Below are 57,671 nucleotides of genomic sequence, written 5' to 3'. Positions count from 1 at the left end.
GCCAGATCACCCTCGCGCTTCTGTCCCTGCCGGATCGCCTGCGACAACTTGCGCAGGCATTCGTCGCCGGCGAGATGGCCATAGGTATCGTTGTAGCGTTTGAAAAAATCGACGTCCATCATGATCAGCGCCAGCGGCTTGCCTTCCCGCGCGCAACGCCGCAAAGCGCGCGCCATCTCCTCATCGAAACAGCGGCGATTGCCCAATCCGGTCAGGCCGTCTTGCGTGGCAAGGTTCTGCAGAGCCCGATTCAGGAATTCGACATGCTCACGTGCATGGTTGGCTTTGTTCTCGGCCTCCACCCGCAATTCGATCTGGCGGATCAGACGCCCGCCCAGCCAGCCGAGAAGCGACAGCAGCACGATCAGTCCGCTTACATGCAACAGCACATCCGACCGCCAGCTCGCCAGCACTTCCTGCTCGGATAGCGCCGCCGCGACGAACAGCGGATAACGGTCGAGATGGCGATAACTGTTGATCCGCGTGACGCCGTCTTGCGAAGAACGGATGCGCGCGGTTCCGCTCGTGTTGATGGCGGCATGGTCGCGAAATATCGCCGCCTCCGCCAGGCTCTTGCCGATCGAATCATTCATCAAGGGCCGCCGTACCAACAGGGTGCCCTGGTTGCTGGCAAGAATCACCGCGCCGCCGTCGCCGATGTCGAAGTTTTCATAAAACTTGCTGAAATAGGTAATCCGGATCGCCGCCATGACCACCCCGTCAAAGCTGCCATCGGCGCCATTGAGGCGCCGTGAAATGGTGACAATCCATTCGCCGTTGGCGCGGCTTTGCACCGGCATGCTGATATGCGGCGACAGGTCTTCATGCTGGCGGTGATAGAGATAATATTCACGGTCGCGGCTGTTGACGTTCCCCGCCTGATATTGACGTGAATTGAGCAGCCACTTGCCGTCCTTGTCGATGACGAACAAGCCGTGCAACTGGGGCAATTCCATTGTCTGCTGCGCCAGAAATGCTTCCAGCTTGCGCAGCGATGCCGGCTTGCGTTCATCGTGCAGGAGCCGTTCGGCGAGGAAGACCAAGGTGGTGTCGGCTTGCCTGAAAGTGTCGTCGGCATGCCGCGCCAGCGCGAGCGCAATGTTGTGGCTGGTGGTCCCGGCCTCTTGCAGTTGCTGCTTGCGCGCACGCCAGTCGGTAACGACGGCAAGAACGACGAGCAGCGCGCATGCCAGGATCACCAGGGTCTTGGCGAGGAAGATGACGTAGGTTTGTTTCTTGTGAGGCATCGTGGTTCATGTATAGGCAGAGAAAAACGGGCATTTTCATGCTAAAGAAAATACTTGTCTTCCGCACATGACTTGCGTCAAAAATCACATACCGAGCATCTTTTTACAACACAGTTGCGCCCCTGCATTCTTGCCCGTCATCAATACACCTTGCCCGTCTGCCCGGCTTGCAGGGCAAGGACGATGCCGAGAGACATCTGCGGCGACCATTTCGCCGGCTTGATACAAGTCAAACGCCCGGGGTATCGCACCTCGGCGGCGACAGTGCTTCAGCGTTTGACATACATCAAGCCATCGCCAACATGCCGATGCTAAGTTGCTTGCATGCGCTGGTGGACATGCTCCATCAGGTTTCCCACATCGTCCGAACCAAAAGGTGAGCTCATGACTTACAAAACCATACTCGTCCACGTTGATCAATCCAGACATGCGGCGGCGCGCATCCGACTCGCCGCACAACTGGCGGCAAGCCAGGAAGCGCATCTGGTGGGGACCTCCATGACCGGCATTTCGCGCTTCATTTATCCCGACGGCGTCGTCTTCATCGGATCAGTCATCGACTCCTTGCGGGAAAGCGCGCAAGCCGAACTGCAAAAATTCGAAGAGGCCGCTCGCCGTGAAAATGTGACTTTCGAGCGACGCCTCAGCGAAGACGATCCGGCCGGCGCACTGGTTTTGCAGGCGCGCTATGCAGACCTCGTGGTACTGAGTCAGACCGATCCGGACGAGCGCGATTCCGGCGACGTCTACGACCTGCCCGAATACATGATGCTCAATACCGCACGTCCGGTGCTGACGATCCCGTACGCAGGCGTGTTCGACAAGGTCGGCGACAACATCCTGGTGGCCTGGGATGGCAGCATGGAAGCCACGCGGGCGGTGACCAACGCATTGCCGTTCCTGCGCCGCGCCCGCAACGTCGACGTCGTGCTGTTCAATCCCGACGCGCTGTACGACGTCCACGGCCAGCAACCGGGAGCTGACATCGCACTCTATCTGGCGCGCCACGGCGTCAAAGTCAACGTCCTGCAGCAACCCACCGAAATGGACATTGGCAACGCACTGCTCTCACTGGCTGCCGACACCGGCGCCGACCTGCTGGTGATGGGCGGTTACGGCCATACCCGTTTCCGTGAAGTGCTGCTGGGCGGCGTCACCAAAACCATCCTCAATTGCATGACCTTGCCGGTGTTGTTCTCGCACTGACGCGTCGTCCGCGCGGCTTCGGCGGCAACGATTTCTCGGCGCTGGTGGATGTGCCGTGCGAGCTGTCGGATACGCCGAAGGCGCGACCGGCCAAGTAAGCAAGTAAGTGAGCAAGTAAAAACGGATGGCAAAAAGCGGCAGCAAGGCATCAAGCCCTGCTGCCGCTTTTCATTGCGGAAGACGGTGAGTTACTGCGCCTGGTCCTGCGCGCCGGCGCTGCGGCCCTGGCCGAGGCTGGCGAAGGCCAGACTGGAGGTATCGGTCTTGAACACCTGGTCGATCAACTCCATGCATTCCTTGGCGGCGGACAAATAATCCTGCTCGCCGGGGAAGCCGTTGGAAAGATTCGCCAGCTTGCGCGCCCGTTGCACCGACTCCAGCGCATCGTCGCGCGTCAGGTAGTTCTTGCGCACGAGGAGCGCGAGAATGTCGAGGGTCACCACGTAGTTGGCGATGCAATAGCTCAGGGAAATTTCGTTGTTGCTGGTGGTCATCGCAAGCTCCGTTCTTGTATTTTTCCGGGATGGAAGAAGCTTACGGGGGCAATGTTGTTAAAGGTATCAGGAAATTCCCGATACTTCCGGCAGGGCCGCCGCCGGCTCAATTCCCGCCTCCCGCACCACGGCGTGAACGAAACGCAATTTTTCCAGCACCGGCGTCGACAGCATGAATGGATAGGAATCCGGCATGCCGATGCTGCGGTTGAGGCTGTTGAGCACGTAAGTCAGCGCAAACCATTCGCGCGCCAGCGCGTCGAAACTGTCTTCCTCCACCGGCGACGCGGCGATCACCAGTTGCTGTTCGCCGCGATGCTGCGGACGTAATTGCACACCGCAGGCATAGGCGGTTTCCAGCGTGTCGAACATGTGCAGGTAATGCGCCCAGGTTTCGGCCCAGTCTTCCCACGGATGGCTGCTGGCGTAGACGCTGACGAAATTCTGCTCCCATCCCTGCGCCGGGCCGTTGTCGTAATGCCGTTGCAGGCTCTGCCCGTAATCAGCGGTCTCGTCGCCGAACAGCGCGCGAAAAGCCTCCAGCCGCGCCGTGCCGGCGATCAGGCGATCGAAATAATAATGCCCGCTCTCATGGCGAAAATGTCCGAGCAGCGTGCGATAAGGCTCGGCCATCTGCTCGCGCATCTTCTCGCGGTAGGCCGGATCGGCTTCGGCGATGTTGATGGTGATGACGCCGTCGGCATGTCCGGTCATGATTTTTTCATGCGGCATGTCTTGCAGGAATTCAAAGGACAGTCCGTTGCCGGCATCGTCCATTTTGGGAGCCGGTTGCAGGCGCATGGTCCAGAGCGAATGCAGCAGGCGGCGCTTGGCGACTTCCAGCCGCTGCCACAGAATGCGATTGCCGGGATCATCCAGCGAAGGGATCACCGTAGTCAGGCGGCATGAAGCGCACAGCGCGTGTGCATCCTGGTCGTCGAGCATCCAGTTGCACACCTGTTCCTGCGCGTAGTTGCTGCATTGCCGGAACAGCTTGCCGGCATTGAGCGGATTAACGCTGCGCCAGCGCAGCGGCGTATCGGATTTGTCCGATGCATCCACAGCAGCCTCGGTTCCCGCTTCGCTCGGATCGACCGGCGTAAAACTGCTCATGATCTGCTGCTCAGGCTGATAGCCCAGCATCCAGCCGCAATGATTGCAGACGGTGTTTTCAAAAAAAACCTGCTTGTTGCAATTGTCACAGTGGAATGTCTTCAAGGCGCGGGGGCTCCCATAAGCATGTCTTCAGGCTGCGCAGGCCGCACCTGCGTGCGCGTGCGTGTGGGCGTGAGGCGCACCGGGATCGACTTGGCGGCAGGCACCTTGCTGTCCCTTGCATGATGCGCCAGCGGAATCAGCGGATTGAGTTCAGGAAAGTAACCCATGATACATCCCGCCGGAATGTCGAAGGCGTGCACGCGCAAATTGTCGACGCTGCGCGCGATGCCGTCCTGCGACACGGTGGCGGCCGTCACCATATCACCCTCTGCCAGTCCCAGCCGTTCGATGTCGGCGACATGCATCAGCAACATATGACGCGTTCCGTGTACACCGCGAAAGCGATCGTCGAGACCATATACCGTGGTGTTGAACTGGCTGTCGCCGCGTGTGGTCATCAGTCGCAGCACGTCGGGACCATCGGCCGGCATGTCGGGATCTTCATCGAAACTGTCGGGCGTGATGAAGTTGGCCTTGCCGTTTTCCGTATTCCATTTACGCTCGCGCGCCGCCAATGGCCGCGCAAAACCGCCGGGCGTCCACATGCGTTCGTTGAAGTCGTGGAAGATTTCCGGATAGGTTTCTGCGATGGCGTTGCGTATGCGCGAGTAGTCGGCCCTCCAGGCGGTCCAGTTGACGCGTGGATTGGGGATCAGGATGCGCTTGGCGATCTCGGCAACGATGGCAACTTCCGACAGCAGATGTTCCGACGCCGGCTTCATCATGCCGCGCGAACCGTGCATGCAACCGGTGCTGTCTTCCACCGACACGGCTTGCGCGCCGCCGGCTTGCTGGTCGATCTCAATGCGGCCCAGGCAGGGCAGCAGATAAGACCGGCGGCCGTGGATCACCGAGCTGCGGTTGAGTCGCGTGACCACCTGCACCGTCAACGGGATCTTGCGCCAGGCCGGTTCCATGCGGCCGTGGTCCGGAATTGCCCGCACGAAATTCCCGCCCAGCATGAAGAACGCGGATATCTTTTCCTTGAGAATTTCTTCGCAGGCTTCGACGGTATTGAGGCCCTTCTTTTCGGGCACGTCAAAGCAGTATTGCTGTTTCAGTTTTTCCTTCGGCACCATCTCCGGCTTTTCGGTGATGCCCACGGTGCGCTGGCCCTGCACGTTGGAATGGCCGCGGATAGGACAAATGCCGGCGCCAGGCCGGCCGACATTGCCGCGCAGCAGGAGCAGGTTGGTCAGCATGTGGATGGTGCGCACCGCTTCGCGATGCTGGGTCACGCCCATGCCATACATCAGCATGGTCGAACGGGCATTGGCGTACGTCTGCGCAGCCTGCTCCAGCTCGGCGCGCGAGACGCCCGAGCAGCGTTCGATCTCGTTCCAGTCGGCGCTGCGCGCGGCGGCGGCGAATTCTTCAAAGCCGGCGGTATGGTCGGCGATGAAGCCGACGTCAAGCAGGCGCGGCTGGCGCGTTTCGCGGGCGACGTCATCGGCTTCGATCAGCCACTTGGCCATGCCCATCACGGCGGCTGTATCGCCGCCGATCTTGATCTGCACATATTGCGAACTGATGGCGGTGCGCGCCGGCGTCAGCATTTCCAGCGGCGATTGCGGATTGACGAAACTGACCAGGCCGCGTTCGCGCAGCGGGTTGAAAGTGATCACCGGTACGCCGCGTTTGCGCACTTCCTCCAGCGAATGCAGCATGCGCGGTGCGTTGGTGCCGGTGTTGTGACCGAAGAACAGCAGGCAATCGGTCGCCGCGAAGTCGTCCAGCGTGACCGTGCCGACCGCCACGCCGATGGTTTTCGGCAAGGCCACGGAGGTCGATTCGTGGCACATGTTGGAACTGTCCGGCAAGTTGTTGTTGCCGTACATGCGCGCCATCAGCTGATACATGTACGAAGTCTCGAGCGAGGCCCGGCCGGAGGTGTAGAACACGACTTTCTCAGGGTCGGCGGCACGCAATGCGGAGCAGATCTCGTCGAAGGCCTTGTCCCAGGGAATGGGAAGATATTTATCGCTGACGTCGTCGTAGCGCATCGGATGCGTGACACGGCCGACGGCCTCGAGTTCGAGGTCGGACCAGCTTTCGAATTCAGTGACGGTGTGTTGGGCAAAGAATTCCGGCGTGGCGCGCTTCTCGGTAATTTCCCAGGCAGTCGCCTTGGCGCCGTTCTCGCAAAATTCAAAAACGTGCGGATCGGCCGGCTTGGCCCACGAACAGCTGACGCAGGCGAAGCCGTCCGGCTTGTTTTGCTTCATCAGCACGCGGGTGCCGCTGGCGAGTACGTGTTCCTGCGTCAGGATGGATCCGAGCGCACGCACCGAACCCCAGCCGCCGGCGGCATGGTTGTATTCGGTGAAGGTGGCTTTTTCGGGAATGTCTTTGGTGTTCATGCGCAACTCCGGGCCGACACGGCCCACAGAAAATCAGCACGGGCCAAAGTCACATCTTCCACCTGCAACGAGGATTTGACTGTAGGCCGGGAGCCGATTTACATACAGTGCCTGTCCTACAACGCAACACAAAGACGATAGAGATATGGCTAGTCCGGCAACTTGCCGAGGTCGACCGGCTCGGCGGTGGACTTGCCGTTGTGGCGTGCCCGGAATCCTGCGGAAAAACGGTAAGCCGCCTTGCGGATACGCATGACGGAACCGATCGGCCGATGGGCAACGACCCCGTGCCAGGGGCTGAACGACATGCCGTCATCGATTGCTTGCGAGCGCGCTTCGCTCCATGCCGCCTGGCGCGGCACGCGGATGCGCGCAACGGTCACGTACGGGCTGAGATCTTCGGGCCAGACCACCGAGGCATCTTCGATCGGCATGTGCTCCAGGTCGTTGCATAGCTGCACGCGCAATTCCCATTCCGCATCGTTGGCGGCAAAGAAATCGCACACCGCTTCACGCAGGCCGTCCGGCTTGCCGCGCAAGTCGACCTGTGTCCCGGTCAGCGCTTTCAGATTGGCCGACGCCGGCGCCACCGAGATCTTCGACATGAACGGTCCGCACAGCAGCGGTACCTGGCTGTAATAGGTTTCGCCCAGGACGTGATTGGGCGGATGGCCGCCCATCGCCATCAGTGTGCTGCTCTGCTTGCCGGCCGACTCCAGCATTTCTTCGGCGCCGCGCAGCAACAACGACAAGGCTTGTTTAAGTTTGGGCGACTTGTCGGTGGTCTTGGCCAGCAACTTCAGCGTACCGAGGAATTTTTTGGCATTCGAGACCGCAAACGCCGGCCCGTTGACCAGCACAAAATCCTGGGTCACGTCGGTTTCCGAATCCGGCAGGCGCGCTCCGGAGACGCCGACGATCTTGATCGCCATGCCGCGCGGCGTTGACACCTTGTCGTCGAGCAGGTCGCCCGGCGTGGTCGACAACCGCATCACCAGCGGATAAATACCGGGGCGGGCGAACACACCGTGCGCCAGGGTCGCCGGCAAACCTTCCAGCACCCTCAATTCGCCGCGCAGCAGGCCGTGACTCTTGGCATGGACGCTGCGCATGGCATGGCCGGAATGCTTGAAGGTGGTTTCCGAGATTTCCCTGAGGGCCGCGATCAAGCCGGCTTCAATCTCTTTCTCGTCGGGCTCGAGCAATTCATACGCCGGATCGTAGTAAATCGGCGCCTCAAGATTGCGGTCGTCCGGCTTCATCGGCGTGTCCTCCGTTGATGGCTGAAAACCGTTTCAGGTGGTTTTAGAAGAAACGGACCGGTGCCTGGATTGTCGGCTAGCGTGCGCCGCCGACGCCACCAGCCGCACCACCGCCAGCGCCGACGCCAACCCCGGCATTACCGCCTGCACCGGTGCCGCTGGTGCCGCTGGTGCCGTTACCGCCGTTGCCACCGCCATTCACGCCGACACCGGCATTGACGCCGCCATTCGTACTGCCGCTGCCCGAACGCGTTCCGGAATTGGCGCCGCCGTTCACGCTGCCGTTCACATCATCCTTGATGCCCGCGTTGCCGCTGCTGTTGACGCCCGAACGGCCGCGTGTGGACGATGTGCCGGACTGCGTCGTGCCGGATTGCGCACCGCCTGCAGCGCCGCCGTTACCTGTCACTCCGGCGGAACCGGAGGTGCCAGCGCCCGATGTCGTTCCACCGGTGCCAGAGGTCCCGGCTGTACCCGCTCCACCGGCCGCGCCGGACGAAGTCTGCGCATAAGCGCCACCGGCCAACGATGCCGCCACCAGCAGGGTCAATACCCGGATCGATGTCTTTTTCATGCTATCTCCTTGATGATTCGGTGAATACGTAAATGAGGACGCCAATGAGGAGGCCAAAACCCCTGAATGGACTGTGCGCTCTCAGCGGTCGCAATGATTCTGCGCAGGAATCCAGCCTACCCTCGACACTTCAACAGGTCAGTCGGACAAGCGGCAAATACATGTCGGCGCATGCAGGATTCCGCCATCGGCGAAGCGCCACAGACCTTTTGAGTACGGCTATCAGGACTTCTCCTACAAGCAAAGGCGGGCTTTTCCTCTAGCCTGCAAGGGCCGGCGGCTCAACACTGCTGGTTCAGCGTCCCGCACTTCGTTCGGCGTTTCCGCTTGCCGCCGCTGTGCCTGTCGTTTTTGCTCGTCTTGGAGACCAACCATGTCCGACACCAACACCATGCCGCCGCAGCACCAGCAACACCAGCCCGGCGACGAATATCTGATGGATCCGAAGCCGCACAGCACCCCGCGCCTGCAAGCGCCCGGCACACGGCTGAGCCAGAAGGTTGCACTGATTACCGGCGGCGACAGCGGCATCGGCCGCGCCGTGGCGCTGGCGTTCGCAGGAGAAGGCGCCACCATTGCCGTGATTTATCTGGACGAACATGAAGACGCTGTCGAAACCCAGCGTCTGGTGCGTGAAGCCGGCGCCGAATGCCTGCTGTATCCGGGCGACGTCGGCTCTGAAAAATTCTGCCGTGACGCCGTCAAGGCCGTCGTCGACCAATTCGGCCGGCTCGATATCCTTGTCAATAACGCAGCCCAGCAGTTCCCGTCCAATGACATCGAAAAGATCACGGAAGAACAGTTGGAGAAGACCTTCCGCACCAACATCTTTTCCATGTTCTACATGGTCAAGGCGGCGCTGCCCTATCTTGTCTCGGGCGCGCGCATCATCAACACGGCCTCGGTCACCGCTTATCGCGGCAGCGCCCACCTGGTCGACTATTCCTCCACCAAGGGCGCCATCGTGGCCTTCACGCGTTCGCTCGCGCAACAACTGGTCAAGCATGAAATTCACGTCAACGCGGTCGCTCCCGGGCCGGTCTGGACGCCGCTGATTCCGGCCAGTTTTTCTGCGGAAGAAGTCGCCAAATTCGGCGCCAACGTGCCGATGCAACGCCCTGGCCAACCCGATGAGATCGCGCCGTCCTACCTGTTCCTGGCGACCGAGGGTGCGTCTTACATGACCGGCCAGGTGCTGCATCCGAACGGCGGCGAGATCATCAACGGATAGCTTCCGCGGCGACGGGCATAGTGAATCGGGAATCCGGAATCGGAAATCTGTGCTTCGGCGCCACTGCACGACGACCCGGCCTGACAACAAACATAAGAAGACCAAGCAATGACAGAAGCACAGCCCGCTGCCGCAAGTTCGCCCGCAGCTCCTGACCGACCGCCGTCCGCCCCCCGCCGGCCGCTCTTGCACGCGATTCTGCGCATCGCGTTGTGGGCGTTGGCGGCATTGCTTCTGCTGATTGCCGCATTGCTCATCGCCGTCGCCACGGTGGACTGGAATGTCGCGCGCCCCTGGGTCAGCCGCAAGGTGGTCGAACTGACCGGCCGCGCGTTTGCCATCGGCGGCAACCTCAAGGTCGGCTACACGCTCGGCCTGCCGACCGAACCGGGATGGCAGCGCTACGTGCCGCGCCTGCGCATCACCGGCGACAATGTCCGTTTTGCCAATCCTGCCTGGGCCAGCACCGGCCCCGATCTGCTCACCGCGCGCCGTGTCAGCGTGGCGCTGCACCCACTGCCGCTGCTGAAACATCGCGTGGTGCTGAGCGAGCTGATCATGGACACGCCGATGCTGGCGCTGGAACGCGATGCACAGGGCCGACGCTCCTGGCGGCTGCACGACCCCGACCGACCGTCGCCGTGGCGCCTGGAAGTGCTGCACAGCAGCTTCAGCAACGGCGATCTGGTGTATGTCAATCGCCTGCTCGAGCTCGACCTCAGGGCCAAGGTGACCTCGCTGGACGACCTCAACGCCAAAGGCCCGGCCGGCGGCCAGCGCTTCGGCTTGCAGTTCACCGCCACCGGCACCTATCGCAAGGCATCGGTGAACGGCAGCGGCAAGGCCGGCGGCCTGCTGGCGTTCACGGCGGAGCATGCGGTGTTTCCGATCCAGGCGCAGGCGCTGATCGGCAAGAACAAAGCCGGCATCGACGGCATCATCAACGACCCGCGCGCGCCGGCCGGCCTCGACCTGCAACTGACCTTGGGCGGCAACAGCATGAGCGACCTGTATCCGGTCACCGGCGTGCTGCTGCCGCAGACGCCCGCGTACGAAACACGCGGGCGCCTGATCGGCACGAAGAACGACGGCATCTGGTTATGGACCTATGAAAAATTCACCGGCCGCGTCGGCGACAGCGATCTGTCCGGCACGGCCGAGTACCTGCCGCGCCAACCCAAGCTGCCGCGGCCGCTGTTGCGCGGCACGATCACCTCGCAGCAACTGCGGCTGGCCGATCTCGGTCCTTCCGTGGGTGCCGGTGCCGCGTCAGGAAATGCGCGAAGTCAGCGTCGCGACAAGCTGCTGCCGGACAAGCAGTTCCGCGCCGAACGGTGGGCCGCGCTCGACACCGACATCGCCTTCAAGGGCAAGAAAATCATCAGCAACTTCGCCGCACTGCAGGACGTCGATACCGTCATTCGCATGCAAGACCGCGTGCTGAACCTGGCGCCGCTCAACTTCGGGCTGGCCGGCGGCAAGGTGACCACCAATATTTCGCTGGACGGCCGGCATCAGCCGATCGCCGCGCAGATCAAGCTGGCCGCGCGCCAGGTCAAGGTGCGTGAGCTGTTTCCGAAACTGAAGTCGATGCAAGCCAGCTTCGGCGAGATCAACGGCGACGCCGCGCTGACCGGCCACGGCAACTCCATCGCGGCCATGCTGGGCACCGCGAACGGTGAGGTCGGCGCGGTAGTCAGCGAGGGCGCGGTCAGCAAGTTCATCCTGGAAGCGGCCGGCCTGAATATCGCCAACGCCATCTTCGCCAAGGTATTCGGCGACAAGCCGGTGCATCTGAACTGCATGGTCGGCGACATGGTCGTCAACAACGGCCGCGCCGACATGCGCCGCTTCATGTTGGACACCGACGACACGCGCGTCGACGTCGCCGGCGGCGTAGACCTGAGCCGGGAACAGCTGGACCTGGACGTACGTCCCAAGGCCAAGGGCGTGCGGATTTTTTCACTGCGCACGCCGCTATATGCCAAGGGTACATTCGCCCATCCCGACATCGGTCCCTATAAAGGACCGTTGGCGGCGAAGGCCGCAGCGGCCGGCGCCCTGGCCTTGCTGGCGCCGGCCGCCGCGGTGCTGCCGCTGGTGAGCATGGGCGACCGGCGCGGCAACGCCGACGACTGCGCCCTGGCGATGGCAAAGACCGCGCAGACACGCGCCCAGCCGCACTCCGAACCGACTGCCGCGCCGGCCAAACCGGTCACGCAAGGGGATATGGAAAAGCCGGACAAGCCGTAACAGGAGAATTGACATGCCCGATATCGACACGCAGCAAGCAAGCGACAAGGCCGGCAAGATCGTCGCCGGCGCGGTGCTGGCGACCGGACTCAGCCTGCTGTTTGCCGGCCTGCGCCGCAGGAAGATTCAGCGGTCGCAGCGGACGGTATTGCCGCGCGCGGCTCACCCGGCTGCAGCGGGCAAGAAAACCGCGCGGCCCCGCTCCCACACTCCTTCCTTCATCGAACAACTCGCGCCGGTGCTGACCACGGTGCTGCCGATGATCGCGTCATGGCAGGCCGAACAAGGCAAGCGCGCGGCGCACGCCTCGCTGGAAAAAACCCGCGAATCCGCAGCGCCGGCCGCAGCCGCTGCAGCGCTGAACGCAGGGTCGCCGCAACTGCATCCATCCGACGGCGGCATCGTCAAGATCCAGCCCGGGCCGTGGTGGCGCCAGACCTGGCAGTTCATCAACGCCGCCGTCAACGCCTGGCTGGATAACTTCGCGCCGAGCATGGGCGCGGCGATCGCCTATTACACGATGTTTTCGATCGCGCCCATCCTGATCATCGCAATCGCCATCGCCGGCATGATCTTCGGCCAGGACGCCGCGCAGGGAGAAATCGTCGAGCAGATCCGCAGCATCGTCGGCACCGACGGCGCCATCGCCGTGCAGGTCTTGCTGAAGTCGGTCAGCACGCGCTCGGACGGCGTGATCGCCACGGTGCTCAGCGTGATCACGCTGGCTGTCGGCGCCACCGCGGTGTTCGCCGAGTTGCAGAGCGCACTCGACCGCATCTGGAAGATGCCGACCGTGGCGCGCCAAAGCAGCATCTGGACATTGGTGCGCACGCGCCTGCTGTCGTTCGGACTGATCTTGGGATTGGGATTCATGCTGATGGTGTCGCTGGTGGTCAGCGCCGGGCTGGCGGCCCTGGGGAAATGGTGGGGCGGCTGGTTCGAAGGCTGGACCATCGTCATGCACGTGGCCAACTTCGTGATTTCGTTCGCCGTGTTCACCGTGCTGTTTTCGGCGATCTATCGCTTCATGCCGCGCGTGAGCCTGTCATGGCACGACGTGCGCATCGGCGCGATGGCGACCACGGTGATGTTCATGATCGGCAAATACCTGATCGGGTTGTACCTTGGCAGGACCGGCATGAGTTCCGGCTTCGGCGCGGCGGGATCGTTTGCGCTGCTGTTGGCATGGATCTATTACTCGGCGCAGATTTTCCTGCTCGGCGCCGAGTTCACCTGGATCTACGCCAACAACTTCGGCTCGCGCCAGCCGCGCATTTAATTCATGCAGCCCGACGTTGCGAGAGTGCGCGCGAGTTGGACCATTCGCGCTTGGTGCTGGCGTCGACGTGAAGCAATTTCATGAAGCTGCTCCCTTTATTTCTTTATTGGATGGGAGTAATGGATTTGCCGAAGCGAATGGAGCTGGTCAGCAAACCCTGGCGGAAGTAGAAGCGTTGCGCCAGCGCATTGGCCAGACCGGTGTCGAGCGTGAGCCGCACGCAACCGGACTGCGCCGCGATGTCGCTGAGCGCATCCAGCAGGCGTGCTCCGCATTGGCTGCCGCGCGCCGCTTCGGTGGTGACAAGGTCGTCGACGTAGAGGAATTTTCCGTAGACCAGATTCTCTTGCAGGCGATAGCCGGCCAGCGCCACCGGCTGATCGTCTTGCCATTCGGCCAGCAGGCGGTAGCCTTCAGCGACCTGGCGCGCCACGCGCCCGAGGAACTCCGCTTCGCTTTGCAGGTGCGGACGCAACTGCTTCATGACCGCATAGCAGGCGCGCAGGGCTTCCGGCGTGTCGGCGTGGTGCAGGACGGCGGGACTGTTGGACATGGAAATCCTTCCGGGCAGAGTTGACAAGTCTGCATGGTAAGGAAGGTTTGGCACAACCGGCAGGGCCAAGAAATGCAGATTTCACTGGGACATCGGATTTGCTTGCTCCCTTGTCCTCCCCTGCTCCGCCTACATTGACGTGGCCGAACGCGCCGCCTGTTCGTACAATCCCGAAAGGATGCGCAGGAAGCGCGCCAATTCCTCCAGTTCGAAGCTCTCGGCGTCGTCGCCGGTCAAGCCCGATACCAGCAACTGTTCGCGGATCTCATAGTAGCGCTTGCAGATATCCTGGCCCGCCTCGTTGGTCGAGTACAGCACTTCCTTGCCGCGTTTTTCGGTGTTGACCAGGCCCAGAGAATGCAGCTTCTTGAGCGAGTAGTTGACCACGTGGGTGTCCTCGATGTTGAGGATGAAGGAGATGTCGGCCAGCTTCTTCTCGCGCGCGCGGTGGTTGATGTGATGCAGCACCAGCACGTCGGTGGCGGTCATGTCCTTCATGCCGGCGGCGGAGATGCAGCGCACCATCCAGCGGTTGAAGGCGTTGCCGGCAATGATCATGCCGAACTCGAACTCGCTCAATTCCTTGCTTCTCCCAGAGGCCAGGTGCAACGACGATACGATGGGAACCTTGCTGAGGTTCTGCGCAAAGGTGGCTTTTACGTTTTTCTTTGCGGTCGGCATGGGGCTGTTTCCTGATATGAAATTCTGGCGGGTGCAGGCTCGGCATGTGACCCGCCGATGCCGATGGTCTGGATATCGCCGGGCGCCTCGATCTTGAAGATCGACACCGCGCGTCCCAGCGCCATCGACTGGTCGTGCATGCTTTGCGCAGCGGCGGCGGCCTGCTCCACCAGCGCCGAATTCTGCTGGGTCATGTCGTCGATCTGTTCGATGGCGTCGTTGACCTGGCGGATGCCGGCGCTCTGCTCGTCGCTGGCGGCCGAGATCTCGGTCATGATGTCGGCCACGTGTTTGACGCTGCGCACGATGTCCTGCATGGTGTTGCCGGCCTGGTCGACCAGCGTGCTGCCGGCATCGACTTTCTTGACCGAGTTCTGGATCAGGCCGGCGATTTCCTTGGCGGCCGAGGCGCTGCGCTGCGCCAGTCCGCGTACTTCCGCCGCCACCACGGCGAAGCCGCGTCCCTGTTCGCCGGCACGCGCCGCTTCCACCGCCGCGTTCAGCGCCAGGATATTGGTCTGGAAGGCGATGCCGTCGATGACACTGATGATCTCGACGATCTGGCGCGAGCTGTCCTTGATTTCACGCATCGTGTTGACCACCTGCGTGACGACGTCGCCGCCCTGCGTTGCCACCTGCGAGGCGTTCATCACCAGCTGGTTGGCCTGGCGCGCGTTCTCGGCGTTGTGGTTGACGGCGTCGGTCAGTTCCAGCATGGAGCTGGCGGTTTCTTCCAGCGTGCTGGCTTGCAATTCGGTGCGCGCCGACAGGTTGGCGTTGCCGGCGGCGATCTCGCGCGCGGCCACCGAGATGGCGTCGGAGCCGTCGCGTACTTGCGTCACGGCGTTGAGCAGGCCGTCGCGCATGCCTTGCAGCGCGGTCAGCAGTTTGCCGGTTTCGTCGTGGGCGCTGTTCTCGACGCGCACCGACAAGTCGCCGCCGGCCACCCGCTCGGCGATATTGATGGCGGCATTGAGCGGACGCGTGATGCTGCGCATGACCGAATAGCCGACCAGCACCGCCAGCAGCGAAGCGATCGTCGCCATCGCGATCATCAGCACGCTGGCTGCGCCGGAGACACGCTCGGCTTCCTGGCCGGCCTGCTCCATGCCACGTCCCTGGAAGGCGATCAGGTTGTCGAGCGCCTTGAAATAAGCCGCCTGGTAGGGCGCGATCTCCGGCAGGATCAGGTCGCGTGCCTGCTCCACCTGGCCGTCCTTGACCGCCGCCAGGAAATTGTCGAGCACCGGGGTGTATTGCGCCCGCGCCGCGTTGACGGCGTCGAGCATGCGCTTGCCTTCTGCCGAAGGCGTGTCGCGCGCAAAGCGCTTGAGCGTCTCGTCGATGACGGCGCCGGCGCGCGTGATGGCGTTGAGCTCACCCTTTATTTCATCCACGGTGCTCATGAACAGCAGGTTGCGCATGCTGCGCGCGGTTTCGTCGAGCGCGCCCTTGACCGTATTGGCCATGACCGTGCGCGGATAGAAATCGTTGGCGATGCTGCGGATGTTGCCGTTGATCTGGTTGAGGCGGTAGACGCCGATCACGGTCAGGCCGAGCATCAGCAGGATGACCACGCCGAAGCCGAGGCCGAGACGTTGTCCGATTTTCAGGTGAGACAGTTTTTTCATTTTCCACCCCTCAATGTTCATGATGCAAATGCATGCCGACGTGCGGGCGCTGTGCGCCTGGCCGGCGGCTTTCCTCAAGAAAGAATCGGTCGCTTGCCGCAGGGATACCGGCCCCGCCGCAATCGACAAATCTCAAAGCCGCCGGCAATCAGGCCCGGCGAATGGCATCGGAGTCAGAAACAGCGGCCGAGTGTTTTTCCAGGAACCACTCGGCCTACGCCTCTTCTTCCCCACCGTCGCCGGAGGGACGCTTAGAACGTGTGGCGGATGCCGGCGTTCCAGGCGCTGTTGCCGCTGCCCAGTTCAATCGAACTGCCGACGGTGTAAGTGCCGCCGTTCTTGTTTTTGATGTGGGCATATGCCGCATACAAATCGGTTCGCTTGGACAACGCATACCGATAACCGAGTGCGAACTGGTCCGCATCCTGGTTCCGTGCAGTCTTGTCATTCTTGTGAATGTAAGAAGCAAGGAACGTATGTTGCACACCAAACGGGACGGTCACGCCGATCAGTGCGTCAGCGCTGTCGGTGGAGGCAACGACCGCACCGGTACCGTACTGATTGACGGCGTTACGCATCGGCGAACTGTTGACGCCCTTGTTGATGCCGTAGGCAGCGTGCAACTTGACCGGACCGAAGTTGTAGGTCGCGCCCAGCAGCGTGCTGCGGCCGGAGCTGGTCTCGCTGGTCAGCGTATCGTTGTTGCGGCCATGGAAGCCGAGACGCACGTTCAGAGGACCATTGGCGTAGCCGATGGCGGCGCCGATCTGGCTGGCGGCTTTGGTGCTGCCTGCAGTCTCGCCGAAACCATAAGCCAGTTCACCGGTCACGCCGCTGAAATTCGGCGATGCGTACTTGACGGTGTTGTCCATGCGGCTGCTGGAATTGCCGGTGTTGGGCATGATGTTCGCCGCGTCGCCGGCATAGCCGGTGCCGAAAGGATCGACACCGGCCAGCACCAGGTATTGCGGCGTGTACTGGCGACCGACGGTCACCGTACCGAAATCGCCACCCAGACCGACATAACTCTGGCGACCAAACAAGGATGTTACCGTCGAGCTTTGCCCCAGTGCGCCGGTGTCGTTCTGAAAGCCGGTTTCAAGCAGGAACAGCGCCGACATGCCGCCGCCCAGATCTTCCGTGCCCTTGAAGCCGATGCGCGAACCGCCGCTGATGCCGCTGGTCAGTTTGGTGACGTGACCAGCCGCGCCGCCGCTTTCGACCACGATGCCGGTGTCGATCAGACCGTAGATCGTGACCGACGACTGCGCGAGCGCAGGTACTGCCTGGATGCCGACTGCGGCAAATGCCGCTGCAGCCAAGACTTTATGTTTCATTGAAACTCCCCGATAGATGAAATTGCATCAAACCCAATAAACCGCGTACCGGCCAAGTGTCGTGCGCGCCCTTCTGCTGGCCGGCATGCGCCTGCTCTCTGCGGCGCCGGGACAATGGCCGTTGTCCCGGTGCGTTCAAAGAGAACTCCTGGACGCGCAGCCATGCTTTCCTCCCCGCTGCGCGTCGCCATTCTTTTCAATTCGTTGTCATGCCGTGAGCCGTTCACGCGGCAAATCGAACTTGTTGCTCCTGAATTCCTTGAGGAAGGCGAATGCCGGACTGCTGTCGCCGATGAAGCCGAACGAGGAATCCAGCACGCGCGGCGGCAGCCACGGATACGGCAGGAAGGAGTGCAAGGTCGTCAGCAGGTCGCCGGCAACGTCGGCGATCAGCATCATGTGGTCGATGCGAATGTGCATCTCGCTGGCGCGCCACAGCTCTTCCGGATGCTGGTTCAGTTGCCAGTTGTAGTAGCCGCGTCCGATGCGCAGCGACGCCGTTTCCTCTTCACGCATCAGCACCAGCCACGGCAGTTGTTCGATGCGACCGTTGCTCACCTCCAGCTCGTCGCATACGTAATAGGTGCGGCAGTGCGTGAAGCGCTTGGCAAAGTCGGTCACCAATGTCTGGGCGATGCCGTCGGCGCCGACCACCAGCGGCGGAAACGCCACTGCGCTGGCCGAGGTCGAGATGCTGAGCACCGCGTTCGGTTCATAGATGTCGTGGATCAATGAAGGACAGCATTTGTCTTTTGCGTAGACGTACGCTTCCAACAGGGATTTATGCGTCAACATAAAATTCCTCGGTTCGTGGCGGGAAAACCCGCTGATGGGAGTAATGGACGGCCTCTCGGTCGCCCTTGCGTCTGGGTCTACATCATTCGTTCAAGCGGTCGGTGACGAACATCTTGCCGGGCGCATGGGTGATGCAAAACGGCAGCTTGCTCAGTTCGGCGACGTATTGCGGGGTCACGCCGCAGGCCCAGAACACCGGCAATTCATCGTCCATGATCTCGACCGCATCGCCGAAATCCGGACGCATCAGGTCGGCGATACCGATCGCCTGCGGATTGCCGATGTGCACCGGCGCACCATGCACCTGCGGCAGGCGCGCCGTGATTTCCACCGCGCGTGCAATGTCGCGGCTCTTGACCGGACGCATGCTGACCACGGCGTTGCCGCTGAAACGTCCGGCCGGCGTGCACGGCATGCTGGTCTTGTACATGGCGACGTTGCGCTGCTGTTCGATATGGCGCAACGGGATGCCGCCCTCGACCAGTGCGCTTTCAAACGAGAAGCTGCAACCGATCAGGAAGCTCACCAGGTCGTCGCGCCAATACGCGGAGATATCGGCGACTTCCTGCTGCAACACGCCGTTTTCAAAAATCCGATAGCCCGGCACGTCGGTGCGCAGGTCGGCGCCGGGTGCGCTGCACGGTTCGAAGCGCCCCGGCTCCAGCACTTCCACCAGCGGGCAGGGCTTGGGATTGCGCTGGCAGAACAGCAGGAAATCGAAAGCGTATTCGCGCGGCACGATCATGAGGTTGGCCTGCACGTGGCCGTCGGCATAGCCGGCGGTCGGGCCGTCGAACGCGCCGGTCCGGCACAGCGCGCGCAGGCCGGCGGCGGACAACGGCAATTCTTCGCTCATCTGCATGTTGGTCGTCATCACCTTATAGCCCTCCCAGGTAAGCTTTCTTGATGTCGTCGTTGTTCAGCAATTCGCTGCCGGTGCCTTCCATCACGATGCGGCCGGTCTGGATCACGTAGCCGTAATGCGCGATCGCCAGCGCCTTGTGCAGGTTCTGCTCCACCAGCAGGATCGACACGCCCTTGGCGTTGACCTGCTGGATGGTGTCGAGCACCTTGGTGACGAACTTGGGCGCGATGCCCCACGACGGTTCGTCCAGCAGCAGCAGGCGCGGCTTGGCCATCAGGCCGCGCGCGATCGCCAGCATCTGCTGTTCGCCACCGCTCATGGTGCCGGCCAGCTGATGGCGGCGCTCCTTGATGATGGGGAAGGTGGCGTACATGTCTTCGATCGATTCGGCAATCTCGTGCTTGTCGCTGCGCGAGTAAGCGCCCAGCTCCAGATTGCGCTGCACGCTCAGGCGGCCGAACAGGCGGCGCCCTTCCGGCACCAGCGACAGGCCGAGGCCGACGCGGTCGAAGGGCGGCACCTTGCCGATGTCGGTGTTGTCGAACACGATGCTGCCGGCGTCGACCTTGTTGAGGCCGGCAATCGCGCGCAGCGTGGTCGACTTGCCGTTGCCGTTGCCGCCCACCAGCGCCACCAGGCTGCCCGGCTTGACGTCGATGTCGACTTTGGACAAGGCCAGCACGCCGTCGTAGCTGGCCCGCAGATTTCTCACCTGTAGCATCATTCATCTCCCAAATAAGCGGCGATCACATGCGGATCGTTGGACACGTCGTGCGGCGAACCGTCGGCGATCTTCTTGCCGTAATCGAGCACCACGATCTGGTTGGCGATCGGCATGATGCCTTCCAGCACGTGCTCGACGATCAGGCAGGAAATCCCCTGGTCGCGGATCTTCAGCACCACGTCGACGGTTTCGCGCACTTCGGTCGGGTTGAGGCCGGCCATGACTTCATCCATCAGCAGCAGCTTGGGCTTGACCGCCAGCGCGCGCGCCACGGCGAGGCGGCGCTGTTCACTGATGGTCATGCTGCCGGCCGGCTTGTCGGCGAAGCGGCCGAGGTTGACGAAGTCCAGCAGCTCTTGCGCAGTGCGCCGCGCCGGACCGACGCCGCGCTCGTTGAGGAAGGCGCCGACCATGACGTTTTCCAAGGCCGTCATGCTGGTGAAGGTGCGCGCCACCTGGAAGGTGCGGCCGATGCCGATGCGGGCGCACTGCTCCGGCGACATGCCGGAAATCTTCAGGTCTTCCAGCCAGATGTCGCCGGTGGTCGGCGGCGAATAGCCGGCGATGCAGTTGAACATGGTGGTCTTGCCGGCGCCGTTGGGGCCGATCAGGCCGACGATCTCGCCGGCCTGGACCGTGAAGGAAATATCCTGGTTGGCGGTCAGGCCGCCGAATTTCTTGTAGACGTTTTCTACGCGTAGCAAACTCATTTGGATTCCTCCTTGGCGGCGGTTTCTGCCTGCGCCCTGACGGCCTTGCGGCGGGCGAACATGCTCTTGATGTAACCGAGGATGCCGTTCGGGTAGTACACCGCGATGACGATGATCAGTGCGGCGTAGATGATCAGGTCAGTGCCGCGGCCGGAGCCGCCGAACAGGGTCCGCGTGCCTTCTTCGATGGCGGTCAGCAGGCCGGCGCCGACCAGCGGCCCGAACAGCGTGCCGATGCCGCCGAGAATCGCCACCAGCGCCATCTTGATCGACATGCCGGTGCCCAGCACCGAGGCCGGATCGATGTACAGTTCCTTCTGCGCGTACAGGCTGCCGCCCATGGCGGTGAAGAAACTGCTCACCGCGAACGCGATCTGCTTGTATTTGCTGAGACTGACGCCAAGGCTGCGCGCAGCGTCGGGCTCATCCTTGATGGCGCGGAAGTAGTAGCCGAGGAAGCTGCGCTCGATGATGAAATTGGCCAGCAGCGTCAGCAACAACAGGCCGAGTGCGATGTAGTAATACGGCTCCTTGCCGGCGAAGATCATGCTGGCCCAGCCGCCCTCTCCCATCGGAATCGTCAGGCCGACGGCGGCGCCGGCGAAGTCCCAGTTGGTGAAGACGATCTGGATGATTTCCGCCACCGCAATGGTCGCCATCGCGAAGTAGTGACCCTTGAGGCGGAAGCAGGACCAACCGATCACCAGGCTGACCAGCGCTGCGATGACGCCGCCGACCACCATGGCGAACCACGGGTTGATGCCGTAGACCGAGAACAGGATCGCCGAGGTATAGGCGCCGATGCCGTAGAAGGCGACGTGGCCGAGCGAGACCTGGCCGGCGTAGCCGCCGACGATGTTCCAGGACACGCCGATCTGCGCCGCCATCAGGATCAGGATCGCGAGGTTCTGGTGCGACGGGCTGTTGACGTAGAGCGGCAAAGCCAGTGCCAGCACCAGCAGCGCGACCAGCAGCCCGTGTGTTTTATTGAAGCCCGGAGCGGACGCGGTGGGCGTCAGCGGCAGGCTGGAAGTAGTTTTGAGCATGAGGTTTCTCTCCGATTAATTGGGTGTTCAGGCCTTGCCCATCAACCCTTGCGGGCGGAACATCAGCACCGTCAGGAACAGCACCAGCACGATCGCCATCTTGTATTGCGGTCCCAGGAACAGGCCGCCCATCACTTCGATCACGCCCACCAGCACGCCTGCAATCAATGCGCCGACCACGCTGCCGAAGCCGCCCAGGTTGACCACCACGAAGGCGATCAGGATGAAGTTGGCGCCGACTTCAGGGAAGATCGGGAAGAAGGTCGACAGCAGCGCGCCCGCCACGCCGGCGCAGGCGGCGCCGACGCCCCAGGCCAGCGCAAACATCTTTTGCGAATCGATGCCCATCAGCTGCGCCGCTTCCTTGTCGGCGGCGGTCGCTTCGAGCGCGGCGCCGAGTTTGGTGCGGGTCAGGAACAGGTAGATCACGCCGGTGACGACAATCGCGCCGAGGCCGGCGGTCAGTTGCGGCGAACCGATCCGGATGCCGCCGAGCGAGACGTGGCCGGCGACCATGGAGTTTTCGATGGTGCGGAAATCGGCTTTCCAGAAAAACTGTGCGATGCCGCGGAACAGGATCATCAGGCCGAAGGTGGTGAAGATCTGCGACACCATCGGCGCATTGGTGATCTTGCGGATCACCAGCTTGTACAGCAGCGCGCCCAATCCGAACAGGAACAGCGCGGTCAGCGGTAAAGTAAAAATTGGATCGAGCGCATACAGCGCGAACAGCCAGAAGCTCGAATACATGCCGAACATCAGGAATTCGCCGTGGGCGAAGTTGACGATGTCCATCACGCCGAAGATCAGCGTCAAACCGATTGCCACGAGCGCATAAATAAGTCCGATCAACAGGCCGGACGCCAGGGTCTGCAGCAAAATATCCCAAGTCATGAATTTCCCCTTTACGAACTATTTACGCGCCGTAAATACCCGCGATAAAAATTGAATCAGTGAGGAAGAGGCCGCGTTGTTGTTCTTGTTGCGGCGCCCTTCCGCTTACTTCCCAGCCAGAACGATTACTTGCGCGACTACTTGCGCGATTACTTGCGCTGGTCCCACTTCGGCATTGGCCAGACGATGTCGCGCGTCGCCATGTCGAACGGCCAGACCGTGTAGTACTTGCCGTTGATGATTTGCAGCAGGATGCCGGAGCTCAGCGTGTTCTGGCCGTGCTCGTCGAACTTGACGCCCTTCCACGGCATGATCAGCTTGTTGCCGGGGATGTTGGTTTCCGACAGCGCCTTGCGGATCGCTTCCGGCTCGGTGGAACCGGCGCGGTTGATCGCATCGGCCAGCGTCATCAGGCCGGTGAAGGTGCGCGACGAATTGCCGGTGAAGTTGATCTTGAAGCGGGCATTGAACAGGTCGTTGACTTGCTTGATCAGCGGATTCTTGCCGGCCAGGTCAAGCGACCAGACGTCGCGGGTGATGATGAAGTCGGCGTCCTTGCCCAGCGTCTTCACGAATTCCGTGTCGATGAAACCGGCGTCGTTGGCCAGGATCATGTCCGGCGTGAAGCCCAGTTCCTTGTAGGTCTTCATCGACAGGATGGCGTCGCCCAGGTAGGAAGACTGCATCACCACTTGCGGCGCGGCGGCTTTGAGCAGCTGCACTTCGGAGGTCAGCTGGGTGCTCTTGGCCGGATAGACGATGGTCTTCACCAGATCGTAGCCGCGGTCCTTGGACAGCTTGGTTTCGAGCTTGGTGGTCTCGTTGCCCCACAGCGTGTTTTCGTTGAAGGCGCCGAGCTTGCTGATCTTGATGCCCTTCCTGGCTTCCAGCTCCTTGAAGAATTCATAGAAGTTGGTGACGAACAGGTCGTCATGCGCCGTGGTCCGGAAGAACCACTTGAAGCCGCGCTGCGTCAGCGAGGCCGACGACGATTCCGGATTCAGGTAAGGCACCTTGTAGCGTTCCGCGACCTGGCTGGTGGTGGCGGTGACGTTGCTGAAGTACGCGCCGACCACGGCGACCACCTTCTCCTGCGTGATCAGGCGTTCGGCTTCGGTAGCGCCGACTTGCGGGTTGCCTTGCGAATCGGCGAACACCAGTTTGATCTTGGCGCCCTTCAGGTTGGGCAGACCGCCGCCGGCCGAGAACGGCAGGTTGGGCACGCCCTTGGCGCCGTTGTTGATGATGTCGGCGGCCAGTTCCAGCGCATCCTTCATTTCTGCGCCGGTGGAGGCGGCGGCGCCGCTGAGCGGATAGATGACGCCGATCTTGATTTCCTGCTGTTGCGCTTGCGCCGACAAGGCGGCAATGCTGAAAGACGCGGCCAGGCCGGCTTTGAAAACACGTTTGAAGACGAGACCTAACATGATGAGACGCTCCTTGTTGTATTGACTGACATCCAAAAATTCCCCCCACCGCGTGACGCCGCCCGACACCTGCGGCGCTGTAAGCGGGAGCTACCCAAAAATCACCACACGACTTCCAACCACTTCCACTGCACCGCCGCCGCAAACGCGAAGGCTGTGTCGATCCACTCCAGGCCGGTTGCCCGGCTGGACTTATGTGCTGGTGTTGCGCTGACTTCTATCGACTGCTTGATTCAGGATTCATGGCCTTGCCCCGCACTTGCGCTGCTGCTTGCCGGCATTCGCCGACCTCGGGGGCACGCCTGAAAAATGGCGGCGGTGGTTGCGTTGGTTTGCACTTCACCGCGTTATGCGTGGTTCTCTCGCCATTTTTTGTCTCCTTGATTTTTTTCTTGAATCCTATATGTTTCGTCGATAATATGTCAATAAATTATTAATATTAATAAAAATAAATGATCGCCAAATCATTGACGAGTTATTAGCAAAGCGCGTGCCAGTTTTCCAGCGGGATCGCCACTTCAGACGCAAACACAGATACAGCAAGGCTTTAAGGAGGATATGACGGGCTTTCCCGATGTTTCCTCAGCAAAACGTTCGACCTTAATCGCACGGTTTATGTGCAAAGTGTCGATAATTCATCAACAAAAATGCACCTGAAAGTTCAATCGAGAAAGGCAATGCACCATGAATAAAGAGCAGACAACACTGGGGGAACAACGCTGGCAGTTCTGGATCGATCGCGGCGGCACGTTTACCGACATCGTGGCGCGCCAGCCCGACGGCACGCTGTTGACGCACAAGCTGCTGTCCGAAAATCCCGAGCAATACAAGGATGCGGCCGTAGCCGGCATCAAGCGCCTGCTCGGACTCAAACCCGACGAAGCGATCTCGCCGCAACAGGTCGAAGCGGTAAAGATGGGCACCACCGTCGCCACCAATGCGCTGCTCGAACGCAAGGGCGATCCGACCGTATTGGTGATCACCAAGGGTTTCCGCGACGCCTTGCGCATCGCGTATCAGAATCGCCCGCGCCTGTTCGACCGCAACATCGTGCTGCCGGAATTGCTGTTTGAAAAAGTCGTGGAAGTCGACGAGCGCCTGAGCGCGCACGGCGACGTGGTGCAGCCGCTCGACACCGTATCGGTGCGCCGGCAACTCGCGGCTTTATATAAAGAAGGCTATCGCGCCGTCGCCATCGTGCTGATGCATGGCTATCGTTTTACTGCGCATGAAGAAAAACTGGCGGAGATCGCAGCCGAGCTCGGCTATACGCAAGTCTCGGTGTCGCATGAAGTCAGCCCGATGATGAAGCTGGTTTCGCGCGGCGACACGACGGTGGTCGATGCGTATTTGTCGCCCATCCTGCGCCGCTACGTCGACCAGGTCGCAGGCGAGATGGACGGCGTGCGCCTGCTCTTCATGCAGAGCAATGGCGGCCTCACCGATGCGCATCGCTTCCAGGGCAAGGACTCGATCCTGTCCGGCCCGGCCGGCGGCATCGTCGGCATGGTGCGCACGGCCGAGACGGCCGGCTTCGACAAGATCATCGGTTTCGACATGGGCGGCACCTCGACCGACGTGTCGCACTATGCCGGCGAGTTCGAGCGCGAGTTCGAAACCCAGGTGGCCGGCGTGCGCATGCGCGCCCCGATGATGAGCATTCATACGGTGGCGGCGGGCGGCGGTTCTATCCTCCACTTCGACGGCACGCGCTATCGCGTCGGCCCGGACAGCGCCGGCGCCAATCCCGGCCCGGCCAGCTATCGCCGCGGCGGCCAACTGGCGGTCACCGATTGCAACGTCATGTTGGGCAAGATCCAGCCGGCCTATTTCCCCAAGGTGTTCGGCCCGGCTGCCGACGAAGCGCTCGACCGCGATGCAGTGGTGCGCAAGTTCACCGAGCTGGCCGACCGCATCCATGCGGAGACCGGCAACCGCCGCACGCCGGAAGAAGTCGCAGAAGGTTTCATCGAAATCGCCGTCGGCAACATGGCCAACGCGATCAAGTTCATTTCAGTGCAGCGCGGCCATGACGTCACCGACTACACCCTGACCACCTTCGGCGGCGCCGGCGGCCAGCATGCCTGCCTGGTGGCGGATGCGCTGGGAATGACGCGCGTCTTCGCGCATCCGTTCGCCGGCGTGCTGTCGGCCTACGGCATGGGACTGGCGGACCAGACCGCGATGCGCGAACAGGCGATGGAGCTGCCCTTGTCGACCAGCTCGGTCGGCACGCTCGATGCGGAACTGAACAAGCTGGCCACGCAAGCCGCCGACGATCTGTTGTCGCAAGGCGTAATGCCGACGCAGATCGACGTGATCAAGCGCGCCCATCTGCGCTACGACGGCACCGATTCGATGATCGTGGTGGCCTTCGGCGATATCGCGAACATGGTGGCGCAGTTCGAATCGGCCTACAAGAAACGCTATTCCTTCCTGATGCCGGACAAGGCCATGATCATCGAAGCCATTTCGGTGGAAGCGATCGGCGTCTCCACCGACCGCGAAGAAAAGCCCGAGCAATTGCCGCCGCGCGACGGCGCACTGCAATCGACCGAAACCGTGCAGCTGTTCTCGGGCGGGCTCTGGCACGACACCGCGCTGTACCGCCGCGAAGACATGCGCCCCGGCGACGTCGTGCACGGCCCTGCGATCATCGCGGAAAAGAACGCCACCAACATCGTCGAGCCGGGCTGGCTGGCCGAAGTCACGCCGCTGAACCATCTGGTGATGCAGCGCTACCAGGCGCGCACGCAGCGCAAGGCGATCGGCACCACGGCCGACCCGGTGATGCTGGAAGTGTTCAACAACCTGTTCATGAGCATCGCCGAACAGATGGGCCTGCGCCTGCAGAACACCGCCTTCTCGGTGAATATCAAGGAGCGCCTGGACTTCTCTTGCGCGCTGTTCGATGCGCAGGGCAACCTGATCGCCAATGCGCCGCATATCCCGGTGCACCTCGGTTCGATGGGCGAAAGCATCCGCACCATCATCCGCGAGAACGCCGGCAAGATGCAGCCGGGCGACGTCTTCATGCTCAACGATCCTTACCACGGCGGCACGCATTTGCCGGACATCACGGTGATCACGCCGGCCTTCGACAAGGATGGCAAGGACATCCTGTTCTACGTGGGATCGCGCGGCCATCATTCGGACATCGGCGGCATCACGCCGGGGTCGATGCCGGCCAACAGCACGGTGGTGGAAGAGGAAGGCATCCTGATCAACAACTTCCAGCTGGTGCGCGCGGGGCGATTCCTCGAACAGGAAACCGTCGCCCTGCTCGGCTCCGGTCCCTACCCTGCGCGCAACATCGCGCAGAATCTGGCCGACCTGCAGGCGCAGATCGCCGCCAACCAGAAGGGCGTCGACGAGTTGCTGAAGATGGTCGAGCACTTCAGCCTGGACGTGGTGCAAGCCTACATGGGCCACGTGCAGGACAACGCCGAAGAAGCCGTGCGCCGCGTCATCACGCTGCTCAAGGACAGCAGCTACGACTACCGGCTCGACAACGGCGCGGTGATCAAGGTGGCGATCCGCGTCAATCATGCCGAGCGCACCGCCGACATCGACTTCACCGGCACCTCGCCGCAGCTGAACAACAACTTCAACGCCCCCAGCGCGATCTGCATGGCGGCGGTGCTGTATGTATTCCGCACGCTGGTGGACGACGAGATTCCCCTCAACGCCGGTTGCCTCAAGCCGCTCAACGTGATCATCCCGGAAGGCTCGATGCTGAATCCGCGCTATCCGGCGGCGGTGGTGTCGGGCAACGTCGAGACCTCGAGCTGCATCACCAATGCGCTCTACGGCGCACTCGGCGTGCTGGCCTCGGCGCCGGGCACGATGAACAACTTCACCTTCGGCAACGGCGAGCATCAGTACTACGAAACCATCTCGGGCGGCTCCGGCGCCGGCCAAGGCTTCAACGGCACCGACGTGGTGCAGACGCACATGACCAACTCGCGCCTGACCGACCCGGAAATCCTCGAGTGGCGTTATCCGGTCCGCCTGGAAAGCTATGAGATCCGCGAACACTCCGGCGGCGCCGGACAGTGGCACGGCGGCAACGGCGGCGTGCGCAAGATCCGCTTCCTCGAACCGATGACGGCCTCGATCCTGTCCAACAACCGTATCGTGCCGCCGTTCGGCGCAGCGGGAGGCGAGCCCGGCCAGTGCGGCCGCAACACCGTGATCCGCAAGGACGGCACTGAAGAAGAGCTGGGCTTCGTCGCCAGCATCGACATGCAGCCGGGCGATGTGTTCGTGATCGCTACGCCGGGCGGCGGGGGTTATGGCAAGGCGGACTAAACCGATGCAATTGTTGTAATTCGTTTCTCTGGAGCAGTCGTCCCTTTGCGGTATCTCCGTCGAATGACGGGGGTACCGCTTTTTTTATCAGGAAAAGACTGCGTCTTTACCCCTCATTTCGAGCTTTTCGCACGCTTTTTGCATGCTAATATTTTCGACAAAAATACTTTTCAGTATGTTTTTGCAGGGCAATAAAAAGAATGTGCTCAGGGAAATTTTTGTCCGCCTCCGGCGGGCATGTCTAAAGGGGAATTCGTAGTGAACAACATGTCTTTGAAGCAGAAGCTCTGGCTGCCGCTGGTCTTTGCCTGGATCGCGCTCTTTGCGCTGTCGCTGTGGAACATTTATGAAACCCGCAACCTGCAGATCGCCGATCGCCAGCACGCGCTGATCGATATCACCGAAATGTCCTACTCCATCGTGGCCGGTCTGCACAAGCAGTCGACCGAGGGCAAGCTTTCCGCCGACGACGCCCGCAAGGAAGCCATCGCCCGCGTGGCGGACCAGCGCTACACCGGCAGCGGATACATCACCCTGGTCGGCGCCGATTCGGTGGTCACGATGCATCCGATGAGTCCCAAGCTCAACGGCAAGAACATGCTCGACTTCAAGGACGCCAAGGGCAACGAGTTGTACAAGATGATCGCCGCCACCGGCTCCTCCGCCGCCGGCGAAGGCTTCCTCGAATACTGGTGGCCGCGTCCGAACGAGACCAAGCCCAGCCCCAAGATGGGCTTCGTCAAGCGCTTCAAGCCGTGGAACCTGGACTTTGTCGCCAGCGTGTACCAGGATGACATCCAGGCCGACTTCTACCGCTCGCTGATCAAGGCCGGCGTGGTGCTGCTGATCCTTGGCGCGGTCATGTCGGCGATCGCCACGCTGGTGGTGCGCAACATCTACCGCTCCATCGGCGGCGAGCCGGGCGAAGCATCGCAGATCGCCCGCAAGATCGCCGAAGGCGACCTGACCGGCGCGATCGCGGTGCGCAAGGGCGACGAGGCCAGCCTGGTGTCGTCCATCGCTTACACGCGCGACCGCATGGTCGACACGGTCAACAACATCCTCAAGGCCACCGACTCGATCAAGGAATCGGTCGACGAGATCGCGCACGGCAACATGGACTTGTCCAACCGCACCGAGGAACAAGCCAGCTCGCTGGAAGAAACCGCCTCGGCGATGGAAGAGATCACTTCCACCGTGAAGCAGAACGCTGCCAACGCCAGGCAGGCCAGCGAGCTCGCCGTGTCGGCCTCGGCGGTTGCCGAAAAAGGCGGCCACGTGGTCGAGAAAGTGGTGCAGACCATGGACTCGATCAACGCCTCGTCGAAGAAGATCGTCGAGATCATCAGCGTGATCGACGGCATCGCGTTCCAGACCAACATCCTGGCCTTGAACGCCGCGGTGGAAGCGGCGCGCGCCGGCGAACAGGGCCGCGGTTTCGCCGTGGTGGCATCGGAAGTGCGCAGCCTGGCGCAACGCTCGGCCGCCGCCGCCAAGGAAATCAAATCGCTGATCGACGGCTCGGTGCAGGAAGTGCACGCCGGTTCCGACCTGGTCGGCCAAGCCGGCCAGACCATGAGCGAAGTGGTCGACAGCATCCGCAAGGTCAGCGACATGATCAAGGAAATCGCCGTCGCCAGCCACGAGCAGAGCGAAGGCATCGACCAGGTCAACCTGGCCATCACGCAGATGGACGAAGTCACGCAGCAGAACGCCGCGCTGGTGGAAGAAGCCGCCGCCGCGTCGAAGTCGATGCAGCAACAGGGCGACAACCTGGTGAAGGTGGTCGGCGTGTTCAAGCTCTGACGCTGACGTTCAACTGGCCATGAAAAAGCCCACGGCCTTGCGGTCGCGGGCTTTTTCTTTTGGGCGGCTGAATCAATAAGGATCAATAAGGTCCGCGAATCGCTGCGTGGATCTTGTCGTGATACAGCGTCGCCAGCTTCTGGTGCAGTTCTGCCGGCAGCGGCGGCAAGGCCGATGCGCCGGCGTTCGACAACACCTGCGCCGGCGAGCTCGCGCCCGGGATGATCACCGACACGGCGTCGTGGTCGAGGATCCAGCGCAACGCCATCTGCGGCATGCTCATGCCGGCCGGGACCAGCGCGGCGATTTCCTGCGCCAGGTCGACGCCGGTGGCGAACTCAAGCCCGGCGAAGGTTTCGCCGACATTGAATTGCTGGCCGTCGCGGTTGAAGTTGCGGTGGTCGTCCGGCTTGAAAGTGGTGGCGCGCGTCATCTTGCCGCTCAGCAGGCCGCTGGCCAGCGGCAGCCGCACGATGATGCCGACGCCCTTCGCTTTCGCCTGCGGCAACAGATCCGCCAGCGGCTTCTGGCGGAAAATGTTGAAGATGACCTGCAGCGAAGTCATGCCTTCCTGCTCCAGGCACAGCAGGCCTTCTTCCACGGTTTCGACGCTGGCGCCGAAGCGCGTGATCAGGCCGTCGTCGCGCAATTCGCGCATCCAGTCGAAGATCTTGCCGTCCTTGAGCACGGCCGGCGGCACACAGTGCAATTGCGTCAGGTCGAGCTTGTCGACGCCGAGGCGCTCGAGCGAGCGTTGCGTCGCCGTGCGCACCGCCTCGCGGCTGTAGCCGTCCGGATAGATGGCGCCGCGCCCCAGCTTGGTGGCGACGGTGAGGTCCTTGTGCGAAGTCAGGAATTGGCCGATCGAACGTTCGCTGGCGCCGTCGCCGTAAACGTCGGCGGTATCGATGAAGCGCACGCCGGTGGCGTAGGCTTGCGCCAGCGTCCGCTGGGCGACGTCGTTATCCCAGTGGTCGCCCCAGCCGCCGCCGAGTTGCCAGCAGCCGAGGCCGACTTCGGGAACGGTCAGGCCGTCGCGGGCGAGCTTGCGTGTTTGCATGTGTTGTCCTTGTGGTTGAAGCGTTGAACCTGCGGCGCCGGATTGCGGCGCGCGGATGAGGCCGCCATGTTATGCCGGGCGGGAGCGGGTTTCCAATGAATTATTGCGCGCGTGGAATACGGATTTCGGCATCGGCTTTCGACATCATTGCCCAAAAAATGAAAAAGGCCGCAAACCTGAAGCTTGCGGCCTTGTCCCGAACGATGTTGTTCAGCGCGAGAAAAACGCGATCACGCCGTAGACAAATCCGGCGAACGGTCCCACCACGACGATGGTGACCAGCAACACTTCGGCCAGCACGTAGGCGACGGCGCCAGCGGCGATGCTCGACAGGTAGGCAGTGGCGCCCAGTGCGCCCGGTACGAACAAGTTGATCAGCGCCAGCACGATGGCGGCGATGCCGAGGCCGACGATGACGTTGAACTTGGTGGGACGGTAAGGGTTGAGCCAGCGGAATGGCGGCGAGGCGCTTTGTTCGGTGGCGATGCTGTCGGAGGTGGTGGACGTAATGGACATGAGGGTATCTATAAAAGGCGGAGTAAGAAGCGACGCCTGCACAGACGTCCTGTTAAACGATGATGACCGACATTATACGACGTTACGACCTGCCGAAACAGCCCGGCCGGTGAGACGGACTGGGCGGATTGTCAAGCAAACCCGAACAAAGCCCGTCTCCGCCACACTATGTCACCTATGTGCTGATGACGATTTCCGGCGCTTGTCCTTTTTGCACGGCCTCCTGCATGTCGAAGCCGGCGTCGAAGTCATCCACCTGCACCGTGAGGTCGCCGTAATGCGCGAAGTCGTCCAGCACCACGCGCTCATCGATGCTGATCAGGCCCTGCTCCATCGCGCGCGCATTCCAGCGCCGCATTTCGATCAGGCTCTGCGGCATCGCCGGCAGCACACCGTCCTTGACCGATTGCTTCAGGCGCGTTTCGATCTCATGCACTTGCGGCAACAGATTGAAAGCATGCTCGCCGCTGCCCAGCGGATCGGTCCTGAAGTCAGGCCGGTAGGCGTCCGCCACCAGCCGGTCGCGCGCGGCGCCCGGGGTCTGCATCGCCAGCGCCACGTCGCTGGCGAGACGGTCGGACGGCTTGCGGAACGACAGGCCGAGAGGAAACATCCAGATGCGCAGCGCAAACGCGATGAAGGGATTGGGGAAGTTCTCGAGCACGTCGATGATGGCTTCCTGCGCACGATGCAGCGCGTCCTGCACCGACCAGGCGACATACGGCAGGTCGGCGCTCTGGCGACCGTCGTCTTCGTAGCGCTTCAGGGTCGCCGAGATCAGGTAGAGCTGCGACAGCACGTCGCCGAGACGTCCTGAGATGCGCTCGCGGAATTTGAGCGAGCCGCCCAGCACGAACATCGACACGTCGGTCAGCAGCGAGAAGCAGGCCGACACGCGCGCCACCGCGCGGTAATAGACGCGGGTTTCTTCCGCCGCCTGGTCGGGTCCGGGCGCCGACGCCAGCAAGCCGCCGCTGAGACCGGCCACCAGCGAGCGCGCCATGTTGGCCGCGACGAAGCTCAGGTGGCCGAAGAAGGCCCGGTCGAAATCCTGCAGCGCGCGGTCGTGGTCGTCGTCGGCTGCCGCGGCCATTTCCTTGAGTACGTAGGGATGGCAACGGATGGCGCCCTGCCCGAAGATGATCAGGCAGCGCGTCAGGATGTTGGCGCCTTCGACCGTGATGGCGATCGGGATCTGCTGGTACACGCGCGCCAGGAAATTGCCCGGTCCCATGCAGATGCCCTTGCCGCCGATCACGTCCATGCCGTCGTTGACCAGCATGCGGCCGCGTTCGGTGACGTGGTATTTGGAGATCGCCGAGATCACCGACGGCTTCTCGCCGGCGTCGACCGCCAACGAGGACAGCCGGCGCGTGGCGTCCATCATGTAGAGGTTGCCGCCCATGCGCGCCAGCGCCTCCTGGATGCCCTCGAACTTGCCGATGGCGATCTTGAACTGACGCCGCATGGCGGTGTAGGCGCTGGTGCCGCGCACCGCCATCTTGGAAAAGCCGACACTCGACGACGGCAACGAAATCGCCCGCCCCGCCGCCAGGCATTCCATCAGCATGCGCCAGCCCTTGCCGACCTGGGGCTGGCCGCCGATGACCCAGTCGAGCGGAATGAAGACGTTCTCGCCCGAGGTCGGACCGTTCTGGAATACCGCATTGAGCGGCCAGTGGCGACGTCCGGTGACCACGCCCGGATGGCTGGTCGGGATCAGCGCGCAGGTGATGCCGGGCTCGCTGTTGTCGCTCAGCAGATGATCGGGATCGTGCGCACGGAAGGCCAGGCCGAGCACGGTGGCCACCGGCGCCAGCGTGATGTAGCGCTTGGCCCAGGTGATGCGGAAACCGATCACTTCGCGGCCTTCGTGCATACCCTTGCAGACCACGCCGACGTCGGGAATCGCTGCGGCATCGGAGCCGGCGTAGGGGCTGGTGAGCGCAAAACACGGGATCTCTTCGCCGCGTGCGAGGCGCGGCAGGTAGTGGTTCTTTTGTTCTTCGGTGCCGTAATGCAGCAGCAGTTCGGCCGGGCCCAGCGAGTTCGGCACCATCACCGAAATCGCCGCAACCGAACAGCGCGACGACAGCTTCATGATGACCTGCGAATGCATGTAGGCCGAGAACTGTTTGCCGCCGTATTGCTTCGGAATGATCATGCCGAGGAAGCCCTTGTCCTTGACGAACTGCCAGGCTTCCGGCTGCAGGTCCTGCCACACGACCGAGGTGTCCCAGTCGCTGACCATGGCGCACAGCTGCGTGACTTCGTTGTCGAGGAAGGATTGTTCTTCGGCCGTCAGCGTGGGCGGCGGCAATTGCATCAGCTTGTTCCAGTCTGGCTTGCCGGAAAACAGTTCGGCGTCCCACCAGACGGTGCCGGCTTCGATGGCGTCGCGTTCGGTGGCCGACATGCCGGGCAAGATCTTGCGGAAGATGTCGAGCGCCGGACGCGTGATCAGCGTTTGCCGCACCGACGTGATCGCCACCAGCAGGGTCGGCACGCACAACAGGATCGCCAGCAGGATGCAGACAACGGCGTTGGCCTGGTCGGTGGTGCCGCCGATCCATATCCAGGCCAGCTCCGCCACCAGCCAGGTCCATGCGCCGGCGCGCATCATCATCAGCGCCAGGGCGCCCGCCACGAAAAGCACTAGCCACAAGATCATGTGAGTCTCCCGTTAAAATTGATGTTGTCTGCATGGCAACGCCTCGGCAAGACATCCATGCTGCTCATGATTCAGGGGTATGTCGGCGATGATGCGGACGCATAGCGGGATATTCCCACAGAAGTTGCCGCTGCGGAAAGCGGTGACGCCGCCCCGATGCTTTCCACGCATGGCCGCGCCTTGGTTCATGCAAGAGTGACCGCATTTCCTGGTAGAAATTCATTCTTGTCGGATTTCCGGCTTTGCGTCGGAACAGAAACCATTGCCGCCGCGCCGGGTCCATTACAATCTCGCCTATCCGACATTTACGCAGCAAAAGAGGAAATCATCATGAAATGGGAAGGCAATCGCGAAAGCGACAACGTGGAAGACCGCCGCGGCGAGGACTCGGGTGGCGGCGGGGGCGGCTTTTCCTTCGGCGGCGGTTCGATCGGCATCGGCGGCATCGCGGTGGCGCTGGTGGCGTCCTACTTCCTCGGCATCAATCCGCTGACCGTCATCAACATGCTCAGCGGCGGTGGCGGCCAACTCGCTCCCGTGCAGCAATCGGCGCCGGCGCACAAGCCGCCGCCGAACGACCAGATGGCGCGCTTCGTATCGACCGTGCTGGCCGATACGGAAGACACGTGGGGTGAAATCTTCAAGGCCGGCGGCGCGACGTATGTACGACCGAAACTGGTGTTGTTTTCCGGGTCCACACCGACCGCCTGCGGCACCGGCCAGACCGCCACCGGGCCGTTCTATTGCCCCGGCGATCAGAAGGTCTACATCGATCTCAGCTTCTATCAATTGATGAAGCAGCGCTTCAACGTCTCCGGCAACTTTGCGCAAGCCTATGTGATCGCGCATGAAGTCGGCCATCACGTGCAGAACCTGCTCGGCATTTCCGAAAAGGTCGACAAGGCCCGTCGCAACATGTCCGAGAAACAGGCCAACGCCTTATCGGTGAAGCTCGAGTTGCAGGCCGATTGCTTCGCCGGCGTCTGGGCCTACCACGCCAATGAAGCGCGCCACATCATCGAAAACGGCGACGTCGAGGAAGCCCTCAACGCCGCCTCGGCCATCGGCGACGACGCCCTGCAACGGCAGGCGCGCGGCGAAGTGGTGCCGGACTCGTTCACGCACGGCACCTCGGCGCAGCGCGTGAGCTGGTTCAAGCGCGGCGTCACCGAAGGCAAGGTCAGCGCCTGCAATACCTTCGAAGCGAAGAAACTTTAAGCTCATAAGGCTCACATGGAAATTTCCTACTGGTGCATCCTGATCGCCGGCCTGTTGCCCATCCTCACCGTGTCGGTGGCGAAGTACGGCCGTCGCGATTTCGACAACGGCGAGCCGCGCGCCTGGCTCGACAAGCAGACCGGCCTGCGCCGCCGCGCCGACTATGCGCATCGCAACCACTTCGAGGCGTTTCCCTTCTTTGCAGCGGCAGTGCTGGTGGCCCAACAAACCGGCGCGGCGCAAGCGTGGATCGACGGCCTGGCGCTGGCCTTCATCGCCGCGCGCGTGGTCTATACTGCGCTCTACCTGAACGACCTGCCAAGCCTGCGTTCGCTGTCGTGGACCGTCGGCTATGCCTGCGTCCTCGGCCTGTTCGCCGTTTCCGCCCTTCACTTGTAAACACATGAGCAATCCCGACCTGCAAATCCTGCACGACGCGCTGAACGCGCTGCGCGACGGCGACATCAACGTCGCCGCTTTCTGCAGCGCCTGGCGTGCGCAGACCGACCTGATCAAGCGCCTGCCGCCACGCTACGAAGAAGTCGCCGAAGACCTGCTCGGCCGGCTCGAAGCGGGCAGCCTGTTCACCGAAGAAAGCTGCTCCTTCAGCCAGGAAGACCTGCTCGACAATCTGGCGCTCTGGCTGCACAAGGCCGAAAAGACATTGCTCTGAAACGTTCTCGCTGAACATCACTACAAGGTAGATATGCAACACCTGGAATTCGAACTGCAAGGCCCTTACGTCGAACTGAACCAGCTGCTGAAACTGGTCGGCATCTGTGACAGCGGCGGCGCCGGCAAAGCCATCGTCGCCGACGGCAACGTCAAGGTCGACGGCCGGCAGGAGCTGCGCAAGACCTGCAAGATCACCGCCGGCCAGACCGTGCAGCTGGGCGACGTACGCATCCGCGTGCTGGCCGGATCAGCGGCGCAATGATGGCGGCCGAAACCATAGCCTCGGTCCTGGCGTTCTGGTTCGGCGCCGACATCGACGCGGCCGCCGGCAGCGATGCCAACACCGTGGCCGGCCGCCAGTCCGGCCTGTGGTGGGGCAAGGACGCCGCCGTCGACCAGACCATCAAGACCCGCTTCGAAGCGAGCTTGCTGGCCGCGCGCGACAACAAACTGGACGACTGGGCCGAGACGCCGGCCGGCCTGCTGGCGCTGATCCTGTTGCTGGATCAGTTCCCGCGCAACATCTATCGCGACAAGGCGACCGCCTTCGACTTCGATGAACTGGCGCGCCAGTGTTGTCATCTTGGCCTGGCGCAGGGATACGATCAGCAGTTGTCGCCGCTGCAACGCGTGTTCTTTTATCTGCCGCTGGAGCATTCGGAAGACATCGACGATCAGGAGCATTGCGTCCAGTTGTTCCGCGCACTGGCCAAACAAATGGCCAAAGATGACCCGGCATCCAGAGAGACCTTCGACGGCTATCTCAAGTTTGCCGACCGGCATCACGCCATCATTGCGCGCTTCGGCCGCTTCCCTCATCGCAATGCCATCCTCGGCAGAACCTCCACGGCGGAAGAAATCGCGTTTCTGAAAGAACCGCATTCCTCATTCTAAATTCACATATGGATGTGAATATTTATTCGTTCTGACGCATATAGTGTCGGTGCTAAGCTCCATCCCATCGTAGCAAGCCTGCTGGAATGGAGAATCCCGATGACCGCTGTCCTTTGCCGCTTCGGCGCGCACCAACCTGCGCTGAAGAGAACCTCATCATGACTGCTGAATTGCGCATCGCCGAACCCGCGCCGCACCTGCATGCCGTGCCGCCACAGGCCCCCGGCAACGACATCGAAGACATCGTCGCCGACAATCTTTCGCGCCTGCGCGCCTTGCGCCATCTGTCGCTCGACGGGCTGGCGCGCAAGTCCGGCGTGAGCCGCGCCATGCTGGCGCAGATCGAATCCGGCCGCAGCGTGCCGACCATCCGCGTATTGCAGCGCGTGGCGTCGGCCTTGCAGGTGTCGGTGTCGGCCTTCCTGCGCAACTTCGCGCCGCAAGGATGGGCAGTACTGCCGGTGCAGGATTCGCCGCGCACGGTCAGCGGCAACGGCCGTTTTTCCAGCCGCAGCCTGTATCCGGCGGGCGAGCGCCGTTTCGAATTCCATGAACTGAAGCTTGACGCGCTGTCGACCGAACATCTGCAGCCGCTGGTGCCGGGCGCGCAAAAGAATCTCGTCATCACGCACGGCACGCTGGAAATCCAGATCAACGAGCATCGCCAGCTGCTCGGCACCGGCGACGCCATCTTCTTCGACGCCGACCATGCGCACAGCTACCGTAATCCGGCCAATGTCGACGCCGTCGCCTACGTAGTGACGCAATATCCGGAGACGCGCACGGTGTAAGTTCGCCGGTGTTCTTCCAACAAAAAGCCTCGCCGATGCGGGGCTTTTTATTGCCGCGCGCAGGTGCAGCACATCACCATGCATCCATGCCTGTCGAGATTCAATGCCGAATACAGCTAGAAAAAATAAATAGATACTTCAGGTAAACGGAATATCTTGGCTTCTGCCCGATTTTCCACAGCCAAACCGGCGCAACAATTCTCAAACACCGGCAAAATCCTGCCTTTCCGACATGCAAATCGGCGAGGCCACATGATCAGGACTACGTCCGTTTCCTTCCCCTCCGCACCGCATTCTTCCCAGCACGGCTTCACGCTGGTGGAAGTGCTGGCGGCGATTGCCATTCTTGCGCTGGCCGCCTCGGGCGTCGCTGCGATGCAGCTGCATGCCTTGCGCACCGCGCAGCACAGCGCTTACCAGTCGACCGCGCTGCAACTGACGGTCGAGCTGGCCGAACTGCTGCGCGCCGAAGCCCAGCCGGTGCTTTATCAATTCGACTACAACGGCGCCACTCCATCCTTCGCCTGCACGCAGACCGGCTGCGATCTCGCGGCCTGGAAGCAACGAGTCGCCGATGCCCTCCCGCGCGCGCGCGTGGTGGTCTGCATGGACAGCACGCCGGTTCTCAATGACACGCTGCGCTGGGCGTGCAGCGGCGCCGGCGGTCCCTTGCTGATCAAGATCGGCTGGGCGTCGCGGGAGCCGGGGCCGACATCCACCGCACAATCCGAGCCACCGCCCTTTCTCGCGTTGCCGGTGGAGCGATAAATGCGCCACCATCAGCAGGGTCTGACACTGATCGAATTGATGATCGCCATGGCGCTCGGCATGGGCGTGGTGCTGGCGGCAGTAGCGCTGATGCAGGCGGCCCGCTCGACGTACCTGAGCGTGGCCGACAGCGCCCAGGTCCAGGAAAACGGCCGTTACGCGCTCGACCTGATCGCGCGCACGGTGCGGCAGGCGAACTACGTGCCGTGGGACAATCCTGCCTTTCTGCGCAACGACCTCGGCGGCTTGGATCCGGGTATCGAAGGTCTCGACAACGCCCGGGTCGGCGAGCATACGGTCGGGATGTTGTCGTCCTCCGACAACCGCGCTGCGCACGGCAGCGATCTGCTGATGATACGTTTCTTCGGATCCGGTCCAAGGAATCAACCCGACAACGACATGCTCAATTGCGCCGGCTTCGCCGTACCCGGACCGAACGGCGCGACCACGCTTTCAGACTTGGAAGAGGCGCGCGGCCAGAGCATCTTCTACGTCTCCCTCGACGGTACCGGCGAACCGGAACTGCGCTGCAAATACCTTACCCGCGACGGCGGCTGGAGCGCTGCCGCCATCGTGCGCGGTATCGAATCGTTCCAGGTGCTGTACGGCGTGCGCGACGTTAATAATACCGATGGCGATCTTGACTATATGAGTGCAACGCGTATCAACAAACGCTGGCGCGACGTGGCGACGGTCAGGATCGCGCTGCTGGCGCGCGGCGAGCGCAATGTGCGGGACGGCGGCGCATCGGTCGTGCATCGTCTGTTCGGCACGGCATACCAGGATAGCGGGGACGCCGGCGCCATAATCGACGAAACGAAGTTGACGCCCGCCGTGCAACAACGCATCCGCAAAGTTTTCCAGACCACGATCCGGTTGCGCAATTCCGCGCCATGAATACCACCCATCGCCAACGCGGCGCATCGCTGCTGATCGTCTTGCTGATGCTGGTGGTGATAATGCTGTTCGGCGTCTCCGCCGCGCAGCTCACGCTCATGAACGAAAAATCCTCACGCAACGATCGCGATCGTCACATCGCCTTCCAGGCTGCCGAGGCGGGATTGCGCGACGCCGAACGCGACATCGCCGGCGGCCGGATTACACCGGAAGTTTTTCCGGACCAGGCGGGGACTTGCCATGGCATCGGTGCGCACGGCGGGCTGTGCCTGGCCACTGCCAACACGGCGCCGTGGCGGCTCATCGACTTCAGTGCATCGGAGCCTTCGGTGCGCTACGGCCAATTCACGGGATTGAGTTTTCCGCACGGCACGGCGTCGCTGCCGGCACAACCGCCACGCTACCTGATTGAATTGCTCAGGCTGACGACGGCAGACCGGCAAGTTGTAGTGCGCTATCGCGTCACGGCAATCGGCTTCGGTCCGAACGCAAGCACGCAGGTCATGCTGCAAACCGTGCTCAACACCACACCATTGTCACCACCCTCAGCGTCATCACCGCGCATGAGCTGGCGGGAAATCAACAACTGAACATCATCGCCTCACCAGGAAGACAGACCATGTTGCATTGCCCTCGCCCGCGTCATTCCCTTCGTCATTGCCCTCACCATGGCCATCGCGGCTTCACCCTGACCGAACTCATGTGCGTGCTGTGCATCATCGGCATGCTGGCGCTGTTTGCCTATCCCTCCTATCAATCACACGTACACAAGGCGCGCCGCGCCGAAGCGCGTGCGGCGCTGATGCAGGCAATGCAGCAGCAGGAGCGCCATTTCACGCAACACAATCGCTACCATGCCTACAGCGACGCCTCCACGTCCGGAGCGTTCCGATGGTTCTCCGGCGACACCGAAGCCGGCAGCGCCTATCGCATCGCCGCCGGCGGATGCAGTGGCGGCACCTTGCAGGAATGCGTCATGGTCTCGGCGGCGCCGGCCGGAAACTTCGTCGATCGCCTGTGCGGCACGCTGACGCTCAACAGCCGCGGCGAGCAAACCATCTCCGGCTTGCCTGTCGCCGCCGCACCCGAGGCATGCCGATGACATCGCACAGGCGGCATCCTGCTCCAACCGGCTTCACGCTGCCTGAACTGCTGATCGTGCTGGCCATCGTCGGCATGCTGTTGGCGGCCGGCATGCCAAGCCTGCGCACTTATACGCAAAACCAGCAGCTCGCGAACGCCGCCAACGCCTTCCTGGGCGCGCTTAACCTGGCCCGCAGCGAAGCCATCCGGCGCGGTAGCCGCGTCGACCTGGCGCCGCGCGACGGCAGCAGATGGGAGAGCGGCTGGGTGGTCTTCGCCAACAAGCCGGGCGACGCCGACCTGCAATTCGACGCCGGCGATGAATTGATCTACAGCCATGAACAGTTGCCTGCCGGCCTTGTCATGGCCACCACGTTGAGCGACAAGTCGGCGTCCTACATCGCTTACAATGGCAACGGCAGGACCCGCAACAACATAAGCGACCGGGCGCCGCTGTGGGGTTCGTGGCAATTTTCGCTGGAAGGAAGAACCCGCCTGGTCAGGCTTGGAATCCTGGGTCGCGCCCGCATCTGCAATCCGGCGGATGACGGAAGCTGTAGACTCACACCGAATCCTGCGCCTGCAACCGACCGGAATATCGCATCCCCGTGAACCCAATGTCCATCTACGACCTCTTCATCGAAAACGACCGGCAAGCCATGGAGCTTGCGCTGCAACAGGCCGAACAAGGCATGTTCACGACCACGCCCAATCCACGCGTCGGCTGCGTCATCGTGCGCGACGGCCGCGTCATCGGTGCCGGTTTCACCCAGCCGCCGGGCGGCAACCACGCTGAAATCCAGGCCATGCTCGACGCCCGGCAACGCGGCAACGATGTGCGCGGCGCCACCGTCTACGTAACGCTGGAACCGTGCAGCCATTTCGGCCGCACCCCGCCCTGCGCCGATGCGCTGGTAAAGGCCGGCGTCGGCAAGGTGGTGGCCGCGATGACCGATCCCAATCCGCTGGTGGCCGGCAAGGGCCTGGAAAAATTGCAGGCGGCCGGCATCGCCGTGACGTCCGGCGTGCTGACGGAAGCAGCCCGCGAAATGAACATCGGCTTCTTCAAGCGCATGCAGCACGGCACGCCGTGGGTGCGCATGAAGTCGGCCGCCAGCCTTGACGGCAAGACCGCCTTGCACAACGGCAAGAGCCAGTGGATCACCGGCCAGGCGGCGCGTGACGACGGCCATTTCTGGCGCGCGCGCGCTTGCGCCATCGTCACCGGCATCGGCACCGTCAAGGACGACAATCCGCAACTGAGCGTGCGCGCCGTCGATACGCCGCGCCAACCGCGCCGCATCGTGGTCGACAGCAAACTCACCTTGTCGCCGGATGCCAACATCCTCGCCGGCGGCGGCACCTGGGTTTTCACCGCCAGCGAAGACCGCGCCCGCATCGCCGCGCTGGAGGACCGCGGCGCCGAAATCATCGTGCTGCCCAATGCCGCCGGCAAGGTCGATCTGCCCCGCATGATCATCGAGCTCGGCAAGCGCAACCTCAACGAAGTCCACATCGAAGCCGGCTCCAAACTGAACGCCTCGCTGCTGCGCGAAGGCTGCGTCGACGAGTTGCTGGTGTACCTTGCGCCCAGCCTGCTGGGCGACGGCCGCAGCATGTTCGACCTGCCGGCGCTGGACGATCTGTCCGGCAAGATCGCGCTGCGTTTCCATGAGTTCAAGCAGATCGGCGAGGATTTGCGTATCCTTGCCCGATTCAGCTAGTCCACTTCGTTAGCAATCTTATTCAGCCATTCTGTTCAGTTACTTATTTGGATCCCAACATGTTCACAGGTATCGTCGCCGCCGTCGGCAACATCACTTCCGTTCAACCGCTGGGCAACACAGCCGACGCCGGCGTACGCCTCGACATCGACGCCGGCCCGCTGGCGATGGACGACGTCGCGCTGGGTGATTCGATCGCGCTCAACGGCGCCTGCATGACGGTGGTGGAAAAGACCGCCAAAGGATTCACCGTCGACGTCTCGCGCGAGAGCCTCAACCTCACCGTCGGTCTCGACGCGCCGGGAGAAGTGAACCTGGAAAAAGCCCTGACCCTGGCCGAACGCCTTGGTGGCCACCTGGTCTCCGGCCACGTCGACGGCCTCGGCGTGGTCAACAAGTTCGAGCCGGTCGGCGAATCCTGGGAGCTGGTCATCGAAGCGCCGAAGTCGCTCGCCAAATACCTCGCCTACAAAGGCTCGATCGTCGTCAATGGTGTTTCGCTGACCGTCAACCGCGTGGAAGACGTCGCCAACGGCTGCCGCTTCTCGATCAACCTGATCCCGCACACGATCCAGGTCACCACGCTGAAGCACCTGAAGGTCGGCGGCAAGGTCAATCTGGAGATCGACCTGATTGCGCGTTATGTCGAACGCATGCTGTCGACAACACATCGATAAGCACCGAAGAGCACCCACGAACACGACTCGGCCACCGGTGCAAGATCCGCTAGCGGATCAGGCGCGCACGCTCACCCGGTAAGTCGTGGTCTGGCGATACACCTGGCCCGGGCGCAGGATCACGTCTTCACGATCGGGACCGTTCACCTGATCCGGATAGGCCTGCGCCTCCAGGCAAAAGCCGTCGTGCGCGGCATAGGCCTGCGCGCCGCGTCCGGCAATTCCTTCCAGAAAATTCCCGCTGTAAAACTGCAGGCCGTTCTCGGTAGTGGCAACCGCCAGTTCGCGTCCGGAACCGGGATCGTAGACAGCAGCAACCTCGCGCAGCGCCTGCGCGTTGCGGCTGCGCGAAGCGGTCGCGGGATCTCCAGGGCGCAGGCAATAACAATGATCGAAGCCGCCCGCGATGCCGAGTTGATCGTCGGGCCATGCCAGTCGCGCACCGATCGGCGCCGGCTGGCGGAAGTCGAACGCGCTGCCGGCCACCTCCACCACCTTGTTCGGAATCAATGCACGATCAATTTGCAAATAGCGATCCGCATCGATGGACAGGATGTGGTCGCAGATGTCGTCGACGCCGCCGTTCAGATTGAAGTAGCCGTGCGAGGTCAGATTGAGCGGCGTCGGCGCGTCGCTGGTCGCGGTGTAGTCGATGCTCAGCCGGCCGTCGTCGTCGAGCCGGTACAACACCGATGCCAGTACATTGCCCGGGAAGCCGGCAGCGCCATGCGGCGAAGACAGCGTCATGCGCAATCCTTCCGGATCGGCCTGCACCTGCCACGGCAACAAGTGAAAACCGCCGGCGCCGCCATGCAGATGATTGTCGCCCTCATTGCGGTCGAGCTGATAGTCGACGCCGTCGAGTGTAAAACGGCCGCCGGCAATGCGATTGCCCCAGCGTCCGATGACGCCGCCGAAGTAAGGGGTATTGGCGAGGTAGTCCTGCTGGTCCTGATAGCCGAGCAGGATATCGGCTTCGCGGCCGTAGCGGTCGGGCGCCCACCAGGAAATCAGCGTGGCGCCGCGATTGCTGATGACGACGCGCATGTCATGCGCATTGCGCAGGGTGTACAAGGTGACGCCGTGGCCGGCGGCAGTGCTGGAGAGGGTGAAATGTGTCATGTCGTCGGAATGCGGCGGCGAATCAATCGCCATGGATGGGTTCTTGCAATGAAGGAAGTGAAGACGGTGGATTTGCCGCGGCGCCCTGCATCAGCTGTTCCTGGTATTCCCGCGGGGTGCAGCCGAGCTCGCGCTTGAATACTGCATGCATGTATTGCACCGACGTGAAGCCGCAGCTGACCGCGATCTCGGCGACGTTGCCGTGCGCCTGTTGCAACATGCGCCTGGCGGCATCGAGCTTGAAGCGCAGGATTTCGTCATGCACGCTGCGGCCGAGTTCGCGCCGGAAATACCAATCCAGCGACGAGCGCGACACGCCCACGTAATCGGCGACCTGCTCGGTCTTGATGCCCTGGCAGGCGTATTGGCGGATGAAGTGCATCGCCTGCATGACGTGCGGATGATTGCGCGCTTCATGCCGGCTCGACGCCAGCACATTGATGCCGGCCGGCGGCACCAAAATGCGCTTGTCGGAAAACTGCGCGCCGTGACCGTGCAGCATCTGGTGCAGCAGATGCGCCGCCGTACGGCCCATCTCCAGCGTACCCTGGATCACCGAGCTGAGCGGCACGCGCGTCAGGATGCGCGCCAGCGGGTCGTTGTCGATGCCGATCAGCGCAACCTGCTCCGGCACTGCGATGCCGGCGAACAGGCAGGCTTGCAGCAATTGCCGCGCACGCGCATCGGTGACGGCGATGATGCCGATCGGCTTGGGCAAGCTGCGCACCCAGGCGATCTGCTGCTCGACGGCGGTATCCCAGGACTGCGCGCTGGTGCCGACGCCGCGATACACGTGGCCTTGTATGCCGTCGCGCTGCGTCAGCGATTCGAACGCCTTTTCGCGCTCCTGCGCCCAGCGATTGACGTCAGCCTGCGGCAGGCTGAAGCAGGCGAAATTCTGCAATCCGGCTTCGATCAGGTGGTCGTAGGCCAGCTTGACCAGCTTGAAATTGTCGGTCGCGACATAGGGCAGATCTTTTGGATAGCCGGACTCGTCGGCATAGGAACCGCCCACCGCGACCACCGGTAGTTGCACGCGCGACAAGGCTTCCTGCATGGTCGGGTCGTCGAAATCGGCGATGATGCCGTGGCCTTGCCAGCGTTCGATTCCTTGCGGCCGGCAACGGAAATCTTCTTCCAGATACAAGTCCCACGACGCGCGCGTGCTGCTCAGGTATTCACCGATGCCGGCGATGATGTCGCGGTCGAATATCTTGTTGCCGTTGAACAGCAGCGCAATGCGATGCACGGTCGGTACTTTTGTCACGCTGAACTCTCCGATGCCCGACCGGCTGCAACTGGGGCTGCGCCGGCAAGCGGTCTCCTGAAGTCGCGGAACATCTTGTCGACGATGTCAAATCGTCATCTTTTCTTGTTCCGTTCTTCCTGCTTTTCTGATTTTTCGATTGTACCGAGACGCCGTCGCCGCGTCAGTCCAAATCGGGGTATGTGCACCTGCAATAGAAAGAATCGCACTGCCGCTTGGCGGATTTCGTAATTGTGGTGGCCGGTACGCGGTTGCTAGTATGGCCGCACATCAAGCCTCAGCGAGGCGGCGATGGGGCAGGAGCGGGGCAGTGTTTATAAAAAATTCCCGCCGCTGCAGAGGCATCCCCCTTAAAAATCATAATGAACAATCTGGAGACATGGCAATGAACGCAATCCTGAAAAAGAGTGTATTGGCCCTGATGGCGGCGACTACGATGTCGCTGGTCGCAGGCGGTGCAATGGCCGACGCCAAGAATCCGAAGATCGGTTTTTCCATCGATGACCTGCGTGTTGAACGCTGGGCCCGCGACCGCGACTTCTTTACTGCTGCGGCCGAAAAACTCGGCGCCAAGGTGTTCGTGCAATCCGCCGACGCCAGCGAAGCGCGCCAGATTTCGCAGATCGAAAACCTGATCTCGCGCGGCGTCGACGTGATCGTGATCGTGCCGTTCAACGCCACGGTGCTGACCAACACCATCAAGGAAGCCAAGAAAGCCGGCATCAAGGTGCTGTCCTACGACCGCCTGATCCTGAACGCGGACGTCGACGCCTATATCTCGTTCGACAATGAAAAGGTCGGTGAAATGCAGGCCGAAGGCGTGATCAAGGCCCAATCGAAAGGCAACTTCTACCTGCTCGGCGGCTCGCCGACCGACAACAACGCCAAGATGCTGCGCGAAGGCCAGATGAAGGTGCTCAAGCCGCTGATCGACAAGGGCGACATCAAGATCGTCGGACAGCAATGGGTCAAGGACTGGAATCCGACCGAAGCCTTGTCGATCGTTGAAAACGCCCTGACCGCGAACAACAACAAGATCGACGCCATCGTCGCTTCCAACGACGGCACCGCCGGCGGCGCCATCCAGGCACTGGCGGCGCAAAAGCTTGCAGGCAAGGTACCGGTATCGGGCCAGGACGCCGACCTCGCGGCGATCAAGCGCGTTGTCGCAGGCACCCAGACCATGACGGTCTACAAGCCGCTCAAGCTGATCGCCACCGAAGCCGCCAATCTGTCGGTGCACCTGGCGCGCAATGAGAAGCCGAGCTACAACTCGCAGTACGACAACGGCTTCAAGAAGGTCGACACGGTGCTGCTCAAGCCTATCCCGCTGACCAAGGCCAACGTCAACATCCTGGTTGACGACGGCTTCTATACGCAGGCGCAGATCGGCGCGAAGTAAGTCCTTCGCAAAACCACAAAAAGTACCCACGCAGCTACGGCGCCCGACGGGCGTCGTATCTGCTTTTTTTACCTCCCCTCCCCTTCCGCGAGCGCAGCATGTCAGAGTATTTGTTGGAAATGAAGGGCATCGTCAAACAGTTTGACGGTGTCCGCGCCCTCGACGGCATCGACTTGAAAATCAAGGCCGGCGAATGCGTCGGCCTGTGCGGCGAAAACGGCGCCGGCAAATCCACGCTGATGAAGATCCTCTCCGGCGTCTATCCGCACGGCACCTGGGACGGCGAAATACGCTGGGACGGCCAGCCGCTGATCGCCAATTCCGTGCGCGACACCGAAGCCGCCGGCATCGTCATCATCCATCAGGAACTGATGCTGGTGCCCGAGCTGTCGGTGGCGGAAAACATCTTCATGGGCCATGAGCTGACCCTGCCCGGCGGTCGCATGAACTATCCCGCCATGTACCGGCGCGCCGAAGAACTCATGCGCGAACTGAACATGCCGGACATCAACGTCGCCCTGCCCGTCATGCAATACGGCGGCGGCCACCAGCAACTGGTGGAGATCGCCAAGGCGCTCAACAAGAAGGCGCGCCTGCTGATCCTCGACGAGCCGTCGTCGTCGCTGACCACTTCCGAAATTGCCGTCCTTCTCAAGATCATCAAGGATCTCAAGGCCAAAGGCGTGGCCTGCGTCTACATCTCGCACAAACTCGATGAAGTGGCCGCCGTGTGCGACACCATTTCGGTCATCCGCGACGGCAAGCACATCGCCACCACGCCGATGGAAGAGCTCGACGTCGACCGCATCATCACGCAGATGGTCGGTCGTGAAATCACCGCAATGTACCCGAGCCGCGACCATGAAGTCGGCGAGATCGTGTTCGAAGCGCGCCACATGACCTGCCTCGACGTCGACAACCCCAAGCGCAGGCGCGTCGACGACGTCTCGTTCTCGGTGCGGCGCGGTGAAATCCTCGGCATCGCCGGCCTGGTCGGCGCCGGCCGCACCGAACTGGTGTCGGCGATCTTCGGCGCCTACCCGGGCCGCTGCGAAGGGGAAGTCTGGATGAACGGCGCACGCGTCGACACCGGCACGCCGCTCAAGTCGATCCGGCTGGGTCTGTGCATGGTGCCGGAAGATCGCAAGCAGCACGGCATCGTGCCGGATCTCAGCGTCGGCCAGAACATCACGTTGACGGTGTTGAAGAATTTCTCGCGCGGCACCCGCATCGACGGCGAGGCCGAGCTGAAAACCGTGCATGAAGAAATCAGCCGCATGCGGCTCAAGACCGCCAGCCCGTTCCTGCCGATTACCGGCCTGTCCGGCGGCAACCAGCAAAAGGCGGTGCTGGCCAAGATGCTGCTGGCGCATCCCAAAGTCCTGATCCTCGACGAGCCCACGCGCGGCGTCGATGTCGGCGCCAAGGCTGAAATCTATCGGCTGATCGCCGAACTGGCGAAACAAGGCGTTGCCGTGATCATGGTGTCATCCGAACTGGCCGAAGTGCTGGGCGTCTCCGACCGCGTGCTGGTCATCGGCGAAGGCAAGCTGCGCGGCGACTTCGTCAACCAGGACCTGACGCAGGAAATGGTGCTGGCCGCGGCCATCAACCAGTCGCCGCAACAACGTCTGCACACCGCTGCATAACGCTGCACACCGCGGCATAACCACATTCCGGAATCAAGCATGACCTCAACTCTCAGTACCGGCAACACCACGGCCAACATCAAACAACTCTTCAGCCGCTACAAGATCATGGCGCTGCTCATCGCCATCGCCATCATCTGGGCCTTCTTCAGCTGGAAGACCGAAGGCGGTTTCGTGACGCCGCGCAATCTCTCCAATCTGCTGCGCCAGATGTCGGTCACCGGCATCCTCGCCTGCGGCATGGTGCTGGTCATCATCGCCGGCGAAATCGATCTGTCGGTCGGCTCCCTGCTGGGCTTGCTGGGCGGCGTCGCGGCGATCCTGAACGTGACGCACAACCTGCCGCTGCCGCTCAATCTGTTCCTCGTACTGCTGCTGGGATTGTTGCTCGGACTGTTCAACGGTTACCTGACGGCGTACATGCGCATCCCCTCCTTCATCGTCGGATTGGGCGGCATGCTGGCGTTTCGCGGCGTGCTGCTGGGCATCACCGGCGGCCTGACGATTGCACCGGTGTCGAGCGATCTGGTGTATCTGGGCCAGGGCTACCTGCCGGCCAGCTTCGGCGTCGCCCTCGTGATCGTGCTGTTCGTGCTGGCGCTGGCGCTGACCTGGCGCCAACGCGTCAACCGGGTCCGCCATGCGCTGCCGGTGCCGCCGCTGTGGCGCGACGCCATCAAGGTGGCGCTGATCGGCGCGGTGTTGCTGGCGTTCGTGCGCACGCTCAACAGCTACGACGGCATCCCGGTGCCGGTGTTGCTGTTGCTGGCGCTGCTCGGCCTGTTCAGTTACATCACCACGCAAACCGTGTTCGGCCGCCGCATCTATTCGGTCGGCAGCAACATGGAAGCCACGCGCCTGTCCGGCGTCAACGTGCAGTCGGTCAAGCTGTGGGTGTTCGGCATCATGGGCGTGATGTGCGCACTGGCCGGACTGGTCAACACCGCACGCCTGGCGGCCGGGTCGCCCTCGTCCGGCAGCATGGGCGAACTCGATGCCATCGCCGCCTGCTTCATCGGCGGCACGTCGATGCGCGGCGGCTCGGGCACCATCTACGGCGCGCTGATCGGCGCGCTGGTGATGGCCAGCCTGGACAACGGCATGTCGATGCTCGACGTCGGCACCTACTGGCAAATGATCGTCAAGGGCAGCATCCTGATGCTGGCCGTGTGGGTCGACGTCAGCACCCGCTCGGGTCGTTGAGCGGCCTGCTTCCATTTCATTCTGAAAAGAGGACAGTCATGCAAACCATACCGGCCCATGCCGCCTTACCTGACGACCTGGCCGACGCGCTGCTGATCGGCCGCGTCTGGAGGAACAGCAAGATCAACGGTCCCTGCGTCGTTGTCGTGCGCCAGGGCCAGGTCTTCGACATCACCGCTGCAGCGCCGACGGTGGCCGACCTGCTCGACGCCGAAGACCTGCTGAACATCGCCCGCAACGCTCCCGGCGAAGCGCTGGGCAGCGCGTTCGACCTGGTGCATCATGCGCTCCACACCCAGGACGACACCAGCCGGCCGCTGCTGCTGGCCCCTTGCGACATCCAGCCGATCAAGGCCTGCGGCGTGACCTTTGCGGTCAGCATGCTGGAACGCGTGATCGAGGAAAAAGCCGCCGGCGACGCCGGCCGTGCAGAAGCCCTGCGCAAGGAATTGCAGGCCAGCATCGGCGCCGATCTGTCATCCATCCGGCCCGGTTCGGATGCCGCCATCAAGCTGAAGCAGGAACTCGTCAAACGCGACGCCTGGTCGCAATACATGGAAGTCGGCATCGGTCCCGACGCTGAAGTCTTCTCGAAAGCGCAGGCGATGTCGGCGCTGGGACTGGGCGCCGACGTCGGCCTGCATCCGGCTTCGCAGTGGAACAACCCCGAACCCGAGATCGTGCTGGCCGTCAACAGCGTCGGCGAAGCCGTAGGCGCGACCCTGGGCAACGACGTCAACCTGCGCGACATCGAAGGCCGCAGCGCCTTGTTGCTCGGCAAGGCCAAGGACAACAACGGCGCGTGCGCCATCGGTCCCTTCATCCGCCTGTTCGACGAACGCTTCACCATCGATACGGTGCGCCAGGCCGAAGTCTCATTGCGCATCGAAGGCGCCGACGGCTTCCGTCTCGACGGCGTCAGCTTCATGCGCGAGATCAGTCGCGATCCGCTCGACCTGGTGCAGCAAACCTGCGGCGCGCATCACCAGTATCCGGACGGCTTCATGCTGTTCCTCGGCACCATGTTTTCGCCGATCAAGGATCGCGACGCCGCCGGCGCCGGCTTTACCCATCATCTGGGCGACCGCGTCACCATCGCCAGTCCGGCGCTGGGCGCGCTCGTCAATCACGTGCAACGCAGCGACGCCATCGCCCCCTGGACTTTCGGCATCCGCTCCCTCTATCGCTATCTGGCCGGACGCGGCCTGACAGATTCATTGCCATCTTCAGCATCATCCTCCAGGAGAACAGCAGCATGACAGCATCACCCTCGGCTTCCCTCGCAGCCGCGCCGGCGACATCTAACGGATCGGCTGTTGATCACGCCGTCGAACATGCCATCTATCGCAGCCTGGCCGGCAAGCGCGTCGTCATTACCGGCGGCGGCACCGGCATCGGCGCGGCGCTGGTGGAAGCCTTCGCGCAGCAAGGCGCGCAGGTATTTTTCCTCGACATCGCCGAGCACGAGTCGCGCGAACTGGAAGCCGCGCTACGCGACAAACCGTTGCCGCCGACCTTCCTGCACTGCAACCTGCTCGATCTCGACGCGCTGGCGGCGAGCTTCGTCCACATTGAAAAAATCGCCGGCGCCGTCGACATCCTCATCAATAACGCCGCCAATGACGATCGCCACAAGGTCGCCGAGGTGACGCCGGCCTATTGGGATGAACGCATGGCGGTCAACCTGCGCCATCAGTTCTTTTGCGCACAGGCAGTCACGCCCGGCATGCGCGAGAGGGGACGCGGCGTGATCCTGAATTTCGGCTCGATCTCGTGGCACCTGGCGCTGCCCGGCCTGGCGCTGTACATGACCGCCAAGGCCGCCATCGAGGGACTGACACGCGGCCTGGCGCGCGACCTTGGCGTGCACGGCATTCGCGTCAACTGCATCATCCCCGGCGCGGTGCGCACGCCGCGCCAGATGCGCCTGTGGCACAGCCCGGAAGAAGAAGCCAAGATTCTCGCATCGCAATGCCTGCACACGCGCGTCGATCCGCATGACGTCGCGGCGCTGGCGCTGTTCCTGGCGTCCGACAGCGCGTCCAAATGCTCCGGTCGCGACTACTTCGTCGACGCCGGCTGGTACGGCGCATGAGCCCGGCCGCACCGACCTGCGTATGGCCGGTCGGCGCCGAACTGGGCGAAGGTCCGGTCTGGCATGCGGCGGCGCAGGCGTTCTGCTTCGTCGATATCAAAGGCCGCGCGATTCATCGCTGCAATGCCGAAGGCGGGCAGCGGGAAAGCTGGAGTACGCCGCGGCAGCCAGGTTTCGTGCTGCCCTGCGACGATGGAAATCTGCTGTGCGGCATGCAAGGCGGTCTGTACCGGTTCGATCCGAAGACGGGAAATTTCACGTTGCTGCAGGCGGTTGAAGAAGGCCTGCCCGGCAATCGCATCAACGACGGTTTCGCCGATCAGCGCGGCCGCCTGTGGTTCGGCACCATGGATGACGCCGAGGAAAACGCCAGCGGCGCATTGTATTGCCGCGACCGCGGCATCCTGCGCGAACAGGACCGCAACTACATCATCACCAACGGCCCGGCAATGAGCCCGGACGGAAAAACGCTGTATCACACGGACACATTGCTGCGAACGGTATATGCTTTCGATGTCGACGCGGCGGGAAACCTGTCCGGCAAGCGCCCGTTCATCGTCATCAACGGCTCCGGCTATCCGGACGGCATGGCGGTGGACGCGGAAGGTTGCCTGTGGGTGGCCCTGTTCGGCGGGTGGCGCATCGAGCGCTTCCTGCCGTCGGGGGAACTGGCCGGCGTGCAGCCTTTCCCCTGCGCCAACATCACCAAGCTGGCCTTCGGCGGCGCTGACCTGCAGACCGTGCAGGTCACTACTGCATGGAAAGGCCTGTCGCCCGCCGAGCGCTTGCAGCAACCGCTCGCGGGCGGTTTGTTTTCGTTCCGCGCCGACACGCCGGGCCTGGCTCAACATTACATATCGACAGAGGTACAGAAGTGACAAATCAACATCAGACACCGCGCCGTTTCCGCTCCCAGGACTGGTTCGACAATCCGGACCACATCGACATGACGGCGTTGTATCTGGAACGTTTCATGAACTACGGCATCACCGCCGAAGAACTGCGCTCCGGCCGCCCCATCATCGGCATCGCCCAAAGCGGCAGCGACATCAGCCCCTGTAATCGCATCCACCTCGAACTGGCGCGCCGCGTGCGCGACGGCATCCGCGACGCCGGCGGCATCCCGATGGAATTTCCGCTGCATCCGATTTTTGAAAACTGCCGCCGTCCGACCGCGGCGATCGACCGCAACCTGTCGTATCTCGGCCTGGTGGAAATCCTGCACGGCTATCCGATCGACGCCGTCGTACTGACCACCGGTTGCGACAAGACCACGCCGGCGCAGATCATGGCCGCCTCCACCGTCGACATCCCGGCCATCGTGCTGTCGGGCGGTCCGATGCTGGACGGCTGGATGGACGGCGAACTAGTCGGCTCCGGCGCCGCCATCTGGAAGGGTCGTCGCCAGTTGTCCGCAGGACAGATCGACAATGAGAAATTCCTTGAGATCGCCGCCGCCTCGGCGCCATCGTCGGGCCATTGCAACACCATGGGCACCGCTTCGACCATGAACGCCATGGCCGAAGCGCTTGGTATGTCGCTGACCGGCTGCTCGGCGATTCCCGCGCCGTACCGCGAGCGCGGACAGATGGCCTACGAAACCGGCCGCCGCATCGTCGGCATGGCGTATGAAGACCTGCGCCCCTCGGCGATCCTGACGCGCGACGCCTTCCTCGACGCCATCGTGGTCAACGCCGCCATCGGCGGCTCCACCAATGCCCAGCCGCACATCATGGCGATGGCGCGCCACGCCGGCGTCGAGCTGGATTCCGACGACTGGATGAAGTACGGCTACGACGTGCCGCTGCTGCTCAACATGCAACCGGCCGGCAAGTATCTGGGCGAGCGCTTCCATCGCGCCGGCGGCGTGCCGGCCATCATGTGGGAGCTGCAACAGGCCGGCAAGCTGCGCGCCGACCGTCTCACCGCCGGCGGCAAGACCATGGCGCAAAACCTCGAAGGACGCGAGAGCCATGACCGCGAAGTGGTGTTCCGCTTCGAAGCGCCGATGCGCGAACGCGCGGGCTTCCTGGTCCTCAAGGGCAATCTGTTCGACTTCGCCATCATGAAGACCAGCGTGATTTCGGACAGCTTCCGCGCGCGCTACCTCAGCACGCCGGGCAGCGAAGGCATCTTCGAATGCACCGCCGCGGTGTTCGACGGCTCCGACGATTACCACGCGCGCATCAACGATCCGTCGCTCGGCATCGATGAGAACACGATCCTGGTGATCCGCGGCGCCGGTCCGGTCGGCTGGCCCGGTTCGGCCGAGGTGGTCAACATGCAACCGCCTGACGCGCTGCTGCGCCGTGGCATCACGACCCTGCCGACGCTCGGCGACGGTCGCCAGTCGGGTACCTCGGACAGTCCGTCGATCCTGAACGCCTCGCCCGAAAGCGCAGTCGGCGGCGGCCTGGCCTATCTGCATACCGGCGACAAGATCCGCATCGACCTCAACACCGGCCGTTGCGACATGCTGATCAGCGATGAAGAACTGGCCAGGCGCAAGGCCGAGGGCATCCCGGCGGTACCGGCCAGCCAGACGCCGTGGCAAGAGATTTATCGCGACACCGTCGGCCAGCTTGAGACCGGTGCGGTCATGGAACTGGCGGTCAAGTACCAGGGCATCGCCAAGGTTCTGCCGCGTCATAATCACTGATACGCGTTGCTTGCGGCGTAGTCTGCCGCCGCTTCGCCTTACTCAGTCCAAGCGCCCTTCCGGGCGCTTTTTTATTGTCGCTTTCCTCGTCAAAACGGCAAATTAGCACCTCTTAGACGACTGGTCTAATTTTAGGCTATCATGAACCGTCGGCTTTATTTCAGCTGCCGTATTCATCAGCTGGCAAAACTCAGGAGACAGTGACTGCACTGTCTTTTTTATTCGATTTTTCATTTTCCATTGAAGGATATTCATGACTTCCTTGTTCGATCCCCTCAAGCTCGGCGACATCTCGCTCGCCAATCGTTTCGTCATGGCGCCGCTGACACGCAGCCGCGCCGTTGAAGGCTTCAAGCCCGGCCCGCTCACGGTAGAGTATTACCGCCAGCGCGCCACAGCCGGCCTGATCATTGCCGAAGCCACCCAGATCAGCCAGATGGGCCAGGGTTATCTCAATACGCCCGGCATCTATTCACCCGAGCAAGTGTCCGCGTGGCGCGACGTCACCGATGCGGTGCATGCCGCCGGCGGCAAGATCGTGCTGCAGCTGTGGCATGTCGGCCGCATCTCGCACACCTCTTTCCTGCCCGGCGGCGTAGCGCCGGTGTCGTCAACCAACCGCGCCGCCAACGCCAAGACCTTCACCACCGAGGGTTACAGCGACGTGTCGACGCCGCGCGCCTTGCGCGACGATGAACTGCCGGCGCTGGTCGAGGATTACCGCAAGGCCGCGCGCAACGCCATTGACGCCGGTTTTGACGGCGTTGAAGTGCATGCCGCGAACACTTACCTGCTGGAGCAATTCCTGCGCGACAGCGTCAACGATCGCAGCGGCCCTTACGGCGGCAGCATCGAGAACCGTGCGCGCCTGGTGCTCGAGGTCCTGCAAGCAGTCGCCAAGGAAGTCGGCGCAGGCCGCACCGGTATCCGCCTGAGCCCGATGACGACCTTCAACGACACGGCCATCGACAGCGATCCGCAAGCGCTCTACAACTATGTGGTGGAACAGATCGCACCGCTCGGCCTGGCTTACCTGCACGTGATCGAAGGCGAAACCGGCGGCGTGCGCGTGCCCGAAGGCGCACCGGTGAAGTTCGACTACGCCGCGCTGCGCAGCCGCTTCCCCGGCGCCTTCGTCGTCAACAACGGCTTCGACGGCGCTGAAGGGCAAGCCGTGGTGGAAGCCGGCAAGGCGGATGCCATCGCATTCGGCCGGCCGTTCATCGCCAACCCGGACCTGGTGCGTCGCGTGCGCGAATCCAAGCCGCTCAATCCGCTGCACGCAGAGACTTTGTACGGCGGCGGCGCGGAAGGCTACACCGACTATCCGGCACTGACGGCATAGTCCTCGCAGTTTATATTTTGCAATGAATGGGCCCTCGAGATTGTCGGGGGCCTTTTTATTTCCCGCTCAATAACGAGAGGGATAGCGGATATGCAATACACGAAAAAGCTGCTTGCCAAATTATTGCTGACGTATCGCTTACAAAAATTCGAATCAAATTTTCAACATCTGCCGCAACCCTTTCAAACAAAGTAATTTTCTCGAAAAACAAAGGCAAGCAACCCTTCTCAGCACCGCGCAAACCCAGTGCCATAGCGTCTTTCCGTCCGCAGTAACAGCGCAAAAAAAATGTCGCACCGCAAACGGAAAAATCCTATCCTCACTATAATTGCGCTGCAATTTTTACAATAATCCTTCCACCACAAGTATGAGGAGAATTTCTATGCGGCTCTTACTCCTGTTGCCGTTCATTGGTCTATTGTGGGTTCCGTTTTACAACGACGAACTGCCCATGCTGCTCGGCTTTCCGTTTTTCTACTGGTATCAGTTTGCGTGGGTTCCGCTCACTGCGCTGATCATCTGGATCGTCTACAAAGACGGCCTTAAAAAGGGAGTCGAATGATGAATTCCTCTTCCATCAACTGGACGGCACTCGGCGTCTTCATCTTCTTCTTCGCACTGGTCACCGTGATGGGCTTCTGGGCCTCGCGCTGGCAAAGCGGCGGCAAGGCCAACAAGGGCGCCCACCTCGATGAATGGGGCCTGGGCGGCCGCAACTTCGGCACCTGGATCACCTGGTTCCTGGTCGGCGGCGACTTCTACACCGCCTATACCGTGATCGCGGTGCCGGCGCTGGTGTATGCGGTCGGCGCCTACGGCTTCTTCGCGCTGCCGTACACCATCCTGGTCTACCCTATCGTGTTCCTGATCATGCCCAAGCTGTGGCACGCCGCGCACAAGGCCGGTCACGTCACCGCTGCCGATGTCGTCTTCGGCCGCTACAAGTCGCGCAAGCTGGAGCTCGCCATCGCCCTGACCGGCGTCGTCGCGACCATGCCCTACATCGCGCTGCAACTGATCGGCATGGAAGTCGTCATCAAGGCGCTCGGCGTCACCGGTGAACTTCCCCTGCTGGCGGCCTTCGTGATCCTGGCGCTGTACACCTATTCGGCCGGCCTGCGCGCACCGGCGCTGATCGCCTTCGTCAAGGACCTGATGATCTACATCGTGGTGCTGGTGGCGGTAGTGCTGGTGCCGATGAAACTGGGCGGCTACGGCGTGGTGTTCGCTTCGGCGCGCGATGCGTTTGCAGCCAAGGGCGGCGCGACCGGCCTGACGTTGAAGCCGGCGCAATTCCTGCCGTTTGCTTCGCTGGCGCTGGGTTCGGCGATGGCGGCCTTCATGTATCCGCATACCCTGACCGGCATTTTCGCAGCCAAGAGCGCCGACACGATCCGCAAGAATGCCGTGTTTCTGCCTGCGTACACCGTGCTGCTGGGCCTGATTGCGCTGCTGGGCTACATGGCCTACGCTGCGGGCGTCAAGGTCGAAGCCAACAACGACGTCGTGCCTGCGCTGTTCAATGCCATGTTCCCGAGCTGGTTCAGCGGCTTCGCGTTTGCGGCGATCGCCATCGGTGCGCTGGTGCCGGCGGCGGTGATGTCGATCGGCGCCGCCAACCTGTTCACGCGCAACTTCTGGAAGCCGTACGTGAACCCGAACGTGTCGCCGCAAGGCGAAGCCAAGGTCGCCAAGATCGTCTCGCTGGTGGTCAAGTTCGGCGCGCTGGTGTTCATCCTGTTCCTGCCGACCAAGTTCGCGCTTGATCTGCAGTTGCTGGGCGGCGTGTGGATTCTGCAGACCTTCCCGGCGCTGGTGTTCGGCCTGTTCATCGGCTGGTTCGGCGCCAACGCGCTGCTGACCGGCTGGGCCGTCGGCATCGTCGGCGGCAGCTGGCTGGCGTATGCGGACGGCATCAAGCCGGTGCATACCTTCCACATCGGTGCCGACTCCTACACGCTCTACACCGGTCTGATCGCGCTCGCGCTCAACATCGTGGTGGCAGTCGTGGTGCAACTGGTGTTCGGCAAGGGCGGCGCCAAAGCGCCGGC

The 57,671-nt window shown here is 62.3% G+C and carries 53 protein-coding genes (1 of these 53 running past the window's edge); 30 read left to right on the top strand and 23 right to left on the bottom strand.

Annotation, left to right across the window (positions count from 1 at the left end):
• A protein-coding gene (locus DXT88_RS03545) for a sensor domain-containing diguanylate cyclase (RefSeq protein ID WP_265211636.1) crosses the window boundary here: on the bottom strand, nt 1-1,247 show its 5' portion. The gene continues 307 nt to the left of window position 1, outside the view; only the first 1,247 of its 1,554 coding nucleotides appear in the window; its start codon is at nt 1,245-1,247; its stop codon lies beyond the left edge, outside the window.
• Nucleotides 1,248-1,631: 384 nt separating this feature from the next.
• Here DXT88_RS03545 and DXT88_RS03540 point away from each other — a divergent pair, with 384 nt between their 5' ends.
• Entirely contained in the window at nt 1,632-2,453 is an 822-nt protein-coding gene (locus DXT88_RS03540; protein ID WP_265211635.1) for a universal stress protein, read from the top strand.
• The gene (locus DXT88_RS03535; protein ID WP_265211633.1) at nt 2,420-2,551 is read left to right on the top strand and encodes a hypothetical protein; all 132 of its coding nucleotides are present in this window, start codon (nt 2,420-2,422) and stop codon (nt 2,549-2,551) included. Before DXT88_RS03540 ends, DXT88_RS03535 begins: the two co-directional genes overlap by 34 nt.
• Nucleotides 2,552-2,641: 90 nt before the next feature.
• Here the strand turns inward: DXT88_RS03535 and DXT88_RS03530 are convergent, their stop codons facing one another.
• The 5 genes from DXT88_RS03530 to DXT88_RS03510 form a co-directional block, all read right to left on the bottom strand.
• Nucleotides 2,642-2,947: a hypothetical protein gene (locus tag DXT88_RS03530; RefSeq protein ID WP_265211632.1), complete on the bottom strand. Its 306-nt coding sequence runs from the start codon at nt 2,945-2,947 to the stop codon at nt 2,642-2,644.
• 66 nt (nt 2,948-3,013) lie between these two features.
• Entirely contained in the window at nt 3,014-4,165 is a 1,152-nt protein-coding gene (locus tag DXT88_RS03525; protein ID WP_265211630.1) for a zinc-binding metallopeptidase family protein, read from the bottom strand.
• Nucleotides 4,162-6,525, bottom strand: a complete 2,364-nt coding sequence (locus DXT88_RS03520) for an FdhF/YdeP family oxidoreductase (protein ID WP_265211629.1) — start codon at nt 6,523-6,525, stop codon at nt 4,162-4,164. Before DXT88_RS03520 ends, DXT88_RS03525 begins: the two co-directional genes overlap by 4 nt.
• 149 nt (nt 6,526-6,674) lie before the next feature.
• A complete protein-coding gene (locus DXT88_RS03515) occupies nt 6,675-7,787 on the bottom strand; it encodes a catalase family protein (protein ID WP_016836611.1) in 1,113 nt (370 codons plus the stop codon).
• 76 nt (nt 7,788-7,863) lie between these two features.
• Nucleotides 7,864-8,361 carry a hypothetical protein gene (locus DXT88_RS03510; protein ID WP_265211627.1) on the bottom strand — a complete coding sequence of 166 codons (498 nt, stop codon included), beginning with the start codon at nt 8,359-8,361 and terminating at the stop codon, nt 7,864-7,866.
• A 373-nt stretch (nt 8,362-8,734) separates the two neighbouring features.
• Here DXT88_RS03510 and DXT88_RS03505 point away from each other — a divergent pair, with 373 nt between their 5' ends.
• From DXT88_RS03505 to DXT88_RS03495, 3 genes are all read left to right on the top strand, one after another.
• Nucleotides 8,735-9,592, top strand: coding sequence for an SDR family oxidoreductase (locus tag DXT88_RS03505; protein WP_016836613.1), 858 nt, complete (start codon nt 8,735-8,737; stop codon nt 9,590-9,592).
• Between the two features lie 186 nt (nt 9,593-9,778).
• Nucleotides 9,779-11,845 (top strand): AsmA family protein, encoded by a 2,067-nt coding sequence (locus DXT88_RS03500; protein ID WP_265211620.1) that lies wholly within the window; start codon nt 9,779-9,781, stop codon nt 11,843-11,845.
• 13 nt (nt 11,846-11,858) lie between these two features.
• On the top strand, nt 11,859-13,124 hold the full coding sequence (locus DXT88_RS03495; protein ID WP_265211619.1) for a YihY/virulence factor BrkB family protein: 1,266 nt from the start codon (nt 11,859-11,861) through the stop codon (nt 13,122-13,124).
• A gap of 103 nt (nt 13,125-13,227) precedes the next feature.
• Here DXT88_RS03495 and DXT88_RS03490 read toward each other — a convergent pair whose 3' ends face one another.
• From DXT88_RS03490 to DXT88_RS03440, 11 genes are all read right to left on the bottom strand, one after another.
• Entirely contained in the window at nt 13,228-13,677 is a 450-nt protein-coding gene (locus tag DXT88_RS03490; protein WP_265211618.1) for a GNAT family N-acetyltransferase, read from the bottom strand.
• A 129-nt stretch (nt 13,678-13,806) separates the two neighbouring features.
• On the bottom strand, nt 13,807-14,358 hold the full coding sequence (locus DXT88_RS03485) for a winged helix DNA-binding protein (protein WP_265211616.1): 552 nt from the start codon (nt 14,356-14,358) through the stop codon (nt 13,807-13,809).
• On the bottom strand, nt 14,334-15,989 hold the full coding sequence (locus DXT88_RS03480; protein WP_265211615.1) for a methyl-accepting chemotaxis protein: 1,656 nt from the start codon (nt 15,987-15,989) through the stop codon (nt 14,334-14,336). Before DXT88_RS03480 ends, DXT88_RS03485 begins: the two co-directional genes overlap by 25 nt.
• Nucleotides 15,990-16,240: 251 nt before the next feature.
• On the bottom strand, nt 16,241-17,326 hold the full coding sequence (locus DXT88_RS03475) for a porin (RefSeq protein ID WP_265211614.1): 1,086 nt from the start codon (nt 17,324-17,326) through the stop codon (nt 16,241-16,243).
• A 207-nt stretch (nt 17,327-17,533) separates the two neighbouring features.
• The gene (locus DXT88_RS03470) at nt 17,534-18,121 is read right to left on the bottom strand and encodes a hypothetical protein (protein WP_265211613.1); all 588 of its coding nucleotides are present in this window, start codon (nt 18,119-18,121) and stop codon (nt 17,534-17,536) included.
• A gap of 82 nt (nt 18,122-18,203) precedes the next feature.
• Nucleotides 18,204-18,995: a putative hydro-lyase gene (locus DXT88_RS03465; RefSeq protein ID WP_265211611.1), complete on the bottom strand. Its 792-nt coding sequence runs from the start codon at nt 18,993-18,995 to the stop codon at nt 18,204-18,206.
• Nucleotides 18,996-18,999: 4 nt separating this feature from the next.
• Nucleotides 19,000-19,707 (bottom strand): ABC transporter ATP-binding protein, encoded by a 708-nt coding sequence (locus DXT88_RS03460; RefSeq protein ID WP_029364028.1) that lies wholly within the window; start codon nt 19,705-19,707, stop codon nt 19,000-19,002.
• Nucleotides 19,707-20,420, bottom strand: a complete 714-nt coding sequence (locus tag DXT88_RS03455) for an ABC transporter ATP-binding protein (RefSeq protein ID WP_265211610.1) — start codon at nt 20,418-20,420, stop codon at nt 19,707-19,709. The genes DXT88_RS03460 and DXT88_RS03455 overlap by 1 nt, the downstream gene beginning before the upstream one ends.
• Nucleotides 20,417-21,466, bottom strand: coding sequence for a branched-chain amino acid ABC transporter permease (locus tag DXT88_RS03450; RefSeq protein WP_265211609.1), 1,050 nt, complete (start codon nt 21,464-21,466; stop codon nt 20,417-20,419). Before DXT88_RS03450 ends, DXT88_RS03455 begins: the two co-directional genes overlap by 4 nt.
• Before the next feature lie 27 nt (nt 21,467-21,493).
• Nucleotides 21,494-22,360 (bottom strand): branched-chain amino acid ABC transporter permease, encoded by an 867-nt coding sequence (locus DXT88_RS03445; protein WP_265211608.1) that lies wholly within the window; start codon nt 22,358-22,360, stop codon nt 21,494-21,496.
• A 149-nt stretch (nt 22,361-22,509) separates the two neighbouring features.
• Nucleotides 22,510-23,787, bottom strand: a complete 1,278-nt coding sequence (locus DXT88_RS03440; protein WP_016836627.1) for an ABC transporter substrate-binding protein — start codon at nt 23,785-23,787, stop codon at nt 22,510-22,512.
• A 684-nt stretch (nt 23,788-24,471) separates the two neighbouring features.
• On the opposite strand from DXT88_RS03440, the gene DXT88_RS03435 reads away from it, so the two are divergent.
• Both DXT88_RS03435 and DXT88_RS03430 read left to right on the top strand, forming a co-directional pair.
• A complete protein-coding gene (locus tag DXT88_RS03435; RefSeq protein WP_265211606.1) occupies nt 24,472-28,098 on the top strand; it encodes a hydantoinase B/oxoprolinase family protein in 3,627 nt (1,208 codons plus the stop codon).
• A 258-nt stretch (nt 28,099-28,356) separates the two neighbouring features.
• Complete coding sequence (locus DXT88_RS03430; protein WP_265211605.1) at nt 28,357-29,904, top strand: methyl-accepting chemotaxis protein; 1,548 nt, start codon at nt 28,357-28,359, stop codon at nt 29,902-29,904.
• An 82-nt stretch (nt 29,905-29,986) separates the two neighbouring features.
• Here DXT88_RS03430 and DXT88_RS03425 read toward each other — a convergent pair whose 3' ends face one another.
• The 3 genes from DXT88_RS03425 to DXT88_RS03415 form a co-directional block, all read right to left on the bottom strand.
• A complete protein-coding gene (locus DXT88_RS03425) occupies nt 29,987-30,964 on the bottom strand; it encodes an aldo/keto reductase (protein WP_265211604.1) in 978 nt (325 codons plus the stop codon).
• 210 nt (nt 30,965-31,174) lie between these two features.
• On the bottom strand, nt 31,175-31,480 hold the full coding sequence (locus DXT88_RS03420; RefSeq protein WP_265211602.1) for a hypothetical protein: 306 nt from the start codon (nt 31,478-31,480) through the stop codon (nt 31,175-31,177).
• A gap of 175 nt (nt 31,481-31,655) precedes the next feature.
• On the bottom strand, nt 31,656-34,151 hold the full coding sequence (locus DXT88_RS03415) for an acyl-CoA dehydrogenase (protein WP_265211601.1): 2,496 nt from the start codon (nt 34,149-34,151) through the stop codon (nt 31,656-31,658).
• Between the two features lie 330 nt (nt 34,152-34,481).
• Between DXT88_RS03415 and ypfJ the strand changes: the two genes are divergently transcribed.
• The 13 genes from ypfJ (at nt 34,482) to DXT88_RS03350 (ending at nt 42,878) form a co-directional block, all read left to right on the top strand.
• Entirely contained in the window at nt 34,482-35,369 is an 888-nt protein-coding gene (gene ypfJ, locus DXT88_RS03410) for a KPN_02809 family neutral zinc metallopeptidase (RefSeq protein ID WP_016836632.1), read from the top strand.
• A 15-nt stretch (nt 35,370-35,384) separates the two neighbouring features.
• Nucleotides 35,385-35,768, top strand: coding sequence for an MAPEG family protein (locus DXT88_RS03405; protein ID WP_265211599.1), 384 nt, complete (start codon nt 35,385-35,387; stop codon nt 35,766-35,768).
• A 4-nt stretch (nt 35,769-35,772) separates the two neighbouring features.
• Nucleotides 35,773-36,042, top strand: a complete 270-nt coding sequence (locus DXT88_RS03400; protein ID WP_265211598.1) for a hypothetical protein — start codon at nt 35,773-35,775, stop codon at nt 36,040-36,042.
• A gap of 33 nt (nt 36,043-36,075) precedes the next feature.
• Nucleotides 36,076-36,306 carry an RNA-binding S4 domain-containing protein gene (locus DXT88_RS03395; RefSeq protein WP_016836635.1) on the top strand — a complete coding sequence of 77 codons (231 nt, stop codon included), beginning with the start codon at nt 36,076-36,078 and terminating at the stop codon, nt 36,304-36,306.
• The gene (locus tag DXT88_RS03390) at nt 36,303-36,938 is read left to right on the top strand and encodes a DUF924 family protein (RefSeq protein ID WP_265211597.1); all 636 of its coding nucleotides are present in this window, start codon (nt 36,303-36,305) and stop codon (nt 36,936-36,938) included. The genes DXT88_RS03395 and DXT88_RS03390 overlap by 4 nt, the downstream gene beginning before the upstream one ends.
• A 158-nt stretch (nt 36,939-37,096) precedes the next feature.
• A complete protein-coding gene (locus DXT88_RS03385; RefSeq protein ID WP_265211596.1) occupies nt 37,097-37,729 on the top strand; it encodes a helix-turn-helix domain-containing protein in 633 nt (210 codons plus the stop codon).
• Nucleotides 37,730-37,981: 252 nt separating this feature from the next.
• Nucleotides 37,982-38,497, top strand: a complete 516-nt coding sequence (pilV, locus tag DXT88_RS03380; RefSeq protein ID WP_265211595.1) for a type IV pilus modification protein PilV — start codon at nt 37,982-37,984, stop codon at nt 38,495-38,497.
• Nucleotides 38,498-39,394, top strand: a complete 897-nt coding sequence (locus DXT88_RS03375; protein WP_265211594.1) for a PilW family protein — start codon at nt 38,498-38,500, stop codon at nt 39,392-39,394.
• Nucleotides 39,391-39,984: a pilus assembly PilX family protein gene (locus tag DXT88_RS03370; RefSeq protein ID WP_265211593.1), complete on the top strand. Its 594-nt coding sequence runs from the start codon at nt 39,391-39,393 to the stop codon at nt 39,982-39,984. The genes DXT88_RS03375 and DXT88_RS03370 overlap by 4 nt, the downstream gene beginning before the upstream one ends.
• Before the next feature lie 29 nt (nt 39,985-40,013).
• On the top strand, nt 40,014-40,496 hold the full coding sequence (locus DXT88_RS03365) for a type IV pilin protein (protein ID WP_265211592.1): 483 nt from the start codon (nt 40,014-40,016) through the stop codon (nt 40,494-40,496).
• Nucleotides 40,493-41,089: a GspH/FimT family pseudopilin gene (locus tag DXT88_RS03360; RefSeq protein WP_265211591.1), complete on the top strand. Its 597-nt coding sequence runs from the start codon at nt 40,493-40,495 to the stop codon at nt 41,087-41,089. Before DXT88_RS03365 ends, DXT88_RS03360 begins: the two co-directional genes overlap by 4 nt.
• 5 nt (nt 41,090-41,094) lie before the next feature.
• The gene (gene ribD, locus DXT88_RS03355; protein ID WP_265211730.1) at nt 41,095-42,201 is read left to right on the top strand and encodes a bifunctional diaminohydroxyphosphoribosylaminopyrimidine deaminase/5-amino-6-(5-phosphoribosylamino)uracil reductase RibD; all 1,107 of its coding nucleotides are present in this window, start codon (nt 41,095-41,097) and stop codon (nt 42,199-42,201) included.
• A 59-nt stretch (nt 42,202-42,260) separates the two neighbouring features.
• The gene (locus DXT88_RS03350) at nt 42,261-42,878 is read left to right on the top strand and encodes a riboflavin synthase (protein WP_265211590.1); all 618 of its coding nucleotides are present in this window, start codon (nt 42,261-42,263) and stop codon (nt 42,876-42,878) included.
• Nucleotides 42,879-42,935: 57 nt separating this feature from the next.
• Here the strand turns inward: DXT88_RS03350 and DXT88_RS03345 are convergent, their stop codons facing one another.
• Both DXT88_RS03345 and DXT88_RS03340 read right to left on the bottom strand, forming a co-directional pair.
• Nucleotides 42,936-44,000 (bottom strand): aldose epimerase family protein, encoded by a 1,065-nt coding sequence (locus DXT88_RS03345; protein ID WP_016836645.1) that lies wholly within the window; start codon nt 43,998-44,000, stop codon nt 42,936-42,938.
• A gap of 22 nt (nt 44,001-44,022) precedes the next feature.
• Entirely contained in the window at nt 44,023-45,267 is a 1,245-nt protein-coding gene (locus DXT88_RS03340; protein WP_265211589.1) for a XylR family transcriptional regulator, read from the bottom strand.
• Nucleotides 45,268-45,652: 385 nt separating this feature from the next.
• Between DXT88_RS03340 and xylF the strand changes: the two genes are divergently transcribed.
• The 8 genes from xylF to DXT88_RS03300 all read left to right on the top strand — a co-directional run bounded on the left by xylF (nt 45,653) and on the right by DXT88_RS03300 (nt 55,620).
• Nucleotides 45,653-46,669, top strand: coding sequence for a D-xylose ABC transporter substrate-binding protein (gene xylF, locus DXT88_RS03335; RefSeq protein ID WP_407649264.1), 1,017 nt, complete (start codon nt 45,653-45,655; stop codon nt 46,667-46,669).
• Between the two features lie 98 nt (nt 46,670-46,767).
• Nucleotides 46,768-48,318 (top strand): D-xylose ABC transporter ATP-binding protein, encoded by a 1,551-nt coding sequence (gene xylG / locus DXT88_RS03330; protein WP_265211588.1) that lies wholly within the window; start codon nt 46,768-46,770, stop codon nt 48,316-48,318.
• A 39-nt stretch (nt 48,319-48,357) separates the two neighbouring features.
• The gene (locus DXT88_RS03325) at nt 48,358-49,521 is read left to right on the top strand and encodes a sugar ABC transporter permease (protein WP_265211587.1); all 1,164 of its coding nucleotides are present in this window, start codon (nt 48,358-48,360) and stop codon (nt 49,519-49,521) included.
• A gap of 38 nt (nt 49,522-49,559) precedes the next feature.
• Nucleotides 49,560-50,780 carry a fumarylacetoacetate hydrolase family protein gene (locus DXT88_RS03320; protein WP_265211586.1) on the top strand — a complete coding sequence of 407 codons (1,221 nt, stop codon included), beginning with the start codon at nt 49,560-49,562 and terminating at the stop codon, nt 50,778-50,780.
• Nucleotides 50,777-51,616, top strand: a complete 840-nt coding sequence (locus DXT88_RS03315; RefSeq protein WP_265211585.1) for an SDR family NAD(P)-dependent oxidoreductase — start codon at nt 50,777-50,779, stop codon at nt 51,614-51,616. The genes DXT88_RS03320 and DXT88_RS03315 overlap by 4 nt, the downstream gene beginning before the upstream one ends.
• Nucleotides 51,613-52,494, top strand: coding sequence for an SMP-30/gluconolactonase/LRE family protein (locus DXT88_RS03310; RefSeq protein WP_265211584.1), 882 nt, complete (start codon nt 51,613-51,615; stop codon nt 52,492-52,494). Before DXT88_RS03315 ends, DXT88_RS03310 begins: the two co-directional genes overlap by 4 nt.
• On the top strand, nt 52,491-54,275 hold the full coding sequence (locus DXT88_RS03305) for an IlvD/Edd family dehydratase (protein WP_265211583.1): 1,785 nt from the start codon (nt 52,491-52,493) through the stop codon (nt 54,273-54,275). Before DXT88_RS03310 ends, DXT88_RS03305 begins: the two co-directional genes overlap by 4 nt.
• Nucleotides 54,276-54,528: 253 nt before the next feature.
• Nucleotides 54,529-55,620, top strand: coding sequence for an alkene reductase (locus DXT88_RS03300; RefSeq protein ID WP_265211582.1), 1,092 nt, complete (start codon nt 54,529-54,531; stop codon nt 55,618-55,620).
• A 55-nt stretch (nt 55,621-55,675) separates the two neighbouring features.
• On the opposite strand, the gene DXT88_RS03295 is transcribed toward DXT88_RS03300, so the two are convergent.
• Nucleotides 55,676-55,873, bottom strand: coding sequence for a hypothetical protein (locus DXT88_RS03295; RefSeq protein ID WP_265211581.1), 198 nt, complete (start codon nt 55,871-55,873; stop codon nt 55,676-55,678).
• Between the two features lie 129 nt (nt 55,874-56,002).
• On the opposite strand from DXT88_RS03295, the gene DXT88_RS03290 reads away from it, so the two are divergent.
• Nucleotides 56,003-56,182 carry a DUF3311 domain-containing protein gene (locus DXT88_RS03290; RefSeq protein WP_265211580.1) on the top strand — a complete coding sequence of 60 codons (180 nt, stop codon included), beginning with the start codon at nt 56,003-56,005 and terminating at the stop codon, nt 56,180-56,182.
• A partial coding sequence (mctP, locus tag DXT88_RS03285; protein ID WP_265211579.1) for a monocarboxylate uptake permease MctP occupies nt 56,182-57,671 on the top strand: 1,490 nt, incomplete at its 3' end. The genes DXT88_RS03290 and mctP, both read left to right, overlap by 1 nt.

This window comes from Herbaspirillum lusitanum (assembly GCF_026127345.1).
In the GTDB taxonomy this organism is placed as follows: Bacteria; Pseudomonadota; Gammaproteobacteria; order Burkholderiales; family Burkholderiaceae_D; genus Herbaspirillum; species Herbaspirillum lusitanum.
This window is presented reverse-complemented; position numbering and strand designations above follow the sequence as displayed.

Coding starts and splice junctions, on each gene's coding strand:
- DXT88_RS03540 (WP_265211635.1), top strand. CDS start 1,632: ATGACTTACAAAACCATACTCGTCCACGTTGATCAATCCAGACATGCG.
- DXT88_RS03530 (WP_265211632.1), bottom strand. CDS start 2,947: ATGACCACCAGCAACAACGAAATTTCCCTGAGCTATTGCATCGCCAAC.
- DXT88_RS03520 (WP_265211629.1), bottom strand. CDS start 6,525: ATGAACACCAAAGACATTCCCGAAAAAGCCACCTTCACCGAATACAAC.
- DXT88_RS03515 (WP_016836611.1), bottom strand. CDS start 7,787: ATGAAGCCGGACGACCGCAATCTTGAGGCGCCGATTTACTACGATCCG.
- DXT88_RS03510 (WP_265211627.1), bottom strand. CDS start 8,361: ATGAAAAAGACATCGATCCGGGTATTGACCCTGCTGGTGGCGGCATCG.
- DXT88_RS03505 (WP_016836613.1), top strand. CDS start 8,735: ATGTCCGACACCAACACCATGCCGCCGCAGCACCAGCAACACCAGCCC.
- DXT88_RS03495 (WP_265211619.1), top strand. CDS start 11,859: ATGCCCGATATCGACACGCAGCAAGCAAGCGACAAGGCCGGCAAGATC.
- DXT88_RS03490 (WP_265211618.1), bottom strand. CDS start 13,677: ATGTCCAACAGTCCCGCCGTCCTGCACCACGCCGACACGCCGGAAGCC.
- DXT88_RS03485 (WP_265211616.1), bottom strand. CDS start 14,358: ATGCCGACCGCAAAGAAAAACGTAAAAGCCACCTTTGCGCAGAACCTC.
- DXT88_RS03480 (WP_265211615.1), bottom strand. CDS start 15,989: ATGAAAAAACTGTCTCACCTGAAAATCGGACAACGTCTCGGCCTCGGC.
- DXT88_RS03475 (WP_265211614.1), bottom strand. CDS start 17,326: ATGAAACATAAAGTCTTGGCTGCAGCGGCATTTGCCGCAGTCGGCATC.
- DXT88_RS03470 (WP_265211613.1), bottom strand. CDS start 18,121: ATGTTGACGCATAAATCCCTGTTGGAAGCGTACGTCTACGCAAAAGAC.
- DXT88_RS03465 (WP_265211611.1), bottom strand. CDS start 18,995: ATGACGACCAACATGCAGATGAGCGAAGAATTGCCGTTGTCCGCCGCC.
- DXT88_RS03460 (WP_029364028.1), bottom strand. CDS start 19,707: ATGCTACAGGTGAGAAATCTGCGGGCCAGCTACGACGGCGTGCTGGCC.
- DXT88_RS03455 (WP_265211610.1), bottom strand. CDS start 20,420: ATGAGTTTGCTACGCGTAGAAAACGTCTACAAGAAATTCGGCGGCCTG.
- DXT88_RS03450 (WP_265211609.1), bottom strand. CDS start 21,466: ATGCTCAAAACTACTTCCAGCCTGCCGCTGACGCCCACCGCGTCCGCT.
- DXT88_RS03445 (WP_265211608.1), bottom strand. CDS start 22,360: ATGACTTGGGATATTTTGCTGCAGACCCTGGCGTCCGGCCTGTTGATC.
- DXT88_RS03440 (WP_016836627.1), bottom strand. CDS start 23,787: ATGTTAGGTCTCGTCTTCAAACGTGTTTTCAAAGCCGGCCTGGCCGCG.
- DXT88_RS03435 (WP_265211606.1), top strand. CDS start 24,472: ATGAATAAAGAGCAGACAACACTGGGGGAACAACGCTGGCAGTTCTGG.
- DXT88_RS03425 (WP_265211604.1), bottom strand. CDS start 30,964: ATGCAAACACGCAAGCTCGCCCGCGACGGCCTGACCGTTCCCGAAGTC.
- DXT88_RS03420 (WP_265211602.1), bottom strand. CDS start 31,480: ATGTCCATTACGTCCACCACCTCCGACAGCATCGCCACCGAACAAAGC.
- DXT88_RS03415 (WP_265211601.1), bottom strand. CDS start 34,151: ATGATCTTGTGGCTAGTGCTTTTCGTGGCGGGCGCCCTGGCGCTGATG.
- ypfJ (WP_016836632.1), top strand. CDS start 34,482: ATGAAATGGGAAGGCAATCGCGAAAGCGACAACGTGGAAGACCGCCGC.
- DXT88_RS03405 (WP_265211599.1), top strand. CDS start 35,385: ATGGAAATTTCCTACTGGTGCATCCTGATCGCCGGCCTGTTGCCCATC.
- DXT88_RS03400 (WP_265211598.1), top strand. CDS start 35,773: ATGAGCAATCCCGACCTGCAAATCCTGCACGACGCGCTGAACGCGCTG.
- DXT88_RS03395 (WP_016836635.1), top strand. CDS start 36,076: ATGCAACACCTGGAATTCGAACTGCAAGGCCCTTACGTCGAACTGAAC.
- DXT88_RS03390 (WP_265211597.1), top strand. CDS start 36,303: ATGATGGCGGCCGAAACCATAGCCTCGGTCCTGGCGTTCTGGTTCGGC.
- DXT88_RS03385 (WP_265211596.1), top strand. CDS start 37,097: ATGACTGCTGAATTGCGCATCGCCGAACCCGCGCCGCACCTGCATGCC.
- pilV (WP_265211595.1), top strand. CDS start 37,982: ATGATCAGGACTACGTCCGTTTCCTTCCCCTCCGCACCGCATTCTTCC.
- DXT88_RS03375 (WP_265211594.1), top strand. CDS start 38,498: ATGCGCCACCATCAGCAGGGTCTGACACTGATCGAATTGATGATCGCC.
- DXT88_RS03370 (WP_265211593.1), top strand. CDS start 39,391: ATGAATACCACCCATCGCCAACGCGGCGCATCGCTGCTGATCGTCTTG.
- DXT88_RS03365 (WP_265211592.1), top strand. CDS start 40,014: ATGTTGCATTGCCCTCGCCCGCGTCATTCCCTTCGTCATTGCCCTCAC.
- DXT88_RS03360 (WP_265211591.1), top strand. CDS start 40,493: ATGACATCGCACAGGCGGCATCCTGCTCCAACCGGCTTCACGCTGCCT.
- ribD (WP_265211730.1), top strand. CDS start 41,095: ATGTCCATCTACGACCTCTTCATCGAAAACGACCGGCAAGCCATGGAG.
- DXT88_RS03350 (WP_265211590.1), top strand. CDS start 42,261: ATGTTCACAGGTATCGTCGCCGCCGTCGGCAACATCACTTCCGTTCAA.
- DXT88_RS03345 (WP_016836645.1), bottom strand. CDS start 44,000: ATGACACATTTCACCCTCTCCAGCACTGCCGCCGGCCACGGCGTCACC.
- xylF (WP_407649264.1), top strand. CDS start 45,653: ATGAACGCAATCCTGAAAAAGAGTGTATTGGCCCTGATGGCGGCGACT.
- xylG (WP_265211588.1), top strand. CDS start 46,768: ATGTCAGAGTATTTGTTGGAAATGAAGGGCATCGTCAAACAGTTTGAC.
- DXT88_RS03325 (WP_265211587.1), top strand. CDS start 48,358: ATGACCTCAACTCTCAGTACCGGCAACACCACGGCCAACATCAAACAA.
- DXT88_RS03320 (WP_265211586.1), top strand. CDS start 49,560: ATGCAAACCATACCGGCCCATGCCGCCTTACCTGACGACCTGGCCGAC.
- DXT88_RS03315 (WP_265211585.1), top strand. CDS start 50,777: ATGACAGCATCACCCTCGGCTTCCCTCGCAGCCGCGCCGGCGACATCT.
- DXT88_RS03310 (WP_265211584.1), top strand. CDS start 51,613: ATGAGCCCGGCCGCACCGACCTGCGTATGGCCGGTCGGCGCCGAACTG.
- DXT88_RS03300 (WP_265211582.1), top strand. CDS start 54,529: ATGACTTCCTTGTTCGATCCCCTCAAGCTCGGCGACATCTCGCTCGCC.
- DXT88_RS03295 (WP_265211581.1), bottom strand. CDS start 55,873: ATGGCACTGGGTTTGCGCGGTGCTGAGAAGGGTTGCTTGCCTTTGTTT.
- DXT88_RS03290 (WP_265211580.1), top strand. CDS start 56,003: ATGCGGCTCTTACTCCTGTTGCCGTTCATTGGTCTATTGTGGGTTCCG.